This window comes from Streptomyces monomycini (genome assembly GCF_022271435.1).
Classification (GTDB): Bacteria; Actinomycetota; Actinomycetes; order Streptomycetales; family Streptomycetaceae; genus Streptomyces; species Streptomyces monomycini.
Genome location: NZ_JAFIQY010000010.1, coordinates 1 through 57,671, shown reverse-complemented (window position 1 = coordinate 57,671; position 57,671 = coordinate 1). Strand labels below are relative to the sequence as shown.

Below are 57,671 nucleotides of genomic sequence, written 5' to 3'. Positions count from 1 at the left end.
CGGCATGACCGGCCGGCTCAACGCCACCGACCGCCGCGGCACCGACGGCACCGAAACCCGCCGCCGCCTCCTCCCGCAGGCCCTCGTCGTGGCCTTCCTGGCCGGCGGCACCTCCGCGTTCATCGCCCACGACAAGGCCGTCCGCATCGACGTCGACGGCGAGCCCCGCACCCTGCACACCTTCGCCGCCGACGTCGGCGACCTGCTCGCCGACGAGGACGTCCCGTTCGGCGCGCACGACCTCGTCCAGCCCGCCGCCGACGCCGCGCTGACCAGCGGCGACGAGATCACCGTCCGCTACGGACGGCCGGTCCGCCTCACCCTCGACGGCGAACACCGCCAGGTCTGGACGACCGCCGAGACCGTCGGCGGAGCGCTGCGCCAGCTCGGCGTCCGCGCCGAGGGCGCCTACCTGTCCACCCACCCCGCCCAGCGCATCGGCCGCAACGGCCTCGACCTCGACGTCCGCACCGAACGCAGCGTCACCTTCGTCGCCGACGGCCGCGAGCACACCGTCCGCACCAACGCCGCCACCGTCAGCGAAGCCCTCGACCAGGCAGGCATCGTGCTGCGCGGCGAGGACACCACCTCCGTGGCGCCCGAGTCCTTCCCGCGCGACGGACAGACCGTCTCCGTCCTGCGGATCACCGGCGCCGAGAAGGTCCGCGAGGAGATCATCCCGTTCGGGACGGTCAAGCGGGCCGACCCGGCGCTCTTCAAGGGCACCGAGACGGTGGTCCGCCAGGGACAGTCCGGCGTACGCCGCCTGACCTACGAGGTCCGCACGGTCAACGGCGTCCAGCAGAAGCCCAAGAAGGTCGGCTCGGAGGTCGTCCGCGAGCCCCGCGACCGGATCGTGCACGTCGGCACCAAGCCGATGCCGATGAGCGTGGACGGGGCCGACCACCTGAACTGGGGCGCGCTCGCCCAGTGCGAGGCCGGCGGCCGCCCCGACGCGGTCGACGCGTCCGGCACCTACGGGGGCCTCTACCAGTTCGACAGCGGCACCTGGCGCGGCCTCGGCGGCAACGGACGCCCCCAGGACGCACCGGCCAGGGAACAGACCTACCGCGCCAAGAAGCTCTACATCAGCCGGGGCGCGAGCCCATGGCCGGTGTGCGGGCGCAAGCTGCACGACTGAGCGGGGGACGGTCCGGGCGCGGGCCGGGCCGCCGCCCCGCCCCGCCCCGGACCGGCGGCGGAGCCGGGGCGCGGCGGGCGCCGTCACCGAGCCGCGCCCCGCGCGCCGTAAGCTGCACGGGTGAGCAACAGCAGCCCCACCGACGAGCCCGGCCCCCTCCTCGGCGCCGCCGACATCCGCGAACTGGCCACCGCGCTGGGCGTCCGCCCCACCAAGCAGCGCGGCCAGAACTTCGTCATCGACGCCAACACCGTCCGGCGCATCGTGCGCACCGCCGAGGTACGGCCGGACGACGTCGTCGTCGAGGTCGGCCCCGGGCTCGGCTCGCTGACGCTGGCCCTGCTGGAGGCCGCCGACCGGGTCACCGCCGTCGAGATCGACGAGGTCCTGGCCGCCGCGCTGCCCGCCACCGTCGAGACCCGGCTGCCCGAGCGCGCCGACCGTTTCGCGCTCGTGCACAGCGACGCCATGCTCGTCCAGGACCTGCCGGGACCCGCGCCCACCGCGCTGGTCGCCAACCTCCCGTACAACGTCGCCGTCCCCGTCCTGCTGCACATGCTCGCGACGTTCCCCACCATCGACCGCACCCTGGTCATGGTCCAGTCCGAGGTCGCCGACCGGCTCGCGGCCCGGCCCGGCAACAAGGTGTACGGCGTGCCGTCGGTCAAGGCCAACTGGTATGCCGAGGTCAAGCGGGCCGGCGCGATCGGCCGCAACGTGTTCTGGCCGGCGCCCAACGTCGACTCCGGCCTGGTCTCGCTCGTCCGCCGCGAGAAGCCGGTCGAGACCACCGCGAGCCGCGAAGAGGTCTTCGCCGTGGTCGACGCGGCGTTCGCCCAGCGCCGCAAGACGCTGCGCGCGGCCCTGGCCGGATGGGCCGGATCGGCCGCCGCCGCCGAGACCGCGCTGGTCGCCGCGGGCGTCTCGCCGCAGGCCCGCGGCGAGGCACTGACCGTCGAGGAGTTCGCCCGTATCGCCGAGCACCGGCCCGTGCGCGAGGGGAGCGCCGCGTGACCGCCTCCGTCACCGTCCGCGTACCCGCCAAGGTCAACGTGCAGCTCGCCGTCGGCGGCGCCCGCCCGGACGGCTTCCACGACCTGGCCAACGTCTTCCTGTCCGTCGGCCTCCACGACGAGGTCACGGCGACGCCTGCCGAGTCGCTGCGGGTCACCGCGACCGGCCCGGACACCGACCGTGTCCCCCTCGACCGCACCAACCTGGCCGCCCGCGCCGCGGAGCTCCTGGCCGCCCGGCACGGCATCGCGCCCGACGTGCACCTGCACATCGCCAAGGACATCCCCGTCGCGGGCGGCATGGCCGGCGGCAGCGCGGACGCGGCGGGCGCCCTGGTGGCGTGCGACGCGCTGTGGGGCACCGGCGCGACCCGCGAGGAGCTGCTCGCCCTCTGCGCCGAACTCGGCAGCGACGTGCCGTTCTCCCTGGTGGGCGGGGCGGCGCTGGGCCGCGGCCGCGGCGAGCTGCTGACGCCGCTGGAGGTGGGCGGCACGTTCCACTGGGTCTTCGCGGTGGCCGACGGCGGCCTGTCCACGCCCGCCGTCTACGCCGAGTTCGACCGCCTCACGGAGAACGCGGACGTCCCGGCCCCGGAGGCCTCCCCGGCCCTGCTCGACGCCCTGCGCACCGGCGACGCCACCGCCCTGGCCCCCGCCCTCGCCAACGACCTCCAGCCCGCGGCCCTCTCCCTGCGGCCGTCCCTGGCCGCCACCCTCACGGCGGGCACCACCGCCGGAGCCCTCGCGGCCCTGGTCTCCGGCTCGGGCCCCACCACGGCCTTCCTCGTCAAGGACGCCGACACCGCCGCCTCGGTGGCCGACGCCCTGCTGACCTCCGGCACCTGCCGGGCCGCCCGGGTGGCGGCGGGACCGGTGCGGGGCGCGACGGTCGTCTGAAGCGGCGCGGGGCGCGCACCGGCCCCGCGGAGCGCGCGGCCCCGGCCCGCACCCCCGCGCGGCAAGCACGCGGGGAAAAGCCTCCGGGGGCCGGACTAGGCTGTCGGGAGGACCCCGACCGATGGAGTGAAGTGTGGCCGTCAACCTCGTCAATCTGGAAGCCGTGGGCAAGGTGTACGGAACCCGTGCACTGCTCGACGGCATTTCCCTGGGTGTCAATGAGGGGGACCGGATCGGCGTCGTGGGGCGTAACGGCGACGGCAAGACGACCTTGATCCGGATCCTCGCGAAGCTGGAGGACGCCGACGACGGCCGGGTGACGCACAACAGCGGACTGCGCCTCGGCGTGCTGACCCAGCACGACTCGCTGGACCCGGCCGCGACCGTGCGCCACGAGGTCATCGGCGACCTCGCGGACCACGAGTGGCGGGGCAACGCCAAGATCCGGGACGTGCTGACCGGGCTGTTCGGCGGGCTGGACCTGCCGGGGCTGGGACAGGGCCTGGACACCGTGATCGGCCCGCTGTCGGGCGGTGAGCGCCGCCGGATCGCGCTGGCCAAGCTGCTGATCGCCGAGCAGGACCTGATCGTGCTGGACGAGCCGACGAACCACCTGGACGTCGAGGGCATCTCCTGGCTCGCCCGCCACCTGCGCGAACGCCGCTCGGCGCTGGTCTGCGTCACGCACGACCGCTGGTTCCTGGACCAGGTGTGCACCCGCATGTGGGACGTGCAGCGCGGCGACGTCCACGAGTACGAGGGCGGCTACAGCGACTACGTCTTCGCGCGCGCGGAGCGCGAGCGCATCGCGGCCAGCGAAGAGGCCAAGCGGCAGAACCTGATGCGCAAGGAGCTGGCCTGGCTGCGCCGGGGCGCTCCGGCGCGCACCAGCAAGCCGCGGTTCCGTATCGAGGCGGCCAACGAGCTGATCGCGGACGTGCCGCCGCCGCGGGACACCGCCGAGCTGATGAAGTTCGCCAACTCGCGGCTGGGCAAGACCGTCTTCGAGCTGGCCGACGTGACCGTGCAGGCCGGGCCGAAGGTGCTGCTCAAGCATCTGACGTGGCAGCTGGGCCCGGGCGACCGGATCGGCCTGGTCGGCGTGAACGGCGCGGGCAAGACCTCGCTGCTGCGGGCGCTGGCCGAGGCGGCGCGTACGGAGGGCGAGGCGCAGCCGGCGGCCGGGAAGATCGTGGTCGGCAGGACGGTGAAGCTGGCCTACCTGTCGCAGGAGGTCGCCGAGCTGGACCCGGCGCTGCGGGTGCTGGAGGCCGTGCAGCGGGTACGGGAGCGGGTGGACCTCGGCAAGGGCCGGGAGATGACCGCGGGCCAGCTGTGCGAGAAGTTCGGCTTCACCAAGGAGAAGCAGTGGACGCCGGTCGGCGACCTGTCGGGCGGTGAGCGGCGGCGGCTGCAGATCCTGCGGCTGCTGATGGACGAGCCGAACGTGCTGTTCCTGGACGAGCCGACCAACGACCTGGACATCGAGACGCTGACGCAGCTGGAGGACCTGCTCGACGGCTGGGCGGGGTCGCTGGTGGTCATCAGCCACGACCGGTACTTCGTCGAGCGGACCACCGACCGGGTGTTCGCGCTGCTGGGCGATGCGACGCTGCGGATGCTGCCGCGCGGTCTGGACGAGTACCTGGAGCGGCGCCGGCAGGTGATCGACGCGGCGGCGCCCGCGCCGGCCCCGGCGCAGGACGCGCCGAAGCAGAAGCCGGCGGCCGTGACGCGGGCGGCGCAGAAGGAGCTGCAGAAGATCGAGCGGCAGCTCGACCGCATCGGCGAGAAGGAGACGAAGCTGCACGCGCAGATCGCCGAGCACGCCACGGACTTCGAGAAGGTGGCCGGGCTGGACGCGCAGCTGCGGGAGCTGGTGGGCGAGCGGGAAGAGCTGGAGATGCGGTGGCTGGAGCTGGCGGAGGACGCGTAGCGGACACGCCGCCACCACCGGAGCCGGTCACGATCGATCGGCTCCGGTGCATCTCCTGTCACATTCGGCCAAGAAGTTGGGGGTAACTCCCCCCGATTGGCCGGGATTTCAGCATGGCGACAGGCTTCTTCCCCTGAGGGGGCGCGCAATGTCGAACAAGCGTGTAGCTTCCGGGGGCAAGGGGCCTGGCGAGGGCCGGGGGGCTGGGCTCGCCGGGGAATTTGGGGGGTTGCTGCAATGGGCGTGCGGCTGATGGTGGTCGACGATCACCGACTGCTCGCCGAGGCACTCGCCTCGGCCTTGAAACTGCGCGGGCACCGCGTGCTCGCGGCGGCCGCCCCGAGCGCCGGGGCGGCGGACCTGGTGGTGAGCCGCGCGCCCGAAGTGTGCCTGCTGGGCACGGCGTCCCCGGCCGAGCCGGGCGCCTTCGACCCGGTCGTACGGATCAAGAAGGAGCGGCCGCAGGTCGCGGTCGTGGTGCTCGGTCCGGTGCCCAACCCGCGCGGCATCGCGGCCGCCTTCGCCGCGGGCGCCTCCGGCTACGTACGCCACGACGAGCGGATCGAGGGCGTGGAACGCGCCATGATGAAGGCGCGGGCCGGCGAGGCGGCGATCGCGCCGCAGTTGCTCCAGCAAGCCTTCGAGGAGCTGCTGCATCCGGCCGCCCAGCCCGACGACGAGGGCGCCCGGCTGCTCCAGATGCTCACGCCGCGCGAGGTCGAGGTGCTGGTGCGGGTCGCCGAGGGCGAGGACACCCGGCTGATCGCGGCCGGGATGGGCATCGCGCCGAGCACCGCCCGTACGCATGTGCAGCGGGTGCTGATGAAGCTGGGCGTGGGCTCGCGGCTGGAGGCGGCGGCGCTGGCGGCCCGTACGGGACTGCTGGACCGGGCGGCGACGCGGGGCGCGGGCGCGCGGGAGCGGGAGGCGGCGGGGGCCGAGACCGTCCCGCCGCCGTGACGCGCGCCGTCAGCCGGTGTCCTCCTGGAGGGCCGCGAGTTCCTCGGCGGTCGGCGGGACGATCGGGCGCAGCTTGATCCAGGCCAGGAAGAACAGGCCGAGCAGCAGCATGCCCAGACCGGTCCAGAGGTTGATGTTGATGTCCTCGGCCTTCTTCAGGTCCGCGTCGGAGACGGCGAACCCGGCGATCATGACGATGACGCCGTAGAGCGTGAACAGGCCGCCGATGACGAGCCGGATGTCGAAGAGCCGGGCGGCCGTGGCCGACCTGCGCTCCAGTTCGACCTCGTGCTGGTAGTCACTCATGGTGCGTGCGTTCCTTCGGCTGGGTGGCGGGCGTCAGAAGGAGTACGGGAGGTAGCAGAGCGCGGCGAGGACGATCGCGCCCCAGCCGAGCAGGGCCGGCCTGCGGTACCAGGCGTCGTCGCCCTTGGCGGGCGGCTCGTCCAGGCCGGGGACGGGGGTCCCCCCGGCCGAAGGCCGGGGGAGGGTGCCGTAGACCAGACCGGCCAGCTCCGCCTCGGGCTTGGGCTGCGTGAACAGGGTGACACCGACCATCACCACGGCGCCGACGACGAAGGCGACGATCGCGGAGACGAAGTTGGCGCCCTGGTCGGTGGGGATGGTGATGATGCCCTGCTTGTAGATCCAGAAGTAGTTGATCATCGCGGCGGTGGTGCCCGCGACCAGGCCCCACACACCGGACTTCATGGAGGCCCGCTTCCAGAACATGCCGATGATGAACACCACGAACATCGGCACGTTGAAGAACGAGAACAGCGTCTGGAGGTAGCCCATGATGTTGTTGAAGCTGGCGGCCAGGAAGGCCGTACCGATGCTGCACAGCACGCCGACGGCGGTCACCAGACGGCCGAACCGCAGGTAGTAGCGGTCCTCGCGGCCGGGCCGTACGTACTTCGCCCAGATGTCGGAGGTGAAGACGGTGTTGAACGACGAGACGTTGGCAGCCATGCCCGCCATGAACGCGGCCAGCAGACCGGTGACCGCGATGCCCAGGACGCCGTTGGGCAGCAGGTCCCGCATCAGCAGCGGAATCGCGTCGTTGTACGTCAGGTCGGAGCCCTCCTGGCCGATCTTCGGCATGACGACCGCGGCGACCAGGCCGGGGATCATCACCAGGAAGGCGATGAACATCTTCGGGTAGGCGGCGATCAGCGGGGTGCGCTGCGCGGCCGAGAGGTTCTTGGCGGACAGGGCGCGCTGCACCTCGGCGAAGTTGGTGGTCCAGTAGCCGAAGGAGAGCACGAAGCCCAGGCCGAGGATGATCGTCAGCCAGTTGGCGCCGAGCGCGTTGGGCTCGCCGATGCCGGTGCCGTCCCAGGCCGTCAGGAAGCTGTGCCCGTGACTCTTCTCCAGCGACGAGGTCAGCCCGTCCCAGCCGCCGACCCGCTTGAGCCCGATGACGCAGATCGGGATGAGCGCGGCCAGGATGACGAAGAACTGGAGGACCTCGTTGTAGATCGCCGAGGACAGGCCGCCGATGGTGATGTACACGAGCACGAACAGCCCGGCGACGACGATGGCGACCCACTGCGGCCAGCCCAGCAGCGCCTCCACGACGATCGACAGGGCGTAGAGGTTGACGCCCGCGATGAGGATGGCGGCGAAGGCGAACAGCACCGAGCTGAGCAGGTGCGCCGACTTGTCGAAGCGCTGGAGCAGGAACTCCGGTACGGAGCGCACCCGCGAGCCGTAGTAGAACGGCATCATCACCAGGCCGAGGAACACCATGGCGGGGATGGCGCCGATCCAGTACCAGTGCACGACGGCGACGCCGTACTGCGCGCCGGTGGCGGCCATGCCGAGGATCTCGGTGGCGCCGAGGTTGGCGGCGACGAAGGCCAGACCGGTGACCCAGGCGGGCAGCGACCGCCCGGACAGGAAGAAGTCCAGGCTGGTCTTCACGCTGCGCCGGGCGGCGAAGCCGATGCCGAGGACGACGGCGAAATAGACGGCCAGAATCGCGTAGTCGAGTCCGTTGGTGGGCAGCCGTAGCCCTGCGGCCAAGGTGATCATGGGGCACTCACTTCTCTGTGCGTGATGAACGCACAGGAACCTACGCGCGCTCCTTCAGAAACTGAAGACTTTTGTTCGTTCTCGTGGCCCCATCGTGATCGGGGTGGGTGCTTTGTGCCGTAATCTCCGGGTGCCGATCCGGCCGGGGCCGGGCGTTGACTGGGTTGTTTAGTTGTGCTTCATTGTGTGTGTTTGTGTTTGATGGGTGTGTGACGGGTGCCCGAGGAGTGCTCCAGTGAAGAAGACGATGACCCGGCTCGCCGACGGCCGGGAGCTCATCTACTACGACCTGCGCGACGACGTGGTGCGCGACGACACCGACCGCCGCCCGCTCGACCCGGTCTCCACCGCCTCCGAGATCCGCCACGACCGCCTCCTCGGCGACGCGGTGGCGATCGCCTCGCACCGCCAGGGCCGTACGTACCACCCGCCGGCCGACGCCTGCCCGCTGTGCCCCTCCCGTGACGGCCACGGCACCGAGATCCCCGCCGCCGACTACGACGTCGCCGTCTTCGAGAACCGTTTCCCCTCCCTGGCCGGCGACACCGGCCGCTGCGAGGTCGTCTGCTTCACCCCCGACCACGACGCCTCCTTCGCCGCCCTCACCGAGGAACAGGCCGCGCTCGTCCTGGAGGCCTGGACCGACCGCACCGCCGAACTCTCCCAACTCCCCGGCGTCCGGCAGGTCTTCTGCTTCGAGAACCGCGGCGCGGAGATCGGCGTCACCCTCGGCCACCCGCACGGCCAGATCTACGCCTACCCCTTCACCACCCCGCGCACCGAACGGATGCTCACCCAGCTCGCCGCCCACCGCGAACGCACCGGCGGCCGCAACCTCTTCGACGACGTCCTGGCCGACGAACGCGCCGACGGCCGCCGCGTCGTCCTGGACGCGGAACACTGGACCGCCTTTGTCCCGTACGCCGCGCACTGGCCGTACGAGGTCCACCTCTACCCCAAGCGCCGCGTCCCCGACCTGCTCGCCCTCGGCGAGGACGCGCGCACAGAGTTCCCACAGGTCTATCTGGAAGTCTTGCGGCGCTTCGACCGGATCTTCGGCCCCGGTGAGCCGCCGACCCCGTACATCTCCGCCTGGCACCAGGCGCCGCTGTACGCCGCAGACCGCGGCGAGTTCGCGCTCCATCTGGAGCTTTTCACCGTCCGCCGTACTTCCGGCAAGCTCAAGTTCCTCGCGGGTTCCGAATCCGGCATGAACGTGTTCATCAACGACGTGCCGCCGGAGGCCGCGGCCGAGCGACTGCGAGAGGTAGCGAGCGAGTGAGCAACAAGTACCTGGTCACCGGCGGCGCGGGATACGTGGGCAGCGTCGTGGCGGCCCACCTGGTCGAGGCCGGGCACACCGTCACGGTCCTCGACGACCTGTCCACCGGGCACCGCGAGGGCGTCCCGGCCGGCACCCGCTTCGTCGAGGGCCGCGTCCAGGACGCCGCCCGCCACCTGGACGCCTCCTACGACGCGGTCCTGCACTTCGCCGCCTTCTCCCAGGTCGGCGAGTCGGTCACGGACCCCGAGAAGTACTGGCGCAACAACGTCGGCGGCACCATGGACCTGCTCGCCGCGATGCGCGCCGCAGGCGTGCGCACCCTGGTCTTCTCCTCCACCGCCGCCACCTACGGCGAGCCGGAGACCACCCCGATCACCGAGTCCGCGCCCACCGCGCCCACCAGCCCGTACGGCGCCTCCAAGCTCGCCGTCGACCACATGATCGCGGGCGAGTGCGCGGCGCACGGCCTGGCCGCCGTCTCGCTGCGCTACTTCAACGTCGCGGGCGCCTACGGTGACTGCGGCGAGCGCCACGACCCCGAGTCGCACCTGATCCCGCTCGTCCTCCAGGTCGCCCAGGGCAAGCGCGAGGCCATCTCCGTCTACGGCGACGACTACCCGACGCCCGACGGCACCTGCGTACGCGACTACATCCACGTCGCGGACCTGGCGGAGGCCCACCTCCTCGCCCTGACGGCAGCGGCCCCCGGCGAACACCTGATCTGCAATCTCGGCAACGGCAACGGCTTCTCCGTACGCGAGGTCGTCGAGACCGTCCGCAAGGTCACCGGCCACCCCGTCCCCGAGGTCGTGGCGGGCCGCCGCGGCGGCGACCCCGCCGTCCTGGTCGCCTCCGCGCGGACCGCGGCGGACCGGCTCGGCTGGCGCCCCAGCCGCACCGGCCTGGCCGACATCGTCGCGGACGCCTGGGCGTTCGCACAGCGCGGGGAGGCCGGTACGCCGTGACGCACACCAGCGACCCGGCCGCGGACCAGGGGCAGCGTGCCCGGCACACCGCCGAGCGCTTCCGTGAGGTGTACGGCGCCGCCCCCGCCGGAGTGTGGGCGGCGCCCGGCCGCGTCAACCTGATCGGCGAACACACCGACTACAACGACGGCTTCGTGATGCCGCTGGCGCTGCCGCACACCACCCTCGCCGCCGCCGCACCCCGCACCGACGGCGTCCTGCGGGTGCACTCCGGCGACGGCGACGGCGACAGCGGTAGCGGCGACGGCCAGACCGTCGAACTGCGGCTGGACGCCCTGCGTCCGGCCCCCGACGGCGGCTGGGCGGCCTACCCCGCGGGCGTCGTCTGGGCGATGCGCGAGGCCGGACTGCCCGTCGGCGGCGCCGACCTCCACTACGACAGCACCGTCCCGGTCGGCGCCGGACTGTCCTCGTCGGCCGCCCTGGAGGTCGTCACCGCCCTGGCCCTCGACGACCTGTACGGGCTCGGGCTCACCCGGCAGCGCCTGGCACAGCTCGCGCAGCGCGCCGAGAACGCCTTCGTGGGTGTGCCCTGCGGCATCATGGACCAGACCGCCGCCGCCTGCTGCGTGGACGGCCACGCGCTGTTCCTCGACACCCGCGACCTCTCCCAGCGGCACGTACCGTTCGATTTGGCGGGGGAGGGGCTGCGGCTCCTGGTCGTGGACACCCGGGTCAAGCACGAGCTGGGGGACGGCGCGTACGCCCAGCGCCGCGCCCTGTGCGAGCGCGGTGCGCGGGCGCTCGGCGTACGCGCGCTGCGCGATGTGCCGTACGCGCACCTGCCCGACGTCCTGGAAGAAGTCGCCACCGAGCAGCACGGGCCGGGCGACGGCGTGCCCGGTGTACAGGCCGTCGTACGGCACGTCGTCACCGAGAACCGGCGCGTCGAGGACGTCATCGCCCGCCTGGACGCCGGCGAGACCCGGGCCATCGGCCCGCTGCTGACCGCCGGGCACGCCTCGCTGCGCGACGACTTCCGGGTCTCCTGCGCCGAACTGGACCTCGCCGTCGACACGGCGGTCGCGGCGGGCGCGCTGGGCGCCCGGATGACCGGCGGCGGATTCGGCGGCTCGGCCGTCGTCCTGGTCGAGGAGACGGACGCGGACACCGTCGCCGCGCGGGTCACCGAGGCGTTCACGGCCGCCGGGCACACGGCACCACGGATCTTTCCGGCCGTTCCGGGCGCGGGAGCCCGGCGGCTGCTCTGAAGCACGGCGCCCGGTGCTCACCCGGCCCCGGGCGCCTCCAGCCGGCCGCCCCGGCCGATCGGATTCGGACGAACCTTGTCGACTTGTGCCCCTCGATGGCCGCTGGGCCCCACTGTGAACACTTGGGCCGGGCAGTTTTGCCAATAGCCTTCCGTTGCCGCACCCCGTCCGTACTCTGAGTCCCAGCACCGGTGGGGGCCGGTGCTGATCAGGGGGCGAGACAGTCGGGTACGACGCCCGGGGTGGGGTAGCCAGGCGGCACGGCGGCGGCCGTGCGGCTGCGTCGGCCTTTGTCCCGGGCGCCGTGCCCACTTGGTCCGTTCCCCGAGACAGGGGGTCTCAGTGCAACGCATCCGGGTTCTGGTGGTCGACGACCACCGCATCTTCGCCGAGTCCCTGGCGGCCGCGCTCGCGGCCGAACAGGACGTGGACGTGGCCGCGGCCGGCAGCGGACCGGCGGCTCTGCGCAGCCTGGAGCGGGCGGCCACGGACGGCCGGCGCTTCGACGTGATGCTCATCGACGCCGACCTCGGCACCGTCGCGGCGCCGCTGGCGTCCGTACCGGACCGGCCCACGCCGGGCCGCGACAGCGCCGGTGACGGCGGCCCGCTGGACGGCATCTCGCTGGTCGCCGGCGTCCGTACGGCCTACCCGTACGTCCGTACCGTCGTGCTCGCCGAGAAGGACGACCCGCGCCGGGCCGCCTTCGCCCTCCAGGCGGGGGCCGGCGGCTGGGTCGCCAAGGACTGCTCGCTCTCCCGCCTGCTCGCCGTCATCCGCGGCGTGCTGCGCGACGAGACGCATCTGCCGCCCGCGCTGCTGACCGGCGTCCTGCGGGAGCTGACGGCCGCGCGCAAGCACCGTACGGAGAGCGAGCGGCTGGTGGAGTCGCTGACGCCGCGCGAGCGCGAGGTGCTGCGCTGCATGGTGGCGGGCCTGGGCCGCAAGGCGGTCGCCGAGCGGCTGTTCCTGTCCCCGCACACGGTCCGTACGCACATGCAGAACGTGCTCGGCAAACTGGGCGTCCACTCGACGCTCGCCGCCGTGGCGCTGGCGCGGCGGGCCGGCGTGGGCCCGGTGGAACTCGAACCGGCCACCGCCGCGGCGTCCGCGCTGACCTGAGAGCCGGGGTCATGACACAGGCTCCGGGCGCGGCGCGGGCCCGCCCGCGCCGCGCCCGGCACCGGCCGGTCCCCGGTCAGCCGCCCGCGGACACCGCCCCGTGCAGGTCCTTGAGCACGGCCACCCCGCGGGCCGGCAGCCCTATCCGGTACGTGTGCTCCGCCCGCTCCCCGCGCGTCCCGGCGAGCGCGTCGGCCATCGGGCACGGCAGGGCGATGTCGGCTGCCCGCGTGCCGTGGTTGAGCAGGAAGAGGAAGCGGCCGCCGGCGCCTTCCCGGACGGTGGCCTGCACGCCTTCGGGCAGTCCGGCCAGCACCGGCCGCACGCCCGCCGCCTCCCGTACGCCGTCCGTCAGGGCGCGCATCAGCGACGGTTCGAGGCGGGTGCCGACGTACGTGACCGTGCCCGCGCCGTAACCGTGCCGGGTGACGGCCGGGGAGCCCGCCAGGTCGCCGTCCGCGAACTCCGCGACGGGCTCGGCGCCTTCGAGGCGGATCGCCTCCGACCACAGGTCGGCCGTACCGTCGGGCAGCTCCCAGGCCCCCGCCGCTCCCGTACGCGCCCGGCCGCCACCCCGGCCCCGTACCCCCGCCAGGCCCCGCACGCGCACCGTCGCGCCCTCGTCCAGCGGCCAGAACTCCTCGACCCGCAGGCCCAGCAGCGACCGCAGCGGCCCCGGACAGCCGCCGGGATGCACCCGGTCGCAGTCGTCCACGACCCCGGAGAAGAACGACACCAGCAGCCGGCCCCCGCCCCGCACGTACGACGCCAGGCGCCGCGCGACGGCCTCCGTCATCAGGTACAGGTTCGGCACGACGACCAGCCGGTAGCCGGACAGATCACGGTCCGGCGGCACGACGTCGCACGCCACCCCCGCCTCGAACAGCGGCCGGTAGTGCCCCAGCGCCAGCTCCGGCAGGCGCAGCGCCGTGGACGGGTGCGAGTCCAGCTCCAGGGCCCGCCAGCTGTCCCAGTCCGTCACCAGCGCCGCCGTCGGCCGCACCGCCCGCGTCCCCGCGAGCTCCGGTACGGACGCCAGCTCCCGCCCCAGGTCGCACACCTCGTGGAAGATCCGGGTGTCCGTACCGGCGTGCGGCACCATCGCCGAGTGGAACTTCTCCGCGCCGCCGCGCGACTGCCGCCACTGGAAGTACAGGACGGCGTCCGCGCCCTGCGCGACGGCCTGCCAGCTCCACAGGCGCATCGCGCCCGGCGGCTTGGGGCCGTTGCGCGCCCGCCAGTTGACCGCGCCGGGCGCCTGCTCCAGCAGCAGCCAGGGCTGCCCGCCACGCGCCGAACGCATCAGGTCGAAGGTGTACGCGGCCTTCAGATGCGTCTGCGGGTCGAACGGGTCCTGATAGAAGTCCAGCGCCATCGCGTCCATGTCGCGCGACCACGCGAAGGCGTCCACCGGCTTGTGGAACGGCATCAGGTTCGTGGTCACCGGCATCCCCGGACTCAGGCGCGCCAGCACCTCCCGCTCCGCCAGGTAGCAGTCGCGCAGCGCCTCGTCGCTGAAGCGCAGATAGTCCAGCTGATGGGCCGGGTTGGGAAAGGTGGGCGCGGTACGCGGCGGCAGCACTTCCTCGAAATCCGTGTACGCCTGCGACCAGAAGGCCGTGGACCACGCGTCGTTGAGGTGCGCCACGCTCCCGTACCGCTCGCGCAGCCACCGCCGGAAGTCCGCGGCGGACACGTCGCAGAAGCACTGGCGGGTGTGGCAGCCGTACTCGTTGCCGACGTGCCACAGGGCCAGCGCCGGGTGCCCCGCGTACCGGGCGGCGAGCCGCTCGACGAGCCGGACCGCGTGCTCGCGGTAGACCGGGCTGGACGGGCAGTAGTGCTGCCGTCCGCCGGGCCAGCGGCGCTGCCCGTCCGGGCCCTGCGGCAGCACCTCAGGGTGCGCGCGGGTGAGCCAGGGCGGCGGGGAGGCCGTCATGGTGGCCAGACAGACGCGGATGCCCGCGCCGCCGAGGCCGTCCATGACCCGGTCGAACCAGTCGAAGGTGTACGCGCCGGGCCGGGGCTCGGCCTTCGCCCACGAGAAGATCCCGGCGGTGACCATGGTGACGTGGGCCCGTTTCATCAGGCCGATGTCCTCCTCCCACACCTCCTCGGGCCACTGCTCGGGGTTGTAGTCCGCACCGAAATGGATGCCCATCGGGTTCCCTTGGTCGCGACGAGTGGCGGCACGAGCTGCGGGCGGCGCGGCCGAGGAGCACGGGGCGGGCCGCCCGTACCGTCATGATTCCCGCGGCAGGGCGCCGCAGCGCGCACATCCGGCCTTACGGGGGCGTCGACGCCTCGGTGTCCCGGCGCCTCCCCGTCAGGACGACTCCTTCCGCACGCTCCAGCCGCCGTCCACGACCAGGTCGGCGCCGGTCACGTACGACGCGTCGTCGGAGAGCAGGAACGCGATGGCGGTCGCCACCTCCTCGGGCCGCCCGAGGCGCCCGGCCGCGGTCGCCTCGGCGCTGGCCCGCCGGTCCGCCTCGCCGACGGCCTCCCAGGCCGCCGTCAGCACCGGCCCCGGCAGCACACTGTTCACCCGCACCCGCGGCCCGTACTCGACCGCCAGCTGGCGCGCCAGCCCGGTCAGCCCCGCCTTCGTCGCGGCGTACGCGGGACGGCCCGGCAGGCCGAAGTGCGCCTGCACCGACGAGGTGAGCACGACCGCGCCGCACCGCTCCCGCAGGTCCGCCAGTACGGCCCGCACGCCCAGGAACGCCCCGGTCAGGTTCACCGCCAGCTGCCGGTCCCAGTCCGCCGGCGCGGTCACGTCGGCGGGCGCGTGCGGCCCCTGCCGCGCGGCGTTGCTGACCAGCGCGTCCACCGGCCCGTACCGCTGCCGGGCGGCGTGCGCGGCTCGCTGCCAGTGGTCCTCCCGTGCCACGTCGCAGTGCTCGTACGAGGCCCGGCCGCCGAGGGCCCGGATCCGGCGGGCGGTGCGCTCGCCGCGCTCGTCGTCGATGTCCAGGAGCAGCACCTGCGCGCCCTCTGCCGCCAGCCGGTCGGCGGTGGCCGCGCCGATCCCGGCGGCGGCACCGGTGACCAGGACCGTACGCCCGGTGAACCTCGATCCGTCCGGCGCTCCCGCGGGCCGCCGGTGCCCCTGCCGCCGGGGGCGGCCCTGCTGCCCGTACAGGTCCTGCTGCGTATACCGGCCCTGCTGCCCGTGCCGGTCCTCGTGCCCTGGCCCGCCGTCGTGCCCCTGCTGGCCCCGCGGGCCGTGCTGGCTCATGGTCGCGATCCAAGCCCAACGGGCGGGGGCGCGGCAAGTGGACGTGGCGGGGCCCGGCGGCGGCCCGGTCCGGCCGTCAGCCCGGAACGTTGTCGAACGGCGCCGTCAACTGCCGCAGCAGACCGGCCAGTTCACCGCGCTGCTGCGGGGACAGCTCGGCCAGGATCGCGCGCTCCTGCGTGAGCAGTCCGGCCAGCGACTCGTCGGCCGCCTCGCGCCCCTCCGGCGTCAGCCGCACCAGCACCCCGCGCCGGTCGCTGGGGTCGGGCAGCCGTTCGACCAGACCCTTCTTCGCGAGCCGGTCGATGCGGTTGGTCATCGTGCCGGAGGTGACCAGGGTCTGGGTGAGGAGTGCGCCGGGGGAGAGCTGGTACGGAGCCCCCGCGCGGCGCAGCGCGGTGAGCACGTCGAACTCCCAGGGCTCCAGGCCGACCTCGGAGAAGGCGAGGCGGCGCGCGCGGTCGAGGTGTCTGGCCAGCCTGCTGATGCGGCTGAGGACCTCAAGCGGTTCCACGTCGAGGTCCGGGCGCTCCCGGCGCCATGCTGCGACCAGTCGGTCGACCTCGTCCTCCATGTCGATCAGTGTAGTTGGTCTGTCGACATGAAGTCTCTTGACGTCAAGTCTCTTGACGCAAAGATATATTTCCGTGGACTATTGGGCATCGTCGGCGATGGGCTCACGCCGCGCTCGCGTGGCCTGTACCAACCCTGCGTCAGCCGAAGGGGTTCGAACATGCACGTCGCACCAACCTGGGATCCACAGCAGTACCTGCGCCACGCCGGACACCGCTCGCGCCCGTTCCACGATCTGCTCGCCCGCATACCCGAGCTGCCCCACCGCAACCGCCCCGCCCGCATCGCCGACCTCGGCTGCGGCCCCGGCAACGTCACCGTCCAGCTCACCGACCGCTGGCCCGACGCGCACATCACCGGCCTGGACAGCTCGGCGGACATGCTCAAGGAAGCCGACCTCTACGCCGGACCCACCCCCGGCGGCGGCCACCTCGACTTCGCCCACGCCGACGCCACCGACTGGCGCCCCGCCGAACCGTTCGACCTGATCGTCTCCAACGCGGCGCTGCAGTGGGTCCCGAACCACCCCGAATCCCTCCCGGCCTGGATCGACGGCCTCACCCCCGGCGGCACCCTCGCCTTCCAGGTCCCCGGAAACTTCACCGCGCCCAGCCACGCACTGCTCGGCGAACTCTGCGACGAACCCCAGTGGCGCGACCGCCTCGCCGCCCACGGCCGCCGCTTCGTCCACATCCTCGACCCCACCGCCTACCTGGAACGCCTCACCGCGCTCGGCTGCGCGGTGGACGCCTGGGAGACGACGTACGTCCAGCTCCTCCAGGGCGAGGACCCGGTCCTCGACTGGGTCAAGGGCACCGCCCTGCGCCCCGTACTGACCGCCCTGGAGGACGACCCGGCCGCCCGCGACGAATTCCTGTCGCAATACCGCGACCTGCTCCGCAAGTCCTACCCACCCGGCCCGCACGGCACGGTCTTCCCGTTCCGCCGGATCTTCGTGGTGGCCCGCACGGAACGATGACCCCCTGAGGTGAACCCATGATCACCGGCCTCGACCACGTCCAGCTCGCCGCACCACCCGGCAGCGAAACCATCCTGCGCGCGTTCTACGGCGGCACCCTCGGCTTACGGGAAATCCCCAAGCCGGCCACCCTGGCCGGCCGAGGCGGATGCTGGTTCGAGGCCGGCCCCACCACCCAGCTCCACCTGGGCACCGACCCCGGCTTCAAGCCCGCCCGAAAGGCCCACCCGGCCTTCCGCGTAACCGACATCCACACCTACGCCACCCGCCTCACCACCCACGGCACTGCTGTGGTCTGGGACGACAGCCTCCCGGGCCACCACCGCTTCTACGCGTACGACCCCGTGGGCAACCGGCTGGAATTCCTGGAATGAGCCAGGGATCTACGGAATGGGGGCCTGGTGACCCAGCGTCTCCGGAAAATGCCTCATGAATTCGTCCTCGCCGGGGACGAACAGAGTCCCCCACGACCCGTCGGAAAACCCGAACTGCATCTCATTCTTCGGCTCGTGCCGCCGAGTCCACACCAGAGCATCACGCGAAAACGAGGCCCCCAGCTCAACGGCCTCACCCAGCCCGCCCCGGACCCGCCGGCACTGCACATAGACAAAACGCGTACACACATCGGTGACGGCCATGACAGCGGCCGCCCCGGTCTTCGACCGCGGCTGAACGCCGACGAACGCGAGCCCTCAAAGCCGACCACCAGTTCCTCGCCCGGCGGGATCGCGGACCGAACCTTCTGCTCAAGTCCGGGTGTCGAGACGCATAACTCCTTGGCGAGGCGAGAAGGCATCGGGCTATGGGGCCGGAGCTTCGTGTGCACGATCGGACCAGAAACCGGTTGGGATTCCTGGAAGCGACAACTGACGGGGCTTCCCGGATTCCTGTACGTCTTCCGCAAGAAGGTGAGGGGCTACGGGATGGGAACCGTATGGCTGAGAGTCGCGGGAAAAACCTTGAGGAAATCCTCTTCCGGCGCGACCATGACCGTGCCCCAGGACCCGTCGGTGAACCCGAACTGCACGTCCAAGTGCGTGTTCCTGCGGCGCGTCCAAGTCAGGGATCCAGGCGAGAAAGACGCCCCCAGCTCGACCGTGTCGCCGAGGCGGCCGGTCAGACGCCGGCTGGGTACGTACACGAAGCGCAGCTGCTTGTCGGTGAGGACCACGGTAGTGACCAGCCCCGCACGGGAGCGAGGCTGTGCCGCCGCCAGCCACTGCCCGGCCAGGCTGTCCCAGCCGCCGAAGAACGAGGCGTTCTTCCGCTGCCGCTTCGGACGTTTGGCGGGATCCTCGGTGCCCTCCCGGGTCGACGGCGACCCCACATCGTTGATGACCCCCTTGAAGAAGGCCGAGATGACGGCACCCCACAGACCGCCCTCCCCGGCCAGCACCCGCGGCCGACGCTCGGCCGGCGCGTCGGAACTCACCGAGTCCTGGCCGGTGGTCGCCCGCATGACGCTGAACCCGCCCACGAACCGCTCGTCCTGAGGCAGAGCCGCAACGATCTTTTGTTCCAAGTCTGGCCACATGGCTCAGTTCTCCTTACGGGGCCGCACACGGCGCACCACCGGATTCTGTAGGGCGCTGGGATGGTCTCAACCGAAGGCGGAATCGAGGCCGACGGTCCGACGCGCGCAAGGTGACGTCACCTCGGCAGCGATACGGCGCTCCTCGGCTCGTACGGTCACCATCAGTGTGTGCCCCACAGCCTGTTGCCCCGCGGCCTCACTGGCCCTGGAACTCGTCGCAGGCGTCGTCGAGGCCGTCGGTCCCCAGGGCCTTCGGGCCCACCTTGTTCAGGCGCTTCTGGGCGTCCCGCATGCGGTCGTCGGCGTCCGAGAGCTCGGTGAGCATCTTCTCTACGCGCGCGACGTCGATCCGGAAGTCATTTGCCATGTCGCGGTCTCCCCCCCGTGGAGTGCGGCTGTATCGGCCGGGTCTTTCCCTGAATGCCGTAGGGAGAGGTTACGGCGTCCGCGTGGTGGATATCGAGGCGGGGAGGGGAGTTGCTGTCCGCGAAAGCGAGGCGACTATAGCGCGTGGAGGTATTTGATTTGGCGATGGGGAGGTAAAGGGGGTGGAAATAGCGGCGCGCAGCTTGGGGAATTCGGTCGAATTTATGTGGAGTAATGGGGAGTGTCGCACAAAAGGGGTTACGGGGTGTTTGGGGGCGATCGGACTGCCGCTCCATGAAGTGGCTCAGGGGCCGCGAGCGCATGCGGGTGTGCGCGCAGGGCTCTCTACCGGCTCGTGGTGGGGGAGCGGGTCCGGGTCGGGCCGGGGTCAGGCCCGCCGATGGCCTATCAGGCGGGGCTTCGGCTCCAGGCCGTCCAGGCCGTGCCAGGCGAGGTTCACCAGGTGGGCGGCGACCTCGGGTTTTTTGGGTTTGCGGACGTCGAGCCACCACTGGCCGGTCAGGGCGACCATGCCCACCAGGGCCTGGGCGTACAGCGGGGCCAGTTTCGGGTCGAAGCCGCGGGCCTTGAATTCCAGGCCGAGGATGTCTTCGACCTGGGTGGCGATGTCGCTGATCAGGGAGGCGAAGGTGCCGGTGGACTGGGCCACGGGGGAGTCGCGGACCAGGATGCGGAAGCCGTCGGTGTAGGTCTCGATGTAGTCGAGGAGGGCGAAGGCGGCCTGTTCGAGGAGTTCGCGGGGGTGGCCGGCGGTCAGGGCGCCGGTGACCATGTCCAGCAGCTGGCGCATCTCGCGGTCCACCACGACCGCGTACAGCCCTTCCTTGCCGCCGAAGTGCTCGTAGACGACCGGCTTGGAGACGCCGGCCTTCGCCGCGATCTCCTCGACCGAGGTGCCCTCGAAGCCGCGCTCCGCGAACAGGGCGCGACCGATGTCGAGCAGCTGCTCACGGCGCTGGGCGCCCGTCATCCGCACTCTGCGGGTGCGCCGGGTCCCCGCGCCGGAGGGGGCCTTGCCCTGGTTGTCGTTCACGCTGCTGCCGTCGATCGCCACCCGTCAATCATGCCTTCCCCGGCTGTCACCGCCCGGTACCCCCGGGTGCGACGGCGTCCGCGCGCTTCGCGTCGAGGCGGGAGGCGTTCGGCCAGCGCACGTCGTACGCCCAGCCGGCCTTCTCGAACCAGCGGATGAGGCGGGCGCTGGAGTCCAGCTGCCCCTTCATGACGCCGTGCCGGGCGCACGTCGGGTCCGCGTGGTGCAGGTTGTGCCAGGACTCGCCGCAGGAGAGCACCGCCAGCCACCAGACGTTGCCGGAGCGGTCGCGGGACTTGAACGGGCGCTTGCCGACCGCGTGGCAGATCGAGTTGATCGACCAGGTGACGTGGTGGAGCAGGCCGACGCGGACCAGGGAGCCCCAGAAGAACGCGGTGGCCGCGCCCTGCCAGGACAGCGTGACCAGGCCGCCGACCAGGGGCGGGACGAGGAGGGAGACGACGGTCCACAGGACGAACTGGCGGGAGATCCGGCGGATCGCGGGGTCCTTGATCAGGTCCGGCGCGTACTTGTGCTGCGGCGTCTGCTCCTCGTCGAACATCCAGCCGATGTGGGCCCACCACAGGCCCTTCATCAGCGCCGGCACCGTCTCGCCGAACCGCCAGGGGGAGTGCGGATCGCCCTCGGCGTCGGAGAACTTGTGGTGCTTGCGGTGGTCGGCCACCCAGCGCACCAGCGGTCCCTCGACCGCCAGCGACCCCATGACCGCCAGCGCGATGCGCAGCGGGCGTTTGGCCTTGAAGGCGCCGTGGGTGAAATAGCGGTGGAAGCCGATGGTGATGCCGTGGCAGCCGATGAAGTACATCGCCGCCATCAGCGCCAGATCGAGCCAGCTCACGCCCCAGCCCCAGGCCAGCGGCACCGCGGCCACCAGCGCCACGAAGGGCAGGGTGATGAACAGCAGCAGGGTGATCTGTTCGACCGAGCGTTTGCTGTCGCTGCCGAGCGTCGCGGACGGCAGCGGGGTTTCGGCGGGTTTCGGCGACTCTTCGATGACTTCGGGGCTAGCGGTCATGTGGTGTCCCTCGTCGGGGGCTCGGGGGCTCGGGGGCTCGGGGGCTCGGGGGCTCGGGGGCTCGGGGCACGGTCACGGCTACGGGACCGTAACCTACGGTTTCGTAAGTATGGCAGCGCCCTCGGTACGGGCAAGGGTCCGACAGGTCGGTGACGGGTGACCGAATTGCGGCAAAAGAAGGTGAGGGAACCGTGCAAGTTCCGTCACATATGAACAACGTCCAGGTGTGAGCGCCACCCCGAACAGGTAGGTGCCCACCCAACGGACAGGGTGATCCGCCGACGCCGCGGAGACCTATCCTGGGGAACGTCGGACAGCGCGGTCCGCGAACCGCCCCCAGCGCCGCCGGGCACACCCCGGCAGCCGCTGCGGAGCACCCCTGCCAGCGCCCGGACGTGCTCAGATCACGAAGATCACTGCAAGGAGCCGCACCTGTGAGCAGTGCCGACCCCACCCCCGCCGCGAACGACGAGCGCACCGGCGCCACCGACACCCCGGCCGCCGCCGGTGCCGCACGCGACAACGGCCCCCTGCGCGCCGACATCCGCCGCCTCGGCGACCTCCTCGGCGAGACCCTCGTCCGCCAGGAAGGCCAGGAGCTGCTGGACCTCGTCGAACAGGTGCGCGCTCTGACCCGCACCGACGGCGAAGCCGCCGCCCGGCTCCTCGGCGAGACCGACCTCGCCACCGCCGCCAAGCTGGTCCGCGCCTTCTCCACCTACTTCCACCTCGCCAACGTCACCGAGCAGGTGCACCGCGGCCGCGAACTGCGCGCCCGGCGCGCCGCCGAAGGCGGCATCCTCGCCCGCACCGCCGACATGCTCAAGGACGCCGACCCCGAGCACCTGCGCGCCACCGCCGCCAACCTCGGCGTCCGGCCCGTCTTCACCGCACACCCCACCGAAGCCGCCCGCCGCTCGGTCCTGACCAAGCTCCGCAAGGTCGCCGAACTGCTGGACCGCACGGACACCGGCGAACGCCGCCGCGCCGACCTGCGCCTCGCCGAGAACATCGACCTCATCTGGCAGACCGACGAACTGCGCGTCGCCCGCCCGGAGCCCACCGACGAGGCCCGCAACGCCATCTACTACCTCGACGAGCTGGGCCGCGGCGCCGTCGGCGACGTCCTCGAAGACCTCGCCGCCGAACTCGAACGGGCCGGCGCCCAGCTCCCGCCCGGCACCCGCCCCCTGACCTTCGGCACCTGGATCGGCGGCGACCGCGACGGCAACCCCAACGTCACCCCCCAGGTCACCTGGGACGTCCTGATCCTCCAGCACGAACACGGCATCACCGACGCCCTCGAACACGTCGACGAGCTGCGCGGCGCCCTGTCCAACTCCATCCGCAACTGCGGCGCCACCGACGAACTCCTCGCCTCCCTCCAGCAGGACCTCGACGCCCTCCCCGAGATCAGCCCCCGCTACAAGCGGCTGAACGCCGAGGAGCCCTACCGCCTCAAGGCCACCTGCATCCGCCAGAAGCTCGTCAACACCCGCGAACGCCTCGCCAACGACACCCCGCACGTCCCCGGCCGCGACTACCTCGGCACCACCGGCCTCATCGAGGACCTCACCCTCATCCAGACCTCGCTGCGCGAGCACCGCGGCGGCCTCGTCGCCGACGGCCGCCTGGAACGCACGATCCGTACGATCGCGGCCTTCGGCCTCCAGCTCGCCACCATGGACGTCCGCGAACACGCCGACGCCCACCACCACGCCCTCGGCCAGCTCTTCGACCGCCTCGGCGAGGAATCCTGGCGCTACACCGACATGCCGCGCGACTACCGCCGCAAGCTCCTCGCCAAGGAACTGCGCTCGCGCCGCCCCCTCGCCCCCAGCCCCGCCCCCCTCGACGAGGCCGGCGCCAAGACCCTCGGCGTCTTCCGCACCGTCCTCAAGGCCAAGGAGACCTTCGGCCCCGAGGTCGTCGAGTCCTACATCATCTCCATGTGCCAGGGCTCCGACGACGTCTTCGCCGCCACCGTCCTGGCCCGCGAGGCCGGCCTGATCGACCTGCACGCCGGCTGGGCCAAGATCGGCATCGTGCCGCTCCTGGAGACCACCGACGAGCTGAAGATCGCCGACCAGCTCCTCGACGAGATGCTCGCCGACCCCTCCTACCGGCGCCTGGTCGCCCTGCGCGGCGACGTCCAGGAGGTCATGCTCGGCTACTCCGACTCCTCCAAGTTCGGCGGCATCACCACCTCCCAGTGGGAGATCCACCGCGCCCAGCGCCTGCTGCGCGACGTCGCCCACCGGCACGGCGTACGCCTGCGCCTCTTCCACGGCCGCGGCGGCACCGTCGGCCGCGGCGGCGGCCCCTCCCACGACGCGATCCTCGCCCAGCCCTACGGCACCCTCGAAGGCGAGATCAAGGTCACCGAACAGGGCGAGGTCATCTCCGACAAGTACCTCGTCCCCTCCCTCGCCCGGGAGAACCTGGAACTGACCGTCGCCGCCACCCTCCAGGCCTCCGCGCTGCACACCGCGCCGCGCCAGTCCGACGAGGCGCTGGCCCGCTGGGACGCCGCCATGGAGACTGTCTCCGACGCCGCCCACGGCGCGTACCGGCGGCTCGTCGAGGACCCCGACCTGCCCGCGTACTTCTTCGCGTCCACCCCGGTCGACCAGCTCGCCGAACTCCACCTCGGCTCCCGGCCCTCCCGCCGGCCCGACTCCGGCGCCGGACTCGACGGCCTGCGCGCCATCCCCTGGGTCTTCGGCTGGACCCAGTCCCGCCAGATCGTCCCCGGCTGGTTCGGCGTCGGCACGGGCCTCAAGGCCGCCCGCGAAGCCGGACTCGACGTCGTCCTCGACGAGATGCACGAGCACTGGCACTTCTTCCGCAACTTCCTGTCCAACGTCGAGATGACGCTGGCCAAGACCGACCTGCGGATCGCCCGGCACTACGTCGACACCCTCGTCCCCGACGAACTGAAGCACGTCTTCGACACGATCAAGGCCGAACACGAGCTGACCGTCCAGGAAGTCCTGCGCGTCACCGGCGAGAGCGAACTGCTCGAATCCAACCCGGTCCTCAAGCAGACGTTCCACATCCGGGACGCCTACCTCGACCCGATCTCCTACCTCCAGGTCACCCTGCTGCACCGCCAGCGGGCCGCGGCGGAACGCGGCGAGGAAGCCGACCCCGTACTGGCGCGGGCGCTGCTGCTCACCGTCAACGGCGTCGCGGCGGGACTCCGCAACACCGGGTGAGCCTGACGGCGCACCTCCGGGCGAGCCTGACGGCCGGCCCGTAGAACAAACACCGTTGGCCAGGGCATGTGCCCTGGCCAACGGTCGTATCGGAGTACGGAAACCCCGCGCGGACGCCCCGCCCGGACGCCCCGCCCTACAGCGCCGCGAACGTCGCCCCCAGCAACACCGTCCCCATCAGCCCCATCACCCAGGCCGTACGCCGCAGCTTCATCCCGCCCGCCACCACCAGGGCCGCCAGCAGCAACGACCCCGCGAACGGCACCCACGCGTGCAGAATGCCGCCCGCCCCGATACGGACGGCCCGGTCCGTACCCGGCTGCACCGTCACCTCGACCTGCTCACCCTTGTCCGGAGCGGCCGCGGCGGCTATCGACACCTGCGTCCGGCGCCGACTGCCCTCCAACGGCAGATACGGACCCGTGCACCGGTCCTCGTGGCAGGCCGTCACCGTCATCGTCCCGCGCTCCCGCGCCTCCACGAGCATCGCGTACCGCGCCGTGTTCCACGACGTCCAGACACCCGCCACCAGCAACAGCAGCGCCAGCGCCCCCATCAGCCCCATACGGGCGACGAGCAGCAGCCCGTACGCGCTCTCCCCCATCCGGCGGGTACGGCTGCGTTTGACGGGGCGGCTGCGCTTCTTGCTGCTCGGGCGGCTCTTGGGCATGGCGGCGATCCTTGGCCATATGACTGCGCGCGGTCAACCTGGGACGCCGGCCCGTGCCACCTGGGACGCCGGCCGGTGCGACCTGGGACACCGGCCCGTGCACCCCGGAACACCGGACCGCTCAGGAGTTGTACGTACTCTGCGCCCGCTCCAGACCGTCCAGCACCAGCCCCTCCACCGCGTCCGCCGCCCGGTCCACGAAGTAGTCCAGCTCCTTGCGCTCCGCACCGGAGAAGTCCTTCAGCACGAAGTCCGCCACCTGCATCCGCCCCGGAGGACGGCCGATACCGAACCGCACCCGGTGATAATCCGGCCCCAGCGACTTCGTCATCGACTTCAGCCCGTTGTGCCCGTTGTCACCGCCGCCCAGCTTCAGCCGCAGCGCCCCGTAATCGATGTCCAGCTCGTCGTGCACCGCGACGATGTTCGCCACCGGAACCTTGTAGAAGTCCCGCAACGCCGTCACCGGACCACCCGACAGATTCATGAACGTCATCGGCTTGGCCACCACCACCCGCCGGCTCCCCGGCCCCGGCGGACCGATCCGGCCCTCCACGACCTGCGCCCGCGCCTTGTGCGCCTTGAACCGTGCGCGCATCCGCTCCGCGAGCAGATCCGCCACCATGAACCCCACGTTGTGGCGATTGGCCGCGTACTCCGGGCCCGGGTTGCCCAGCCCCGCGATCAGCCAGGGGCCCTCGGCGTCCGTCGTCATCCTCATGTCTCCTTGCAGCGACCCACCCTGAAACGGCTCAACCGCCGCCCCGCACCGAGAGTGCGGGGCAGCGGTTGAGACAGTAACGCCCGTTACGGGAGCGATCAGCCCTCGGCGGACTCGTCGCCCTCGCCCGCCGCCGGCGCCTCGGCCTGCGCCGCGACGACCTGGAGCACCACGGTCTCCTCGTCGATGGCCAGCGTCGAACCGGTCGGCAGGGTGATGTCCTTGGCGTGCACCGAGTCACCGGCGTCCAGGCCCGCCACGGAGACGGTCACCGACTCCGGGATGTGGGTGGCCTCGGCCTCCAGCGACAGGGTGTTCAGCAGGTGCTCCAGCAGGTTGGCACCCGGCGCCAGGTCGCCCTCGACGTGGATCGGCACCTCGACGGTGACCTTCTCGCCCTTGCGCACGGCCAGGAAGTCCACGTGGACCAGGAAGCCACGGATGGCCTCACGCTGCACGGCCTTGGGGATGACCAGCATGCTCTCGCCGTCCATCTCCAGACGGATCAGCGCGTTCGGGGTCTTCAGGGCCATCATCAGCGCGTGGTTGTGGATGGCGATGTGCTTCGGCGCGTCACCGTGGCCGTAGATCACGGCGGGAACCATGTCCTCACGGCGCGAACGGCGGGCGGCACCCTTACCGAAGTCGGTACGGATCTTGGCGTCGAGCTTGACCTCAGCCATGGCGGCACTCCTCGTAGTCGGCACGGTCGACGGACGACCGGACGGATCTGTGGGGCGTCACCCGGCCCACGACAGACCTGCTACGAAGAGCGCGTCGATAACGGACCGCCGCACCACAGAAAAGTGCGGCCTCCCTCGCCGAGCAACTCCATGAGTCTACCCGGCGGGGAGGCCGCCCCCAAAGTCGATCTCCGTAAGCCCCTACGGGCTACGGAATCCGGCTCACTGCTCCTCGAAGAGGCTGGTCACCGAGCCGTCCTCGAACACCTCACGGATCGCCCGCGCGATCGTCGGCGCCATCGACAGCACCGTGATCTTGTCCAGCTCCAGCTCGGACGGGGTGGGCAGGGTGTTGGTGAAGACGAACTCGCTGACCTTGGAGTTCTTCAGCCGGTCCGCCGCCGGACCGGACAGGATGCCGTGCGTGGCCGTCACGATGACGTCCGCCGCGCCGTTCGCGAACAGCGCGTCCGCCGCGGCGCAGATCGTGCCACCGGTGTCGATCATGTCGTCGACCAGGACGCAGACCCGGTCCTTCACGTCACCGACGACCTCGTGGACGGTGACCTGGTTCGCCACGTCCTTGTCCCGGCGCTTGTGCACGATCGCCAGCGGCGCGTCCAGCCGGTCGCACCAGCGGTCCGCGACCCGCACCCGGCCCGCGTCCGGCGAGACCACCGTCAGCTTCTCGCGGTCCACCTTGGCGCCCACGTAGTCCGCGAGGACCGGCAGCGCGAACAGGTGGTCCACCGGGCCGTCGAAGAAGCCCTGGATCTGGTCGGTGTGCAGATCGACCGTGACGATCCGGTCGGCACCCGCGCACTTCAGCAGATCCGCGATCAGGCGGGCCGAGATCGGCTCGCGGCCACGGTGCTTCTTGTCCTGACGGGCGTACCCGTACGACGGGATGACCACGGTGATGCTCCGGGCCGAGGCCCGCTTCAGCGCATCGATCATGATCAACTGTTCCATGATCCACTTATTGATGGGAGCCGTGTGGCTCTGCATCAAGAAGCAGTCCGCACCACGCGCCGACTCCTGGTAACGGACGTAGATCTCTCCGTTGGCGAAGTCGAACGCCTTGGTCGGGACCAGCCCGACACCCAGCTGGTGGGCGACCTCCTCAGCCAGCTCGGGGTGGGCGCGGCCGGAGAAGAGCATCAGCTTCTTCTCGCCGGTCGTCTTGATCCCGGTCACAGCAAATCTCCTCAGATCCTGTTTGCGTGCACTTATCACGGTACGCCCCGCACGGCGCACCCGAGCACGATCACTGCTCGCCGTCGGACTCCTGGCCGGCAGCAGACGCAGCCTGCGCGGCGGCGCTTCCGGGACGCTTACGAGCGACCCAACCCTCGATATTCCGCTGCTGGCCGCGCGCGACCGCCAGCGAACCCGGGGGCACATCCTTGGTGATGACCGAGCCGGCGGCGGTGTACGCACCGTCCCCGACCGTGACAGGAGCCACAAACATGTTGTCCGAGCCGGTCCGGCAGTGCGAACCGATCGTCGTGTGGTGCTTCGCCTCGCCGTCGTAGTTCACGAACACGCTCGCCGCACCGATGTTGGTGAACTCACCGATCGTCGCGTCACCCACGTACGACAGGTGCGGCACCTTCGTGCCCTCACCGATCTTCGAGTTCTTCATCTCCACGTACGCGCCGGCCTTCGACTTCGGCCCCAGGTCCGTACCCGGACGCAGATACGCGTACGGACCCACACTCGCCCCCGGACCGACCTTCGCACCGTCCGCGACCGTGAACGACACCTTCGCGCCCTCACCCACCGACGTGTCCTTCAGCCGCGCGTCCGGACCCACCTCCGCGTGCGCCGCGACATGCGTACCGCCCAGCAGCTGCGTACCCGGGTGCACCGTCGCGTCCGCCTCGAACGTCACCGACACGTCCACCCACGTCGTCGCCGGGTCCACGACCGTCACACCGGCCAGCATCGCCCGCGTCAGCAGCCGCTCGTTCAGCAGACGCCGCGCCTCCGCGAGCTGCACGCGGTTGTTGATGCCCAGGATCTCCCGGTGATCGTCCGCCACCGCGGCACCGACCCGGTGCCCGGCCTCGCGCAGAATCCCCAGCACGTCCGTGAGGTACTCCTCACCCTGGCTGTTGTCCGTACGCACCTTGCCCAGCGCGTCCGTCAGCAGCTGCGCGTCGAACGCGAACACCCCGGAGTTGATCTCCCGGATCGCGCGCTGCGCGTCCGTGGCGTCCTTGTGCTCGACGATCTCGGTCACCGCGCCGGTGTTCTCGTCCCGCACGATCCGGCCGTACCCGGTCGAGTCCGGCACCTCCGCCGACAGCACCGTGACGGCGTTGCCGTCCGCGGCGTGGGTGTCACCGAGCTTCTTCAGGGTCTCGCCGGTCAGCAGCGGGGTGTCGCCGCACACGACGATCACCGTGCCGTCGAGGGTGACACCGCCGTTGCCCAGCTCCTCCAGGCCCATGCGGACGGCGTGACCGGTGCCGTTCTGCTCGTGCTGGACAGCGGTGCGCACATCCGGGTCGATCTCGGCGAGATGCCCGCCGACCTGCTCACGGGCGTGACCCACGACCACCACGAGGTGCTCGGGGTCCAGCTCACGGGAGGCGGCGACGACGTGCCCCACGAGGGAGCGACCGCAGATCGCGTGCAGAACCTTGGGGGTCGACGACTTCATGCGGGTGCCCTCACCCGCTGCGAGAACGACGACGGCGGCCGGGCGGTTGGCGCTCACGGGATGCCCTTCGGCTTCTTCGGGTGGTGGACACCCGAAGGATACCGGTGCGGTTTGCGGCCGAAACGCGGGCGGGTCCCGACCGGAGGTCGGGACCCGAACTTCGCTTTGCTCCCCCGTCAGGACTCGAACCCGAACAGATGGCACCAAAAGCCACAGTGCTGCCAATTACACCACGGGGGACTATTGCGGTCTAAACCGGACATTGCGTCAGGCTGTTGACCTCGCTCCCAACACTATGCCGTACCACCAGCCTTCGATGCGACGGTACAGCTCTGTGCCTTGCAGAACACGAACGACCAGACAGCCGTGGTAGTCCTCGCCGACATTCTTGCGGACGGTCTTCGGGTTGTGCTTCTTCAGTGTCGTCTTGCCGAAAGCTGCGACATCCACGCCCACCAGATCCGCCCAGTAGCGTTCGGACGCCGCCACATCGGCTGATTCATGGATCAGCACGCGAAAGCGCAGCCGATCGGGTCCGACGGCCAGCAGTTTCAGCCAGGCCAGATAGGTCTCGATCATGCCCGGGTCGCTGTTGATGAACGTGACCGACTCGTCCGTGCGATGCGCTTTGCTCTTCGAGCCCTCCGCCCAGTAGAGGCCGACACCGATGAGGAACAGTTCCCGCTCGGTGAGGGTGCCGATGTCGCGGGCCGCGTCCTCCTTCGTCTGCTTACGGGCTTCGGCCACCGCTTTGCGGTGCGGTTCCCAGCGGGCCTCCCGCATCCGGTGCATGCGCTCCGGTGAGGCTGCCGGCTTGGGGAGGTCGCGGACCCAGAGCGAGACCGAACTCTTGGAGACGCCGAGCTCGGCCACGATCTCGTCGTACGTCATCCCCTCTTCCCGAAGCTCCCGCGCCCTCGCCCGCAGCCCGTCCTTCGCGTTCGGGCGGCGGGTCCAGTCGGGAGGTGGTTCGCCTTCGAGGAGGCGGTTGAGGATGTCGTTGTTGTGGATGTGTAAGCGGTCGCGGATCTGGCGGCGGCTCAGGCCGTCGCGGCGGAGGGTGACCGCCTGTTCGCGCAGGGACTCGAAGTCCGATCGTGTGTGGTGGTGCATGAGGCCAGGCTGGGGCCGGTGCGGGCGCGCGAGGTCGAAAATTCGGGCGATTCAATAGTTCGAGGGTAAATAATTCGGTACCCGTCCGTAACGGTGCACTCGCGTGCAGAGCGCTCGACGGAAAATCGCTCGCACCCGCCCGTAGGCTGGTCGGTATGACCGCAACGGGGGCAATCGAAGCAACGGGTGCGCGGGATACGCCCGCCGGGCCGTGGTGGTGGCCGCGGCGGCGGAGCGTGGTGCTCGATGTGTCGCTGGCCGTCGTGTCGACCGTCGAGACCGTGCTGGAAGGGCTGGACTTCGCGGGCGACACGGGGCTGCCGGCGTGGGCCGGGCTGCTGCTCGGACTGGTCGTGGGGCCGGTGCTGCTGCTGCGGCGCCGCTGGCCGGTGGCCGTGGTGCTGGTGTCGGTGGCGGTGACGCCGGCGCAGATGGGCGCGCTGCTGGGCATGATCGGTCTGTATTCGCTGGCGGTCTCGGACGTGCCGCGGCGGGTGATCGGGCTGCTGACGGGGATGGCGGTGGCCGGGACGTTGGTCTCCGGTTTCTTCACCATCCGGCAGGACGTGGGAGGTGAGCCGGACTTCAACCCGCCGTCGTGGTTCGTGCTGGTGATGGCGGCGGCGGTGGCGCTGGTGGTGACGGCTCCGCCGGTGTTGTGGGGGTTGTACGTCGGTGCGCGGCGCCGGCTGGTGGAGAGTCTGCGGGAGCGGGCGGACGGGCTGGAGCGGGAGTTGTCGCTGCTGGCCGACCGGGCCGAGGAGCGGGCGGAGTGGGCGCGCAACGAGGAGCGGACGCGGATCGCGCGGGAGATGCACGACGTGGTGGCGCACCGGGTGAGTCTGATGGTGGTGCATGCGGCGGCGTTGCAGGCGGTGGCGTTGAAGGATCCGGAGAAGGCGTCGCGGAACGCGGCGCTGGTGGGGGACATGGGGCGGCAGGCGTTGACGGAGTTGCGGGAGATGCTGGGGGTGCTGCGGACGGCGGAGGGGGCGTCGGGGCGGTCGTCGGCGCCGGTGTCGGACGAGCCGGAGCGGTTGGTGGCGGTGGCGTCGAAGGCGAAGACGAAGGCGGCGGGTGCCGGTGGTTCGTGGCCGGAGGGGCCGGAGAGGCCGGGCCGGGCGGCGGAGGCCGCGTCGGGGTCCGGTGGTGGTGCGGTGCGTGGTGGTGCGGCGGTGGTGACGGCGGAGCCGGAGGGGGAGGGGCCGTCGCTGGTGGAGCTGGGGGATCTGGTGGGGCAGTCGCGGGCTGCCGGGATGGCGGTGGAGCTGTCGGTGGACGGTGTGGCCGCGGAGGGCGGTTATCCGTCGGGGGTGGAGCAGACGGTGTACCGGGTGGTGCAGGAGGCGCTGACGAATGTGCACAAGCACGCGCCGGGTGCGCGGGCCCGGGTGCGGTTGGCGCATCGTGAGGGTGAGGTGGCGGTGCAGGTGGAGAACGGTCCGTCGGAGCGGGGCGCGGCGGACGTGGGGTTGCCGAGTGGGGGTAATGGCCTGGTCGGTATGCGGGAGCGGGTGACCGGGCTGGGTGGGGTGTTCGTGTCGGGGCCTACGGAGGCGGGTGGCTTCCGGGTGTCGGCGGTGCTGCCGGGGCGGTAAGGCGTAAGGGGTGTAAGGGGGATACGGGAAGGTGCGGGGAGGTAAGGGGCGAGCGGAGGGATGGGTGCCCGCTTCGAGGGCGGGAAGCGTGGCCCCGTTCAGCTCTCCCGTGCCGTGGCCTGGCTGAGCCGGGTGGGGCGGATGCCGAGGACGAGGGTGCCCAGGGCCTGGTCGATGTGGGGGCCGAGGTACCAGTCGCCGGTGTGGTCGAGGCTGTAGACGCGGCCTTCGGTGTCGATGGCGAGGACGGCCTGTCCGCCGGCTTCCTGTCCGAGGGGCGCGACGTCGGTCTCCAGGGCGCGGCCGAGGTCGCCGAGGGTGCGGGCGAGGTGGAGGCCGTGCAGGGGGTCGAGGGTGAAGGGGGTGGGGGCGATGTGGCGTCCGGGGCCGGTGGGGGTGATGTCCAGGCCGCCGAATTCGGCCCAGGCCTCGACGGCGGCGGGGAAGACGGTGTGGCGGTGCCCGGCGGGGGAGGTGTGGGCGCGCAGGGCGTCGGCCCAGTGTTCGGCCTGCTGTATGTCCCAGCGTCCGGTGCGCCAGCCGGCGTCCTGGAGGGCGGCGTCGACGGCGACGGGGAAGCGGGTGGCCGAGGTCCGGTCGTAGGAGTCGTAGACCGGGGCGACGGGCGCGGCGGAGGCCGGCGCGGTGGAGTCCGCGGACGGTGCGGTGGGGGGCATGGTGCGGGTCAGCTCCCTGCGTGCGTACCGATAGGCATGACGCCGAAGAAGGCGAGGAGGGCGTCGCAGGAGCGACAGGGGGGAGCGTAGCTGCCGTGCAGGGGGTCGCCGTCCTCGCGGATGTGCCGGGCGGTGATTTTGGAGTGCTTCAGGGAGCGGCGGGCCTCGCCGTTGGTGAGGGGTTTGCGGGAGGCGCGTTTGCCGCGGTTGGCCTCGACGGCGGTGAGGTGGCGGCTGAGCAGGACGGCTTCGGGGCAGCGGCCGGTGAAGCGTTCGCGCTGGGCGGTGGCGAGGGTGTCGAGGAAGTCCTGGACGAGGTGGTGGAGCACGGGGGGTTGTTCGGCTTTGCCGGCGGTGCAGGTGAGGGTGCGTCCGCGTACGGAGAGGGCGGCGCCGACGGTGGGGAGGATGCCGTCGCGGCGGTGGCGGAGGGCAGGCGGACGGTCGTCGTCGGCGGTGCCGCTCCAGCCGACGCGGGGGTCTCCCGCGGTGGCGGTGTTGTGGTGTGCCGTGGTGCGCATGGTCAGTGCTTTTCCCTCCCCGAATCCCCGGGACGCCGGAGGTCCCCCGCAAGGGTAGGGGGAGGGTCAGCCTGCCAAATGTGGTGGGTGTTGGGGAAGTCGGGTGTGCTGTCGGTGATGTCACGGTTGTGTCCGGGTGCGGGGCCGGGTTCCGGGGTGTTCCGGTGGTGCTGGGGCGGGTGGTTGCGAGGTGGGGGCGTGCGGTGAAGTGGCGGTGTGCCGCCGGTGGTTGGGGCGGGGCCGGGGGGAGGCCGGTTGACGTGCGCGGGAGGGCGGGTTGCGGTACGGCATAGGCTGTGCCCAGTAGCCGGATTCAGCCAGGGAGCACCGCCATGACGTCAGGTCGGCACGGGCTGGGGGCACCTCCCGGCCCTCAGGTCGCGGGCCACGCCGCGCCACCGAACACGGCCTATGCCGGGCAGGTCGTGCATTTTCCGGATCCGGTGCGTGCGGCGCGGTATCCGCGGGGTGTGCCGGTGGACGGGTCCGGGTTCCCGGATTTCTCGTCGTACGCGCGGGCGGCGGCGGAGATCGCGGAGCCGCCGGAGGGTTTCGGCGTGGACGAGTTGCGGCTGACGGACTACGTGTCGGCGAACGTGGCGTTGCACGCGCAGGGGCACGAGTTGTGGGAGGACGTGCCGGCGGTGGCGACGCCGCACGGCTGGACGTGGCATCACGTGGCGGGTTCGCGGCGGATGGAGCTGGTGCCGGTCGAGGTGAAGGCGCTGTTGCGGCATCACGGCGGGCTGGCGACGGCGGCGGTGGACCACGGTAAGCGGGGGACGCGGCCGTTGCAGGACACGCGGCCGGTGCATTTCGGGTTGCCGCACCGGGAGCTGTCGGTGCCGGAGGAGCAGGTGCGGCAGGCGGAGGAGGCGCTGGGGTACCGGCTGCCGGGTGCCTATCGTTCGTTCCTGAAGGCGGCGGGCGGGTGTGCGCCGGTGGGGGTGGGGCTGTACGCGGATCTGGGGCTGCTGGTGGACCAGCCGTTCTTCACGGTGTGGGACGAGGCCGCGCTGAACGATCTGGTGTACGTCAACAAGTGTCTGCGCGATCACTTCACCAAGGACTACCTGGGCGTGGGGTTCGTGCAGGGCGGGGTGATAGCGGTGCAGGTGCGGGGTGCGGCGCCGGGTTCGGTGTGGTTCTGCGCGTACGACGACGCGCGGGACCGGGACGGGTGGCCGGTGCAGGAGCGGGTGGAGCAGCTGCTGTTGCCGTGCGGGGCGGATTTCGACGATTTTCTGCGGGAGCTGGCGGGGAGTCCGCCGGAGCTGGAGACGGTGGCGGGTCTGATGGTGGACGGCGGCTTCGCGCGTGTCGTTCCGGTGGAGGGGTGAGGCGCGGTGGTGACGTTCGCGCAGGCGCAGGAGCGCGCGGAGCGCTGGGTCAACGAGGACGTGTCGGGTCCGTTCCAGCGTGAGGTGCGGGTGCGGGAGTTCGATCTGGGGTTCGTGGCCTGGGCGGAGGACCGCGCGGGTGGTCCGACGACGGAGGGTGGCCGGGCCCGGCTGGTGATCGCGCGGGACAGCGGGGAGACGACGCTGTGGCCGGGGTTGCCGGTGGGTGAGGTGATCCGGCGGTACGAGGAGGAGTACGGCGCGGTGGCGGACGCCGTGGTGGCGGAGGCGCCGCCGCAGCGGATCGATCTGGAGGCGACGTCGTTCCTGCTGACGCCGCCGGAGTGGTTGCAGGAGGCGGCGGACCGGCGGACGTCGGGGGCGGGGCTGGTGGTGCCCGCGGGGGAGCCGGCCGCGTCGGCGGGTGCTCCTTCCGTTCCGGCGGGTGCCCCTTCCGTGCCGGTGGACGTCCCTTCCGTGCCGGATCAGGGTGCTTCCGTGTCCGTACCGGATCAGGCTGGTTCCGTACCGGTGCCGGGTCAGGGCGCTTCCGTACGCGACGAGCCGGCCGTCGTGACGCCGTGGGCGGGGACGGACGTCCGGGCGGACGAGGACACCGACGACCGTTCGGTGGGGCTGCCCGCGACGGTCTTCGCGCCGCCGCTGGCCGGGTTCGACGACGAGGACACGCCGCCGGCGGGCGCGGGGGCCGAGGCCAGGACGGAACTGATCGCGGGCGGCAGCCGGTTGCCGCGGACGATGATGGCGCCGGCGGTCGAGGAGGCGGGGGCCGGCGAGCCGGTGACGCCGCCGATGCCGTCGTCGCCTCCGCCGGGGCCGGGCGGGTCCGGGCCGCACGCGGCGGGGCTGGCGGAGCTGCCGCCGCCGTCCGGGCCGCCGATCGCCGACGTGCCGCCGCCTCCCGCGTACGCGGCGGGGTCCGGTGCTGCCGAAAGGCCGGGCGCGCCGGACGGTGGTACGGACGCGTCGGCGCCGTCCGCCGCCGCTCCGGCGGGCGGGTACGTCCCGACGCAGCTCGTGTCGCAGCTCGACGCCGACCAGGTGGATCTGAGTGCGGTGGACGGCCCGGAGCAGGCCGCGCCGGAAGGGGAGCAGGGGCCGCCTGCTCCGCCGTCGGCCGGTCCCGGTGCCGGTGGGGTGCACGCGGCCGCGACGATGCTGGCCGGTGGCGCCGCGCTGCCGTCCGACGCGGCCGGGTCGGGGGGCCCGGGGGGCCCGGGCGGTGCTGGCGGCTCCGCCGGCCCCGGTGTGCCGCCGCCTCCGGCGCCTCCTGGCGTGCCGCCGGGTCCGCCCGGCGGGCCGAAGGCTCCCGGTACGCCCGGTACATCCGGTACGCCCGGTGATCAGGCCCCGCCCGGCGCTGCGGGCGGTCCGCCCCCGCCACCGTCCGCCCCGCCCTCGACCGGTCCCAGTGGTACGACCGGCCCCGACGGCGGTGTGCACGCCGCCGCGACGATGCTGGCCGACGGCGCGGGAGTCCTCGGCGGCTCGGGGATGCCGCCGCCCGGCGTCCCGGGCCCGCCCGCACCCGCTCCGGCCGCCCCCGGCCCGCCCGCATCCGGCCCGGTGGCCCCCGGCCCGGCCGCGCAGCCGCCCGGGGTGCCGCCGTCCGCCATGCAGCCGCCCGCCTCCGGCGCGTACGGCTGTCCGCAGGCGCCGCCGTCCGGGCAGCCGACCGTCGGCCCCGGCTACATGGCCGTCCTGAGCTACCGCGCCCCGGACGGTTCGGAGCAGAAGATCGTGCGGCGTTCCGCGCCGGGCACCCCGCATCCGGAGTGGCAGCTGCTGCACGAGCTGCGCGGGATGAACGTCCCGCCGCAGCAGGTGCTGGAGCTGCACACGGAGCTGGAGTCGTGCGACGTGCCGGGCGGGTACTGCGCGCGGATGGTCCGTGAGACCTGGCCGCAGGTGCGGATCAGTCACACCGCGGCGTACGGGACGGAGCACGCCTCGCGGCAGCAGGGGGTGCGCCACCTCGTGGAGCACCAGGGTGAGTTGCACCAGGTGGCGGACGGTCCGGCGCGGCCTGCTCCGGTGCGGGCGCCGTTGCCGCACCCGTCCCAGGTGCAGGCGGTGCCGCCGGTACCGCCGCAGGTGTTCGGGCAGGAGCTGGAGCAGGCGTTCGGTCCGCAGGGGATCTTCCGGTTCGATCAGCGGGCGGTCTCCCGGCACGGGGTGCCGGAGGTGGTGGCGCAGACGCTGGTGTGGGCCGGGCTGCCGGTGGACTTCGGGCCGTTCTTCTGGGCGCAGGCGCAGCCGGGCCGTCCGGTGCCGACGCTGGCGGAGCTGGCCGCGGAGCGCGGGGTGCGGCCGGCTGCCGACGCGGGGTCGTACCTGGTGATGGGGAACGACTTCGGCCGTCAGCTGTGTGTGCAGTACGGGACGGCGCACATCGTGGCGGTGCCGCTGGACGGCGGTGCGCAGGGGCCGGGCGGGCAGCCGGCGGTGCCGCAGTTCGTGAACAGCGGGCTGCCGGAGTTCGTGCGCTGTCTGGCGATGCTGGGCCGGATGTGGCGGCTGCGGTACGGGCTGACGCCGGAGCAGGCGGGGCGCTGGACGGTGGACTTCCAGGCGCAGCTGGTGGCGTTGGACGCGCCGGCGCTGGGGTCGCCGGAGACGTGGTGGTCGGTGCTGCTCGAACAGATGTGGGACGGGTTGCTGTAGGGCGCGGCCGCGGGGGACGGGCGATGCGCCGGTTGCCGGTGGGCCGCCCGTGCCGCCTCCGGCGGCGCTCGACCTGCGGGACGGGCGGGTCACCATGATCCTTCGTATATGGATCAGCCGTCGTGGTCGCCGCAGCCCCCGTCGCCGGAGGGTACGTCGACGCTGTACCGGGCCGGACGCGGGTCCGGGCGTGGGTCCGGGTCCGGGGGCGGGGGCCGCTGGGGCCGCCGTCCGGACGGCCGGCGGCGCCGGCTGTCCTGGCCGAAGCGGATCGCGGTGGTGCTGCTGGTTCTGGTGGTGCTGGCGGTGGCGGGCGGGGTGGCGCTGTACGTCTGGGCGGGCGACCAGGTGCGCCGTACCGACGCCGTCGCGGACTACTCCGGCAGGCCGTCGCCGGGCAAGGGCACGAACTGGCTGCTGGTCGGTTCGGACAGCCGGGAGAGCCTGACGCCCGAGCAGCGTGAGCGGCTGCACGTCGGCAACGACCAGGGACTGAACACCGACACGATCATGGTGCTGCACCACGGGGACAGCGGCCCCTATCTGGTGAGCCTGCCGCGGGACAGCTATGTGGCGGTGCCGGGGCACGGCCGGAACAAGGTGAACGTGGCGTTCGCCGAGGGCGGACCGAAGCTGTTGACGCGCACCGTGGAGCAGGCGACGGGGCTGCGGATCGAACGCTACGCCGAGGTGGATTTCCTCGGCTTCGTGAAGGTGGTGGACGCGCTCGGCGGGGTACGGATGTGCCTGGACAAACCGCTCAAGGATGAGAAGTCGGGTGCCGACTTCCGGGCGGGTTGCCAGGAGATGGACGGAGTGCGGGCACTTGCGTACGTACGGGCGCGGTATACGGATCCGGAAGGTGACCTGGGCCGGGTCAGGCGGCAGCGGCAGCTGATCGGCGCGCTCGGCGACAAGATGCTCGGGGCCAAGGTGCTGCTCAACCCGTTCGCGCTGGTCCCGGCGCTGGACGCGGCGCTGTCGGCGCTGACGGTGGACCGGGCGGCGGGCGTGCCGGACCTGGCACGCCTGGGCTGGTCGATGAAGAAGATCGCGGACGGGGCGGGTGCGGCGACCACCGTTCCGGTGGCGAACCCCGGGGTGAACCTGGGCGGTCTCGGTGATGTGGTGGAGTGGGACGAGCAGGGAGCGCGGCGGCTCTTCCAGGCACTCCGCGAAGATGTCCCGATTCCGACTTCTGGCAACAATTGACGCATCCTTGGACGATGGAAAGGGGCGGAGTGTCGCGTAACGGTCGCTTCGAATCGATCCAGAAAGATGTGCGCGCGAGTGTGCCGCACATCGGAGAGGGGCTTGAGGGATGAGTGCATCGGTTTCGCCTCACGGGTTCGAGATCGTACGAGGACGTGGCTACCGTCCCGAGGATGTCGACCGCCGGGTGGAAGGGCTCTCGGTCGACCGTGACTCCTGCTGGGAGCGCGCGGCACGGCTGACGGTCCTCGCCAACGAGATGACGGCCGAGCTGGCGGAGCTGCAGGAGTACGTCCGGCAGCTGCCGCCGCAGACGTACGAGTCGCTGGGCGACCAGGCGCGGCTGATCCTGACGACGGCGGAGTCCGAGGCGGCGCGGCTGCGCAAGGACGCCGAGGAGGCGGCCGAGCGGGCGCGCGAGGAGGCCGAGGCGTACGCGCGGCAGATCCAGGAGGCCGCCGACCGGGCCGCGCAGGAGCTGCGGGACGAGACCGAGGACCAGGCGCGCCGTACGGTCGAGGCGGCGTGGGCCGAGGCGGACGCCATCGAGGCCGCGGCCGTCAAGGACGCCGGGCAGTGGCGGACCGCCGCCCAGGACGCGCTGCACGAGATGGAGCAGCGCACCACCGGGATGCTGCGCGAGCAGGAGCAGGAGCAGACCGAGGAGTGGGAGGCGGCCGGCCGCGACCTGGCGGCGCAGGAGGCCGACCTCGAACTGCGGGTGGCGGAGCTGGAGGAGCTGGGCCGGGCCAAGGTCGCCGAGGCGGAGCGCTTCCTCGCGGAGGCCGAGGAGGCGGCGCGGCACCGCGACGAGGACGCCGAGGCGCGCGCATCCGACCTGCTGGCGCAGGCCAGGGTCGAGGTCGAGCGGATCGAGCGGGCCACCGACCGGATACTGCGTGAGCACACGGAGCGGCGCGAGAAGGTGCGCGAGCACATGACGCACGTCCGCAACACGCTGGCCGCCCTGACGGGCAAGGCTCCCGAGGAGGACGAGCCGGCGGGCGGCGCGGCGGCCGAGGGCGCCGGGGACGTCGCGGGCGCGGGGGCCACGACGAACGCGCAGGGGGGCACGGTGCTGCTGGAGAAGGCCGGCGGCACGGGCGAGGCCGACGAGGCCGGGGGCATCGGGGGCGCCGGGGAGGCTGATGGCTCCGTCGGGGACGACGGGTCCGTACATGCGCAGGAGGCCACGGTGTCCGGTACGGGTGCGACCGCGGCCGGGGAGCCCGCCGACACGCGGGCGCCGGTGGACCCCGACAACGAGGACACCCTGGAGACGAAGCTGCCGCGGCTGCCCGAAGGGCACCAGTGACACGGGCCGCGAACCCGGCGGGGAGGGCGGCGGGCGCCGAGCGGCGCGCGTCCCTTCCCCGCCGGGCCCCGTAGCGCCGTCAGCCGCCGCTCGCGGACCCGGCCGCCGGCTGCTCCTCTCCACCCGTACCGCTCGTACCGGCTGTACCGCTCGTACCGGCTGTACCGCCCGTACCGGCTGTACTGCCCGTACCGGCTGTACTGCCTGTACTAGCTGTACTGCCCGTACCGGCTCCAGCCCCGGACCCGGCCCCGATGCCGGCGCCGTTCTCTGTCCCGTCCCCGGACGTGTCTCCCGGCCCGTTCCCCGGCTCCCCGTGGACCGGGAAGCGGCGCGGCGCGAGCAACAGCAGGATCAGGAAGGCGAGACCGGCGGCGGCCGCGGCACCGAGGTAGACGTGCTCGACGGTGACGTCCACGGCGCGCCGCAGGTAGTCGGCGGCCTGGTCGGTGAGCGCGCCGGCGCTGGCCAGGGCGTGCGAGACGGAGTCCAGGTCGTCGGGCAGGCCCGGCCGGATGTCCGTGGGCGCGGTGGCCAGCCGGCCGTTGAGGGTGGCGTTGGCGACGGCGCCGAAGAGGGCGGCGCCGACGCACTGGCCGACCTGGCGGCAGAAGAGGATCGAGGCGGTCGCGGTACCGCGCTCCTCGAAGCCGACCGAGGACTGCACGCCGATGATCAGCGGCAGCTGGAAGATCCCGAGCGCGGCGCCGAGCGCGAACATCAGCAGCGCGGGCTGCCAGGCTGCACCGGGGTAGGGGAGCAGCAGGAAGCTGAGCAGGACGAGCGTGGCGGCGCCGATGCCGATCATGGCGCAGTTGCGGATGCCGACGCGGTTGTAGACGTGGCTGCTCAGCGCGGCGGACACCGGCCAGCTCAGGGTCATGGTGGAGAGCACGAAGCCGGCCGCGATCGGGCCCAGGCCCAGTACGGCCTGGGCGTAGGTGGGCAGGAAGACGGTCGGCGCGACCATGAGCAGGCCGCCCGAGCCGAGCGCCAGGTTGACGGCCGAGATCGTCCGGCGGCGCCAGACCCAGCCCGGGATGATCGGTTCGGCGGCGCGGCGTTCGATGAGGACGGTGGCGGCGCCGCAGAGCGCGCTGCCCGCGAAGAACAGCAGCGAGGGCACGGAGAGCCAGGGCCAGGCGACGCCGCCCTGGACGAGGGCGGTCAGCAGCAGGCCGCCGCAGGCGAAGATGGCGAGCGCGCCGGGCCAGTCGACCCGGGGGCGCCGGGTGCGGTCCCGCGCGGGCAGTGATTCGCGGAAGTGCCGGACGACGAGCCAGAGCGCGAGGGCGCCCACCGGCAGGTTGACCAGGAAGATCCAGCGCCAGTCGGCGTAGGCGGCGAGCAGGCCGCCGAGGGCGGGACCGGCGACCGAGGAGGTCGCCCAGACGGTGGACAGCCTGGCCTGGATCTTGGGCCGTTCCTTCATCGGGTAGAGGTCGGCGGCGATGGTCTGGACGGTGCCCTGGAGGGCGCCGCCGCCCAGCCCTTGCAGGACGCGGAAGGCGATGAGGGAGGCCATGTTCCAGGCGGCCGCGCACAGCAGCGACCCGGCCAGGAAGATGATCACGCCGGTGATCAGGATGGGTTTGCGGCCGAAGGTGTCGGAGAGCTTGCCGTAGACGGGCAGGGTGACGGTGACGGCGAGCAGATAGCCCGAGAAGAGCCAGGAGAACACGGCGAATCCGCCGAGGTCGCCGACGATCTGCGGGACGGCGGTCGCGATGATCGTCGAATCGAGCGCGGCGAGCGCCATGCAGAGCATCAGGGCGGCCACGACACGGCCGCGCCCGGCGGGGGCCCGGGGTATCGGGGGTACGGGGGCGGCGGCCGCCTCGGCCGCCGCGCCCGACCCGGCCCCGGCGCCCGCCCCGGACGGCGGAACCCCACCGCCCCGCCCGGCCTCGGCGCTCCGCCTGGGCCCCGTAACCCGCCCGGCCTCCGTACTCCGCCCGGCTTCCGCGCCCCGCCCGGCCTCCATACTCCGACCGGCCCCGGCCCCGGCCCCGGCCCCGGCCCCCGTCCCGGCTCCCGCGCCCGTCCCGGCCCCCGCGTCCCCGCCGGCCCCTGCACCCCGGCCGGTGGTGCTGTTCACCGTCCCCGCCGCCCCTTCCGTTTCCGTCCGGCCGCTCGCGCGGTGGCCGTTCCTGCTGTCCTGACTCACGTGCCCCCCTCGGCTTTTGCGTGTACGCGACACCCTTCCACGCGGGCGCCGCTACCGGAACGGAATCCCGCGTCCGGGTCGGGCGGGTTGCCGGGGCGAGTGGAACGCGGGTGTCAGCAGGGAGTCGTACTCTTGGGGAAACCCGGCCCGTCGCACGTGCCGGGCTGCTCGCGTTGTTCGCCTCACCGGGACGGAAAAGCCATACTCATGAGCCTGACTGGTCTGCTCGACGCCGTCGCCCAGGACCCGGCGCTCGCCGAAGCCGTGCGGGCCGCGGCAGACGGCAACCGTCCCCAGGTGGACCTGGTCGGCCCGCCCGCCGCCCGTCCGTTCTCCATCGCCGCCCTCGCGCGCCGCAGCTCCCGTACGGTCCTGGCGGTGACCGCCACCGGCCGGGAGGCCGAGGACCTGGCCGCCGCGCTGCGCTCGCTGATGCCGGCCGGCGAGGAGAACGCGGTGGTGGAGTACCCGTCCTGGGAGACGCTGCCGCACGAACGGCTCTCGCCGCGCTCGGACACCGTCGGCCGCCGCCTCGCGGTGCTGCGCCGCCTCGCCCACCCCAGCCAGGACGACCCCACCGCCGGCCCGGTGCAGGTGGTCGTCGCGCCCGTACGCTCCGTGCTCCAGCCGCAGGTCAAGGGCCTGGGTGACCTGGAGCCCGTGGCGCTGCGCACCGGGCAGACGGCGGACCTGGAAGAGATCGTGGACGGGCTGGCGGCCGCCGCCTACGCCCGCGTCGAACTGGTCGAGAAGCGCGGCGAGTTCGCGGTGCGCGGCGGCATCCTGGACGTGTTCCCGCCGACCGAGGAACACCCGCTGCGGATCGAGTTCTGGGGCGACGACGTCGAGGAGATCCGCTACTTCAAGGTCGCCGACCAGCGGTCCCTGGAGGTGGCGGAGCACGGGCTGTGGGCGCCGCCGTGCCGTGAGCTGCTGCTGACGGCCCAGGTGCGGGCGCGGGCCGCGGACCTCGCGGAGCAGCATCCGGAGCTGGGCGAGCTGCTGGGCAAGATCGCCGAGGGGATCGCCGTCGAGGGCATGGAGTCGCTGGCCCCGGTGCTGGTCGACGACATGGAGCTGCTGCTGGACGTGCTGCCGGCGGGCAGCATGACGGTGGTGTGCGACCCGGAGCGGGTACGGACGCGTGCCGCCGACCTGGTGGCCACGTCGCAGGAGTTCCTCCAGGCGTCGTGGGCGGCGAGCGCGGGCGGAGGGAAGGCCCCTATCGATGTCGGCGCCGCCTCCCTCTGGGGCGTCGCCGATGTCCGGGACCGGGCCCGTGAGCTGGGCATGATGTGGTGGACGGTGAGCCCGTTCGCCGCCGACGAGGAGCTGGACGAGGACACCCTCAAGCTGGGGATGCACGCCCCGGAGACGTACCGCGGCGACACCCAGCGGGCGCTGGCCGACACCAAGCGCTGGATCGCGGACGGCTGGCGTTCGGTGTTCATCACCGAGGGGCACGGCCCGGCCGCCCGTACGGTCGAGGTGCTGGGCGACGAGAACATCGCGGCCCGCCTCGACCCGGAGCTGGGCGAGCTGTCCCCGTCGGTCGTGCACGTCTCGTGCGGCTGCCTCGACAACGGCTTCATCGACCCGGGCCTGAAGCTGGCGGTGCTGACCGAGACGGACCTGACCGGCCAGAAGTCGGCGAGCAAGGAACTGGGCCGGATGCCGGCCCGCCGCCGTAAGACCATCGACCCGCTGACCCTCCAGGCGGGCGACTTCATCGTCCACGAGCAGCACGGCGTGGGCCGGTACATCGAGATGGTGCAGCGCACGGTCCAGGGCGCCACCCGCGAGTACCTGCTGGTGGAGTACGCGCCGGCCAAGCGCGGCCAGCCCGGCGACCGCCTGTACATCCCCACCGACCAGCTGGAGCAGGTCACCAAGTACGTGGGCGGTGAGGCGCCGACGCTGCACCGCCTGGGCGGCGCCGACTGGACGAAGACCAAGGCGCGCGCCAAGAAGGCCGTCAAGGAGATCGCCGCCGACCTGATCAAGCTGTACTCGGCGCGGATGGCGGCGCCCGGCCACACCTTCGGCCCGGACACCCCCTGGCAGCGCGAACTGGAGGACGCGTTCCCGTACGCGGAGACGCCCGACCAGCTCACGACGATCGCCGAGGTCAAGGAGGACATGCAGAAGTCCGTCCCGATGGACCGGCTGATCTGCGGCGACGTCGGTTACGGCAAGACCGAGATCGCGGTGCGCGCGGCGTTCAAGGCCATCCAGGACGGCAAGCAGGTCGCGGTGCTGGTGCCGACGACGCTGCTGGTGCAGCAGCACTTCGGCACGTTCACCGAGCGGTACGGCCAGTTCCCGGTCGTCGTCAAGGCGCTCAGCCGCTTCCAGACGGACACCGAGGCCAAGGCCACCCTCGAAGGTCTCAAGGACGGCTCGGTCGACCTGGTCATCGGCACCCACCGGCTGTTCTCCTCCGAGACCAAGTTCAAGGACCTGGGCCTGGTCATCGTGGACGAGGAGCAGCGCTTCGGCGTCGAGCACAAGGAGCAGCTGAAGAAGCTGCGCGCCAACGTGGACGTGCTGACGATGTCCGCCACGCCCATTCCCCGTACGCTCGAAATGGCGGTGACCGGCATCCGGGAGATGTCGACGATCACCACCCCGCCGGAGGAGCGGCACCCGGTCCTGACGTTCGTCGGGCCCTACGAGCAGAAGCAGATCGGCGCCGCCATCCGGCGTGAACTGCTGCGTGAGGGCCAGGTCTTCTACATCCACAACCGCGTCGAGTCCATCGACCGGGCGGCGGCCCGGCTGCGCGAGATCGTGCCGGAGGCCCGTATCCAGACCGCGCACGGCCAGATGGGCGAGGCGCAGCTCGAACAGGTCGTGGTCGACTTCTGGGAGAAGAAGTTCGACGTGCTCGTCTCCACGACCATCGTCGAGTCCGGCATCGACATCTCCAACGCCAACACCCTGATCGTCGAGCGCGGCGACAACTTCGGCCTGTCCCAGCTGCACCAGCTGCGCGGCCGCGTCGGCCGTGGCCGCGAGCGCGGTTACGCCTACTTCCTCTACCCGCCGGAGAAGCCCCTGACGGAGACCGCCCACGAGCGTCTCGCGACCATCGCCCAGCACACGGAGATGGGCGCGGGCATGTACGTCGCGATGAAGGACCTGGAGATCCGCGGCGCGGGCAACCTCCTCGGCGGCGAGCAGTCCGGCCACATCGCCGGCGTCGGCTTCGACCTGTACGTACGGATGGTGGGCGAGGCGGTCGCCGACTACCGGGCGTCCCTGGAGGGCGGCGTGGAGGAGGAGCCGCCGCTGGAGGTCAAGATCGAACTGCCGGTGGACGCGCACGTCCCGCACGACTACGCCCCGGGCGAGCGGCTGCGCCTCCAGGCGTACCGGGCGATCGCCGCGGCGTCCTCGGAGGAGGACATCACGGCCGTCCGCGAGGAGCTGACCGACCGCTACGGCAAGCTGCCCGAGCCGGTCGAGAACCTCCTCCTGGTCGCCGGCCTGCGGATGCTCGCCCGCTCCTGCGGCGTCACGGACATCACGCTCCAGGGCTCCAACGTCCGCTTCGGCCCGGTCGAACTCCGCGAGTCCCAGGAACTGCGCCTCAAGCGCCTCTACCCGCGCACGGTCCTCAAGCCCGCCACCCGCCAGGCCCTGGTCCCCCGCCCGTCCACCGGCAAGATCGGCGGAAAGCCGCTGGTCGGACGGGAGCTGCTGGCGTGGGTCGGGGAGTTCTTGACGTCGATCCTGGGGTCCTGACGGTCCCGCCCCGGTCACTTCGGCCGGCCGGGGCGGGCGGCCGGGTCCGCTGTCACCGTGTTTGACTACGATGCCGTGGCAGACCGGACGAGACACGGGGGAAGACGTTGGGCGGCAAGTTCCAGGTCGAGACGCACGAGCTCGACCAGCTTCTACGGCAGTTGAGCACCGGGCGCGAGGACATGGAGAAGGCGCTCAACGCCCTGGAGCACGTGGGGCCGAAGAGCACCGGCAGCGTGGCCCTCGACCACGCCTGCGACGAATTCCACGACAGCTGGGACGACGCGATCAAGAAGATCGCGAAGGGCACCCAGCAGATCGAGGAGAAGCTCAAGGCCACCAAGAACAACTACGCGGAGACGGAAAAGGCCATCCGGGACGCCATGACCAAGGGCGCGGCCCCGCCGATGCCGGGCCAGCCGGCACCGCCCAACGTGGGCGGGTACCCGGCCGGCCCGCGGCCGTCGGCACCGTCCCCGTCCCCGTCGGCCGCCCCCGGGGCGGGTGCCCGATGAGCGACGACAAGGAATTCCCCGGCCTCGGCTTCAACCCGGCCCCGGGCAAGGTCGAGAGCGTCGAGGACCTCAGCAACAAGATCAACCGCGCGTCCGGCGGCCTGGAGAGCGCCCACAAGACGCTGATGGGCATCGCCAAGGGCGGCAAGACGTGGGAGGGCCTGGCGGCGAACGCCTTCTCCCAGCACGTCGGTGACCTGCCGAAATCCCTCTCCGACAGCGTCGATGCGCTCAAGCAGGCGTCCACCCAGCTCGGCGGCTGGCGCGGCAAGCTGTCCGGCTACCAGAACACGGCCCGCCAGTACGAGGCGCAGGCCAAGGCGGCCAAGGAACGCATCAAGACGCAGGAGGCAGCCCACGACCGGGCGACCAACGACTACAACCAGGCCGCCTCGGCCCCCGCCTTCCGGCTCGCCGGCCAGTACTACACCGACCAGTCGGCGCTCAACGAGGCCCAGAGCAAGCTCGATGCCGCCCAGGCCCGCCTGAAGACCGCCGGCCAGCAGCTCGACGACGTCGGCAAGCGCCTCGACGCGGCCAAGGACGAGCTCGACGACATCATCAAGAAGGCCAAGGAACTCCTCGAACACCACCAGTCCGACGCGCGGGACGTCGCCGACCGGCTGCGCAAGGCCAACAAGAACGCCCCGGACATCAGCCTTTTCGAGCGCCTCGGCGACGCCTTCAAGCGCATGGGCCACGCCATCAAGGAATGGTGCGTCAAACACGCCGACCTGCTGAAGACGATCGGCGACTGGCTCGGCAACATCGCGGGAGTCCTGGGCGTCCTCTCCCTCCTCACCATGTGGTGCCCGCCGCTGTCCGGCGCCCTCGCGCTGGCGGGCGGCGCGCTGTCCTTGGGCTCACTGGCGGCACATGCGGGGGCGAAGCTGGGTGGAGCCAAGGTGAGTTGGACGGATCTGGGGATGGATGCCGTGGGGGTGATTCCGTTCGGGAAGTTCGCGAAGGTGGGGGCGATGGGGAAGGTCAAGGTCCGGGTGGGGACCACGTCGGTGCCCGACGCGGTGACGGGAATCTCCCGGCAGGTGCAGAGCGTGGACAAGGTGGCCCGGGTGAACCACCTTGAGGGGCTGGTGCAGCGGGGCGTGGCCTCCAGCGACGAGCTTGCGCAGGGGCGGCGCATCGGTCGCTACCAACCGCCGGCGGGGCGGGTCTTCGAGGCGGACGGGTTCAGCAACCGCATGCGGCTGGCCTGGGAGAACCAGGTCAGCGGCACCATGGCGGCAGGCGCCACGGAACAGGGCTGGGCCAAGACCCTGGCGAAGATCCCCGGTGTCAAGGACGCCGATTCCTTCAAGGCGGCGCTCCGGGCGGACGGCACGCTCGACCCCATGTCCTGGTGGTCCAAGGGCCCGCTCGTCGGACAGGGGGCCGTGAGCGCCGGGGTGGGCATATATCAGACTGCTAACGAGGGGTGAGCGTGAACCACCGACACGAAACCGGCGGCGGACCCGCCTATCTGTCCCGGACCTGGCTCCTCGTATGGTTCGTGCTGCAGTGGCCGGTGCTTCCCTGCGCTCTGGCGCTCCTGGTGGCCTGGTACGTCTGCTTGTTCCTCGCGAACGCGGTCGTCGAGACCGAGCCCCGTCTCAGTTACATCGTCCCGCTCTACCTCGGTCCCCGGCGGCTCGCCCGCGAATGGAACCGGAACCCGGGCCGTTGGGAAGACCACTTCCGGGCGCTCCTGCCCGAGCTGCGCAAGGAAGTGCCGAAAATCAAGACACCGCTGGGCCGGCGGGTCGAGTATCCGTTTTCGGGCAGCTTGAAGTACCAGATCACGCACATTCCTGCGGAGCATGGAGAGCACGCCGACATCGCGTTCACGGTCCCCCCGCATCACTACCGCGGATGCGGGCCGGAAGCCGCCCGGCGCATCGCCCGGGCCGACGGCTGGCGGATCGTCGCGCCGGGAAGTTCCATCGGAAACTGCCTGACCCCTGACGACCGCCACGGCCTCGTCCTGGCCATCCCCGCCCCGCGCATCGCCCCGGCCCCGCCCCCCACCACCCCCTCCGGAAAGCCATGAAGAACTTCACCCAACTCCAGATCGAGATACCGGACGGGTTCCACACCCTCGGCCTCGAAGGCGACGACGCCTACCGTGAGGACTGCATCCGGGAGATGGCGGACCTCGTCTGGTCCGAGGGGACCGATCTCCAGCGCGACACCATGGCGGCCGTGTACGACGAGATGGCCGGGACCTTCGCCGACGACGGGGCGTTCTACGCCGGTGTCTGCTTCGTGGGCATGGAGGACGACCGCGTCAGTACGGCGTCGGTGGTCGCCCGGCTCGACGACACGGACGCGACCGACGCCGACCTCGTCGCCACCGGTCTCGCGGAGGCGCTGTCCCACACCACGACGGACGTCAGCGTGACGCGGGTGCCCGCCGGGCCGTGCGTGGTGTCCTTCCACGGCTCGGAATGGGTGCCGGCCGAGGGCGCGGAGCCGCTCGGCATCGCCCGCGTGGACGCGCAGATTCCCGTACCGAGCCGCGCCCAGCTGCTGACGCTCTCCCTCAGCACTCCGTCGCTGACCGAACTGCCGGTGTACGTCAACCTGCTGCGCCTCATCGCGGAGACGGTGGCGGTCGTGGACGCCGAGTCCCCGTCCGATGCGTCCGACCCCGGCGCCGAGGTGGTCACCGGTCAGCGCAACGTCGCCGACGAGATGCGCTCCACCTTCGGCTGAGGCGCGGCGGGCCCGGCGGTTTGTGCTGCCTTCTGCCCGATTCAGGCACCTTGCCGGTGACCGGTAGGAGATATCGCTCTATGGTCAGGCTGCCCCGTGTGTCTCACGGGGCCACCCGACCTCAGAGAACTGGATGTTCCCACCGTGATAAGACCCCGCCGCGCCGCCCTGTCCGCCGCCTCCCTGATCACCGCGGCCCTGGTCGCCCTCTCCGGATGCACACCGGACGGCGGTGCGGACAAGGGGGGCGCGGCGAGCCCGTCCGCGACAGCCTCCGCGACGCCTTCGCCGTCCGCGTCGCCGACCGAGAGCCCGAGCCCCAGCGCCACGCCGACTGCCACGCCGACTGCCACGCCCACGCCGACGCCCACGCCTGAGGCCGCCGAGCCGCCCGCGCCGACGCGTAAGGCGCCCCGGACCGGCGGAGGTTCGGGCTCCGGTTCCGGCGGTTCGTCCTCCGGCGGGACCGACTCCGGCGGTTCCGGCTCCAGCTCCAGCTCCGGTGGTTCCGGCAGTGACGCCTCCGACGATGTGATCCTCGCGCCGTCCGGCAACCACTACCGCCGCGGCCAGTTCTGCAAGAAGGCCCACCTCGGTCTGACCACGAAGGACTCGCACGGTGCGACGCTGTCCTGCGAGATGCAGAGCGGGCGTCCGCACTGGCAGTGAGCCGTGCCCGCGCGCGGCGTCCGTACCGGCGGTGCGCGGAAACGGTCCGCCGCCTGCCCTCACCCCACGTACGCGGCGATCCGCCGAGCGCAGGTGAGGGGATCGTCGACGCCGGTGTCGACCTCCACGTCGTAGACGACGCGCCGATGGACCAGTGCGGCCTGCGACTCGGCCATGCCGGTGATCCGGTCGCCGCGCGCGGCCTCGCGGGCGGCGGCCGTCTCCGGGGCGCAGCGCACGCCGACCCACAGCACCGTCAGGCCCTTCAGCGCGCGGCGCCAGCGTTCCTGGCCTTCGGCGCCGCCGAGGAAGACCTCGTCCAGGAGGACGCCGGTGCCCGTGCGGGCGATGGCGGCGACGCCTTCCTGCCAGTCGTTCTGGAGGGCGCGGAAGACCGGGCCGACGGTGATGCTGCCGTCGGGGGCGAGGCCGAGGCCCGGTGCGGCCCCGGACGCCTCCGGTATGACGAGCGAGGGTGGCAGGGCCTCGATGAAGGAGTCGACGCCGAACGTCAGCCAGGGCCGGGGCAGGATCTCCTGGAGCTGCCGGATCAGGGTGGAAGTGCCGGAGCTGGAGCCGCCGTTCAGGACGACGACGTCGGTACGGGTGCGGGACGGGCCGGTGGTCATCGGGCCACCGTACGGAGTCAGAGCCGGCCTGTCCGCTGCATTACCGCGATGTCGCCGGCGGCGCCGAGGACGCCGTACACGGCCTTGGGGTGGCGCTTGCGGGTGTCCTCCAGGGCCTGTGCGGGCTTGCGGCCGTCGTGCAGTTCCACGGCGACGTAGTCGGGGTCGATGCCTCGGGTGTCCCCTATCCAGAAGACCCGGGTGCGGTCGGTCAGGCGGGAGATGGGCCGTATGTCGGCCTCGACCGTGGCGCCGTCGGGGATACGTTCCAGCAGGTGCTCGGCGGCCGTCGCGGACGGCGGTTTGCGGTAGGTGCCGGCCTCGGTGAGGCGGGCGAGCGGGAGGGTGGTGGTCAGGGCCAGAGCGGCGGCCAGTACGGCGGCGGGCAGCTGGTGGGCGTAGGCGCGGAGCCAGGGGCGCGCGGAGACCAGCGTGCGTGGCAGGGCATCGGCCAGGGCGAGGAAGACCACCGGCATCAGGACGGCGTTGTAGTGCCAGTCGATGCCCCAGTAGTGCGGTTCGTGGGAGAGGAACCGCCAGCCGAGGGTGGGGAGTGCGGCCAGCAGCAGGGGCGAGCGCAGCGCGAGCAGGCCGGTGGTGGGCAACAGGAGCCAGAGCAGGGTGCGGACGGCGGTGTCCGCCGGGATGCGGGGGGCCGGGCCGCCGTCGCCGCTGAGCTTGTTCCAGTAGTCGTACGAGCCGGAGCCGTTGAAGCCGGGGATGATCATGCCGAGGGTGACGGCGGTGGCCGCGAGGCCGAAGGCGACGAGTGCGACGGCGAGCGGCACGGCGCGCCGCGCGCGGACGAGGATCAGCGCGCCGATGACGGCGGCGGTCACCCCCAGGTCCTCCTTGACCAGGACGAGCGGCGCGGCCCAGCACACCGCCGCGGTCCAGCGGCCGCGCAGCACCGCTTCCAGCGCGAAGGCGATCAGCGGTACGGCGAAGGCGATCTCGTGGAAGTCGAAGTCGACGGCCTTCTGCAGGCCCCAGGACAGCCCGTACGCGACGCCGACGGCCAGGCCGCGGCCCTGCCCCAGGAGGCGGACGGCGATCCGGGTCACCGGCATGGCCGAGAGCGCGAAGAGGAAGGCCTGCGCGAACAGCAGCGTCTGGGCGCTGGGGAAGATCCGGTAGAGCGGGGCGAGCAGGGCCAGGACGGGGCTGAAGTGGTCGCCGAGGATGTTGGTGCCGGGGCCCTTGAGGTCGGCGACCGGAGCCCGCAGGTGCGCGTAGGCCCGTACGGCCTGTTCGAATATGCCGAGGTCCCAGGAGGACGTCGCCATCGAGCGGAAGCGCAGGACGGAGACCGTGGCGAAGAGGACGAAGAAGGCCGCGGCGGTCCAGTAGGGGAGCAGGCGCGGGCCGCGCAGGGCGGCGGTCCGGGCGCGGAGGCGGCCGGGGGCCGGCGCGTATCCGCTTCCGGTGGCGGGCACGGGCGTCGTCCTGCCGCTGGTCGCGGTTGCTGCGGCCGTGTCCATGGGCGTCCTTACTCTCAACTTCCGAAAAGATATCCGAGGCCGTTGAACCGGCCGGTATTGTCGCCTGCTTTGAGATGGGATGTCCCTCTTGCACCGGATACGGACCGTATCGTCGCCCCGCGTCAGGACCCTGCCCAGCACCCGCCGCGGCGGCGCCGTCGCCGCGGCCGGGCTGGCCGCGCTGCTCGCCCTCACCGGCTGCACACCCGGCGGCGGCAAAGGGGGCGGTACGGGAGAAGACGGCGGTACGGCGTCGTCCGTTCCCGCCGCGGGCGGCACCGCGCTGCACGCCGTCGGCACGCTCACCGTCAAGGGTCGCGCCCCCAAGACCGGTTACACTCGCGCGCGCTTCGGCACGGCCTGGGCCGACACGGACGGCAACCACTGCGGCACGCGCGACGACATCCTCAAGCGGGACCTGACGGAGGTGCGGTTCACCGACGGCCATTGCAAGGTCGCCTCCGGGACGCTGAAGAAGGACCCGTACACCGGCCAGGCGGTCCAGTACGAGCGCGGGCGCAGCAAGGTGGACATAGACCACCTCGTGGCGCTGTCGGACGCGTGGCAGAAGGGCGCGCAGCAGTGGCCGGGCCGCAAGCGCGTCGCGCTCGCCAACGATCCGCTCAACCTGATCGCCGCCGACTCCTCCGCCAACCGGCAGAAGGGCGACGGGGACGCGGCGACGTGGCTGCCCGCCAACAAGGCCTACCGCTGTGACTACGTGGCGCACCAGGTGGCGGTGAAGAAGAAGTACGGGCTGTGGGTGACGCAGGGGGAGAAGGACGCGATGACCCAGGTGCTCGGCGGGTGCCCGAAGCTGAAGCTGCCGGCGGGCGGCGGGCCGACGGAGGCGCCGGAACGGTTCACCGCCGAGTAGGGGCGGTACGGGGGTGTGCGACAGGCCGCCGGCCCGGTTCCGCGTGCTGCGGTTCCGGGCCGGCGGCCGGTCTGTGGGCGGTCCGTACGGTCAGAGCGTGAGCTGCCAGTGGGTCGCCTTGTGGTCGAAGCCGGGGCGGACCTCGACGTCCAGGGTCTTCGCGCCGGCCGGCACGTCGAAGGCGAAGTCGGCGGTGGCGGTCTTGCCGGCCGTCATGGTGCCGCTGAAGCCGGCGCCGGACTTGTCGTCGTAGATCCGCTCGGCGGGCTTGCCGTCCTTGCCGGCCCGCGCCTCGACCGTCACCAGGTCAGCGGCGACGTCCTTGGTGCCCTTGTTCTCCAGCCGCACGGTGACCTTGTAGGACTTGTTGCCCTTCGTGTGCCCGATCGCGAACTCGCCGGGGGTGAAGGAGGCGGGCTTGGAGACGGTGACGTTCAGGCCGGTGCCGTAGACGGCGGTGGCGCCGCCCTGGTACTCCTTCGTGGCCGCGCCGCCGTCCTTCGGCTTGGCCTCCGAGCCCTCCAGGGCCTTGTTGACCTCCTTCACCGCCTGGTCGACCGCGGTCACGGTGACGATCAGGCCGACCACCGACGCGATCAGCGCGAGGACACCGAAGACCGTGCCGGTCACGGCCACGCCCTTGTTGGTGGCCTGCCTGCGCTTGACTCTGCCGAGTCCCACCAGGCCGAAGATCAGGGCCAGTACGCCGAGGATGCCGGCCAGCCAGAAGAGCAGCGGGATCAGGCCGCTGAGGGTGCCGATGATGCCGAGGGTGAGCGCGGCGATGCCCAGTCCGTTGCGGGCGGCCTGCTGCGGCGGCATGCCCGTCGGGGGCTGCGGCGCGTGCGGGTGGTGCATCTGGTGCGACATGGAGATACGGCCCCTTCCGGGCGCTGGAGCGGGAGATCGGCGGTTCAGGGCGCAGGGGTGCGCTACGAACCGGGACGAGCCGGTTCCGTTGTGTGAACCGGTGGTGCGGTGGGTCAATAACAGCACCACCTGTGAACCGAGTCAACACGAAACACGAAGTGGGGTTAATTCACGCCGTGAAGGGGGTGGTGGCATGTTCGTGGGTATGCTCGGCGACACAGGCAGGTCAGGGCGCGAGCGGACGGGAGCCGGCCAGGTGGCGGAGACAGCAGCGACGACGGACAGCGGACCGGCCGACGACCCGGAGCCCGCGCCCGTGACCGAGGTGACCGCCGCCGGCATCGCCCGGCTGGCCGGCGTCGGCCGCGCCGCGGTCAGCAACTGGCGCCGCCGGCACACCGGCTTCCCCCGGCCCGTCGGCGGTACGGAGACCAGCCCCACCTTCGCCCTCGCCGACGTCGAGCACTGGCTGCGCGCCCAGGGCAAACTCGCCGAGGTGCCGCTGCGCGAACGGGTCTGGCAGCAGCTCGTCTCCCACCCGGACGGCGCCGCCACCGCCCTGCGGCACGCCGGCGCCGTCCTGCTGTTCGTCCGCGACCGGCCCGCCGCCTGGCGCCGCCTGAACGAGGCCGCCGACGACACCGAACTGGCCGGCCTGCTGCCCGCCCCCCTCGCCTCGGTGCTCGCCGCCCACCTGGGCCGCCACCACCCCGTGCACGGCCTGACCCGCGACGCCCTCCTGCCCTCCGCCGCCCTCGTACGGGCCACCGCGGAACTCGCCGCCGGCGAGGACGGCGCCGTACCGGCCTTCGAGTTCCTGCTGGGCCGTCACCTGGACGCCAACCCCCGGCAGTACACCCTCACCCCGCCCGGCCCGGCCGCCCTGATGGCCGCGCTGGCCGGACCGGCCCGTACCGTCCTGGACCCGGCGAGCGGCACCGGCAGCCTCCTGGACGCGGCCGCCGACGCCGCCGAGGACACCGCGGAGCTGTACGGGCAGGAGGCCGACCCGGACCTGGCCGCGCTCACCGCGCTGCGCCTGGCGCTGCACGCCCCCGCCGCCCAGGTGCGCGTGCACGCCGCCGACACCCTGCGCGCCGACGCCTTCCCCCAGCTCGCCGCCGACGCCGTCCTCGCCCACCCGCCGTTCAACGAACGCAACTGGGGCCACGACGAACTGGCCTACGACCCGCGCTGGGAGTACGGCTTCCCGGCCCGTACGGAATCCGAACTGGCCTGGGTGCAGCACGCGCTGGCCCGGCTGCGCGAGGGCGGCACCGCCGTCCTGCTGATGCCGCCCGCCGCCGCGTCCCGCCGCTCCGGCCGCCGCATCCGCGCCGACCTGCTGCGCCGCGGCGCCCTGCGCGCCGTGATCGCCCTGCCCGCCGGGGCGGCACCGCCGTACGGCATCCCGCTGCACCTGTGGGTCCTGCGCAGGCCGGGCGCCGCCGCCCAGCCCTCGCCGCACCTCCTCGTCGTCGACACCGCGGCCCTCGCCGCGGGCGGCGCCCCCGGCCGGGACAGGCCCGACTGGCAGGCCGTACGGACCACCGCGCTGGAGGCGTGGGAAGCGTTCGACCGGGACGGCGGGGTCGAGGAACGGCCCGGCGTACGGCGCGCCCTGGCCGCCATCGACCTGCTCGGCGACGACGTGGACCTGGCCCCGGCCCGCCACCTGCCGCCCCCCTCGGCCGCCGGCGGCCTCGCCGAACTGGCCACCGTCCGGGAGCGGCTGGCCACCACCCTGTCCCGTACGGCCGAGCTGACCCCGGCCGCGGCGGGCGGCCCCGACGCCGCGCCCGCCCGCTGGCCGCTGACCACCGTCGGCGAACTCGCCCGCGCCGGTGCCCTCGTGCTGCGCGCCGGCGGCCCCGGCACCGCGACCGCGGACACCGCGCCCGCCGTCCTCACCGAGCACGACGTCATCGGCGGCACGGCACCCGGCGGCGCGCTGCCCGAGAGCAGCGGACCCGCCGAGGAGCCCGTGCTCGTGGCGGCCGGGGACGTCGTGGTGCCCGTCCTGGGCGGCGACGCCGTCGCCCGCGTCGTCGACGAGGCCACCGCGGGCGCCGCCCTCGGCCGCAACCTCTTCCTCCTGCGGCCCGACCCGGCCGCCCTCGACCCGTGGTTCCTCGCGGGCTTCCTGCGCGGCACCGCCAACACCCGGCAGGCCAGCAGCTACGCGTCCACCGCCACCCGCCTGGACGTCCGCCGCCTCCAGCTCCCGCGGCTGCCGCTGGCCGACCAGCTCCGCTACGGTCGGCGCTTCCGCGAACTGGCCGCCTTCGAGGAGACCCTGCGCCTCGCCGCCCGGCTGGGCGAACAGCTCGTGCAGGGGCTCCACGACGGTCTGACGGACGGTTCGGTGACGCCTGGCTGATTTCCTACAACCCCGGCGGCCTCAGCGGTGTCGTATATACGCTCGATCTCACCAGGCCGAGCATGTCCCGGCAACCGCACCCACCGCCCCACGCCGGGCCTCGATCCGTCAGGAGCAGTCATGCACGGCCCCGCCCCGGCAGCACCGCCGCACCGCCCCGCGCCGCACCGTCCCGCGCCGCACCGGACGGTCGTCCTGCTGCGGGTGGTCTTCGTGGCACTGGCCGTGCTCAGCCTCGGCTTCCTGGCCTGGGTGACGCTGCTGCGCGCCGCGCTCGTGCAGCGCCGGCCACTGGGCTGGTGGGTGTTCGGCGCGGACCTGGCCCTCGTCTTCGCCGCGATCGTGGTCGCCGGCGGCCGGGACGAGAACTCCTGGCAGTCGAACGCCAGCGCGGCGCTGATCCTCCTTCAGATGGCCGGGGCCGTCGTGTACTACCTGGTCGTCGACGGGCGCGCGCAGCGTGTCACGGCCGAGTGGCCGCAGTACGGGACGGCGGGCGCGGGGAGCGGCTACGGCGCGGCCGGAACGGGGTACGGCCGTCCGGGGCCGGAGGGCACCGGGTACGGCTATCCGGGGCCGGACGGCGGCGGGTACGGCTACCCAGGGCCGGAAGGCACCGGGTACGGCTCCCCCGGGCCGGGCGCCGCGGGTTACGGCTACCCCGGACCGGCCCAGGCCCAGGCCCCGGCCCCCGCGCAGCCCCCCGCACCGCCCGCCCCGAACCCGTACGCCGGACCCCGGCTGCCGCCTCAGCAGCCCCCCGCCGCCCCCTACGCGTCCCAGCCCCAGCGCATCGACCGCGTGCGCGCCGAACTGGACGAGCTGAGCGACTACCTCCGCAAGGAGGAGGGCCGTTGAACGGACGCGTCGTCGCCGAGCGCTACGAACTGTCCGCGCTGCTCGGCCAAGGCGGCATGGGCCAGGTCTGGATCGCCTACGACCGCCGCCTCGACCGCCGCGTCGGCGTCAAACTGCTGCGCCCCGACCGGGTGTCCGGCACCCCCGACGCGGAGGAGATGCGCCGCCGCTTCGTCCGCGAGTGCCGCGTCACCGCGCAGGTCGACCACCCCGGCCTGGTCACCGTCCACGACGCGGGCAGCGACGGCGACGACCTCTTCCTCGTCATGCAGTACGTCGAGGGCGCCGACCTCGCCGACCACCTGGCCGAGCACGAGCCGTACCCCTGGCCGTGGGCGGTCAGCGTCGCGGCGCAGCTGTGTGCCGTGCTGGCGTCCGTGCACGCCGTGCCGATCATCCACCGCGACCTGAAACCGCGGAACGTGATGGTCAAGCCGGACGGCACCCTCACCGTCCTCGACCTCGGCATCGCCGCCGCCCTGGACACCGACACCACCCGCCTGACCAGCACCGGATCGCCCATCGGCAGCCCCGCCTACATGGCGCCCGAGCAGGCGATGGGCGGCTCGGTCGGCCCGTACACGGATCTGTACGCGCTCGGTGTGCTGCTGCACGAGCTGCTCAGCGGCGAGGTGCCGTTCGCCGGTTCCACGGCGCTGGGCGTGCTGCACCGCCACCTGTACGAGCCGCCCGTACCGGTGCGCCGCCTCCGGCCGGACGTGCCCGAACAGCTGGAGGCACTGGTCCTGCGGCTGCTCGGCAAGGACCCGCAGGAGCGCCCCACCGACGCGCAGGAGGTCTACCAGGCGCTGGTGCCGCTGTTGCCCACCGCGGCCCAGGGCCGGGCCGGTACGGGCACGGGCGCGCCGATGGACCCGACCCGTCCGTTCCTGCACCCGCACGCGCCGTGGCCCGCCCGCGCGGCCGCGCCCCCGGCCCCGCGGCCGGTCGTGGCCCCGCCCGCCGAACCGCGG

Annotated in this window: 48 protein-coding genes and 1 tRNA gene (1 of these 49 running past the window's edge); 27 read left to right on the top strand and 22 right to left on the bottom strand. The window is 72.3% G+C overall.

Annotated elements, in window-relative coordinates:
- The 5 genes from JXZ78_RS14695 to JXZ78_RS14675 form a co-directional block, all read left to right on the top strand.
- Positions 1–1,141: the 3' portion of a resuscitation-promoting factor gene (locus tag JXZ78_RS14695; protein ID WP_030017168.1), read on the top strand. The gene continues 560 nt to the left of window position 1, outside the view; 1,141 of the gene's 1,701 nt are visible here — the last part of the coding sequence; its start codon lies beyond the left edge, outside the window; the stop codon is at positions 1,139–1,141.
- A gap of 120 nt (positions 1,142–1,261) precedes the next feature.
- Positions 1,262–2,155 carry a 16S rRNA (adenine(1518)-N(6)/adenine(1519)-N(6))-dimethyltransferase RsmA gene (rsmA, locus tag JXZ78_RS14690; protein ID WP_030017169.1) on the top strand — a complete coding sequence of 298 codons (894 nt, stop codon included), beginning with the start codon at positions 1,262–1,264 and terminating at the stop codon, positions 2,153–2,155.
- Positions 2,152–3,051: a 4-(cytidine 5'-diphospho)-2-C-methyl-D-erythritol kinase gene (locus tag JXZ78_RS14685; RefSeq protein ID WP_030017170.1), complete on the top strand. Its 900-nt coding sequence runs from the start codon at positions 2,152–2,154 to the stop codon at positions 3,049–3,051. The genes rsmA and JXZ78_RS14685 overlap by 4 nt, the downstream gene beginning before the upstream one ends.
- Positions 3,052–3,184: 133 nt before the next feature.
- The gene (locus JXZ78_RS14680; protein ID WP_030017171.1) at positions 3,185–4,987 is read left to right on the top strand and encodes an ABC-F family ATP-binding cassette domain-containing protein; all 1,803 of its coding nucleotides are present in this window, start codon (positions 3,185–3,187) and stop codon (positions 4,985–4,987) included.
- 237 nt (positions 4,988–5,224) lie between these two features.
- Positions 5,225–5,947, top strand: a complete 723-nt coding sequence (locus JXZ78_RS14675) for a response regulator transcription factor (protein ID WP_033036955.1) — start codon at positions 5,225–5,227, stop codon at positions 5,945–5,947.
- 9 nt (positions 5,948–5,956) lie between these two features.
- On the opposite strand, the gene JXZ78_RS14670 is transcribed toward JXZ78_RS14675, so the two are convergent.
- Together JXZ78_RS14670 and JXZ78_RS14665 are read right to left on the bottom strand one after the other, a co-directional pair.
- Positions 5,957–6,253 (bottom strand): hypothetical protein, encoded by a 297-nt coding sequence (locus tag JXZ78_RS14670; protein ID WP_030017174.1) that lies wholly within the window; start codon positions 6,251–6,253, stop codon positions 5,957–5,959.
- Positions 6,254–6,286: 33 nt separating this feature from the next.
- Positions 6,287–7,984: a sodium:solute symporter family protein gene (locus tag JXZ78_RS14665; protein ID WP_030017175.1), complete on the bottom strand. Its 1,698-nt coding sequence runs from the start codon at positions 7,982–7,984 to the stop codon at positions 6,287–6,289.
- 235 nt (positions 7,985–8,219) lie between these two features.
- On the opposite strand from JXZ78_RS14665, the gene galT reads away from it, so the two are divergent.
- From galT to JXZ78_RS14645, 4 genes are all read left to right on the top strand, one after another.
- A complete protein-coding gene (gene galT, locus JXZ78_RS14660) occupies positions 8,220–9,266 on the top strand; it encodes a galactose-1-phosphate uridylyltransferase (protein WP_030017176.1) in 1,047 nt (348 codons plus the stop codon).
- Positions 9,263–10,234 carry a UDP-glucose 4-epimerase GalE gene (galE, locus tag JXZ78_RS14655; RefSeq protein WP_030017177.1) on the top strand — a complete coding sequence of 324 codons (972 nt, stop codon included), beginning with the start codon at positions 9,263–9,265 and terminating at the stop codon, positions 10,232–10,234. Before galT ends, galE begins: the two co-directional genes overlap by 4 nt.
- Positions 10,231–11,466, top strand: coding sequence for a galactokinase (gene galK / locus JXZ78_RS14650; protein WP_030017178.1), 1,236 nt, complete (start codon positions 10,231–10,233; stop codon positions 11,464–11,466). The genes galE and galK overlap by 4 nt, the downstream gene beginning before the upstream one ends.
- Before the next feature lie 342 nt (positions 11,467–11,808).
- Positions 11,809–12,588, top strand: coding sequence for a response regulator transcription factor (locus tag JXZ78_RS14645; protein ID WP_030017179.1), 780 nt, complete (start codon positions 11,809–11,811; stop codon positions 12,586–12,588).
- Between the two features lie 76 nt (positions 12,589–12,664).
- On the opposite strand, the gene JXZ78_RS14640 is transcribed toward JXZ78_RS14645, so the two are convergent.
- The 3 genes from JXZ78_RS14640 to JXZ78_RS14630 form a co-directional block, all read right to left on the bottom strand.
- A complete protein-coding gene (locus JXZ78_RS14640) occupies positions 12,665–14,749 on the bottom strand; it encodes a beta-galactosidase (RefSeq protein ID WP_030017180.1) in 2,085 nt (694 codons plus the stop codon).
- A 165-nt stretch (positions 14,750–14,914) separates the two neighbouring features.
- The gene (locus JXZ78_RS14635) at positions 14,915–15,829 is read right to left on the bottom strand and encodes an SDR family NAD(P)-dependent oxidoreductase (RefSeq protein WP_078623897.1); all 915 of its coding nucleotides are present in this window, start codon (positions 15,827–15,829) and stop codon (positions 14,915–14,917) included.
- 76 nt (positions 15,830–15,905) lie between these two features.
- Positions 15,906–16,403: a MarR family winged helix-turn-helix transcriptional regulator gene (locus tag JXZ78_RS14630; RefSeq protein ID WP_030017182.1), complete on the bottom strand. Its 498-nt coding sequence runs from the start codon at positions 16,401–16,403 to the stop codon at positions 15,906–15,908.
- A gap of 159 nt (positions 16,404–16,562) precedes the next feature.
- Here JXZ78_RS14630 and JXZ78_RS14625 point away from each other — a divergent pair, with 159 nt between their 5' ends.
- Entirely contained in the window at positions 16,563–17,381 is an 819-nt protein-coding gene (locus JXZ78_RS14625; RefSeq protein ID WP_030017183.1) for a trans-aconitate 2-methyltransferase, read from the top strand.
- Between the two features lie 17 nt (positions 17,382–17,398).
- Complete coding sequence (locus JXZ78_RS14620) at positions 17,399–17,755, top strand: VOC family protein (protein ID WP_030017185.1); 357 nt, start codon at positions 17,399–17,401, stop codon at positions 17,753–17,755.
- Positions 17,756–18,297: 542 nt separating this feature from the next.
- Here the strand turns inward: JXZ78_RS14620 and JXZ78_RS14615 are convergent.
- From JXZ78_RS14615 to JXZ78_RS14600, 4 genes are all read right to left on the bottom strand, one after another.
- Complete coding sequence (locus tag JXZ78_RS14615; protein ID WP_030017187.1) at positions 18,298–18,915, bottom strand: hypothetical protein; 618 nt, start codon at positions 18,913–18,915, stop codon at positions 18,298–18,300.
- 196 nt (positions 18,916–19,111) lie between these two features.
- Positions 19,112–19,282 (bottom strand): hypothetical protein, encoded by a 171-nt coding sequence (locus JXZ78_RS14610; RefSeq protein WP_157851441.1) that lies wholly within the window; start codon positions 19,280–19,282, stop codon positions 19,112–19,114.
- A 387-nt stretch (positions 19,283–19,669) separates the two neighbouring features.
- Positions 19,670–20,356 carry a TetR/AcrR family transcriptional regulator gene (locus tag JXZ78_RS14605; RefSeq protein WP_030017188.1) on the bottom strand — a complete coding sequence of 229 codons (687 nt, stop codon included), beginning with the start codon at positions 20,354–20,356 and terminating at the stop codon, positions 19,670–19,672.
- A 25-nt stretch (positions 20,357–20,381) separates the two neighbouring features.
- Entirely contained in the window at positions 20,382–21,371 is a 990-nt protein-coding gene (locus JXZ78_RS14600; RefSeq protein WP_030017189.1) for an acyl-CoA desaturase, read from the bottom strand.
- 434 nt (positions 21,372–21,805) lie between these two features.
- Between JXZ78_RS14600 and ppc the strand changes: the two genes are divergently transcribed.
- Positions 21,806–24,589 carry a phosphoenolpyruvate carboxylase gene (gene ppc / locus JXZ78_RS14595; protein ID WP_030020128.1) on the top strand — a complete coding sequence of 928 codons (2,784 nt, stop codon included), beginning with the start codon at positions 21,806–21,808 and terminating at the stop codon, positions 24,587–24,589.
- A gap of 136 nt (positions 24,590–24,725) precedes the next feature.
- On the opposite strand, the gene JXZ78_RS14590 is transcribed toward ppc, so the two are convergent.
- From JXZ78_RS14590 to JXZ78_RS14560, 7 genes are all read right to left on the bottom strand, one after another.
- Positions 24,726–25,259, bottom strand: a complete 534-nt coding sequence (locus tag JXZ78_RS14590) for a hypothetical protein (protein ID WP_030020129.1) — start codon at positions 25,257–25,259, stop codon at positions 24,726–24,728.
- Between the two features lie 121 nt (positions 25,260–25,380).
- A complete protein-coding gene (gene pth / locus JXZ78_RS14585) occupies positions 25,381–25,974 on the bottom strand; it encodes an aminoacyl-tRNA hydrolase (protein ID WP_030020130.1) in 594 nt (197 codons plus the stop codon).
- Positions 25,975–26,078: 104 nt separating this feature from the next.
- Positions 26,079–26,663: a 50S ribosomal protein L25/general stress protein Ctc gene (locus tag JXZ78_RS14580; protein WP_030020131.1), complete on the bottom strand. Its 585-nt coding sequence runs from the start codon at positions 26,661–26,663 to the stop codon at positions 26,079–26,081.
- 222 nt (positions 26,664–26,885) lie between these two features.
- Positions 26,886–27,860: a ribose-phosphate diphosphokinase gene (locus JXZ78_RS14575; RefSeq protein WP_003984389.1), complete on the bottom strand. Its 975-nt coding sequence runs from the start codon at positions 27,858–27,860 to the stop codon at positions 26,886–26,888.
- Between the two features lie 70 nt (positions 27,861–27,930).
- Complete coding sequence (gene glmU, locus JXZ78_RS14570; protein ID WP_030020132.1) at positions 27,931–29,388, bottom strand: bifunctional UDP-N-acetylglucosamine diphosphorylase/glucosamine-1-phosphate N-acetyltransferase GlmU; 1,458 nt, start codon at positions 29,386–29,388, stop codon at positions 27,931–27,933.
- Positions 29,389–29,499: 111 nt separating this feature from the next.
- Positions 29,500–29,571, bottom strand: a tRNA-Gln gene (locus JXZ78_RS14565).
- 27 nt (positions 29,572–29,598) lie between these two features.
- A complete protein-coding gene (locus tag JXZ78_RS14560; RefSeq protein ID WP_030020133.1) occupies positions 29,599–30,444 on the bottom strand; it encodes a helix-turn-helix domain-containing protein in 846 nt (281 codons plus the stop codon).
- A 155-nt stretch (positions 30,445–30,599) separates the two neighbouring features.
- Between JXZ78_RS14560 and JXZ78_RS14555 the strand changes: the two genes are divergently transcribed.
- Positions 30,600–32,042 carry a sensor histidine kinase gene (locus JXZ78_RS14555; RefSeq protein WP_167745427.1) on the top strand — a complete coding sequence of 481 codons (1,443 nt, stop codon included), beginning with the start codon at positions 30,600–30,602 and terminating at the stop codon, positions 32,040–32,042.
- A 98-nt stretch (positions 32,043–32,140) separates the two neighbouring features.
- On the opposite strand, the gene JXZ78_RS14550 is transcribed toward JXZ78_RS14555, so the two are convergent.
- Together JXZ78_RS14550 and JXZ78_RS14545 are read right to left on the bottom strand one after the other, a co-directional pair.
- Positions 32,141–32,719, bottom strand: coding sequence for an SUKH-3 domain-containing protein (locus JXZ78_RS14550; RefSeq protein ID WP_030020135.1), 579 nt, complete (start codon positions 32,717–32,719; stop codon positions 32,141–32,143).
- 8 nt (positions 32,720–32,727) lie between these two features.
- Positions 32,728–33,240 (bottom strand): YwqJ-related putative deaminase, encoded by a 513-nt coding sequence (locus JXZ78_RS14545; protein ID WP_030020136.1) that lies wholly within the window; start codon positions 33,238–33,240, stop codon positions 32,728–32,730.
- 332 nt (positions 33,241–33,572) lie between these two features.
- Between JXZ78_RS14545 and JXZ78_RS40260 the strand changes: the two genes are divergently transcribed.
- The 4 genes from JXZ78_RS40260 (at position 33,573) to JXZ78_RS14515 (ending at position 39,792) form a co-directional block, all read left to right on the top strand.
- Positions 33,573–34,580, top strand: coding sequence for an SMI1/KNR4 family protein (locus JXZ78_RS40260; RefSeq protein ID WP_030020137.1), 1,008 nt, complete (start codon positions 33,573–33,575; stop codon positions 34,578–34,580).
- A 6-nt stretch (positions 34,581–34,586) separates the two neighbouring features.
- Positions 34,587–37,265 carry an SUKH-4 family immunity protein gene (locus tag JXZ78_RS14525; protein WP_030020138.1) on the top strand — a complete coding sequence of 893 codons (2,679 nt, stop codon included), beginning with the start codon at positions 34,587–34,589 and terminating at the stop codon, positions 37,263–37,265.
- A 108-nt stretch (positions 37,266–37,373) separates the two neighbouring features.
- On the top strand, positions 37,374–38,477 hold the full coding sequence (locus tag JXZ78_RS14520) for an LCP family protein (RefSeq protein ID WP_372498423.1): 1,104 nt from the start codon (positions 37,374–37,376) through the stop codon (positions 38,475–38,477).
- Positions 38,478–38,664: 187 nt separating this feature from the next.
- A complete protein-coding gene (locus tag JXZ78_RS14515; protein WP_308281026.1) occupies positions 38,665–39,792 on the top strand; it encodes a coiled-coil domain-containing protein in 1,128 nt (375 codons plus the stop codon).
- A gap of 79 nt (positions 39,793–39,871) precedes the next feature.
- On the opposite strand, the gene JXZ78_RS14510 is transcribed toward JXZ78_RS14515, so the two are convergent.
- The gene (locus JXZ78_RS14510; protein ID WP_505016625.1) at positions 39,872–41,890 is read right to left on the bottom strand and encodes an MFS transporter; all 2,019 of its coding nucleotides are present in this window, start codon (positions 41,888–41,890) and stop codon (positions 39,872–39,874) included.
- A gap of 276 nt (positions 41,891–42,166) precedes the next feature.
- Between JXZ78_RS14510 and mfd the strand changes: the two genes are divergently transcribed.
- The 6 genes from mfd to JXZ78_RS14475 all read left to right on the top strand — a co-directional run bounded on the left by mfd (position 42,167) and on the right by JXZ78_RS14475 (position 49,602).
- Entirely contained in the window at positions 42,167–45,706 is a 3,540-nt protein-coding gene (gene mfd, locus JXZ78_RS14500; RefSeq protein ID WP_030021585.1) for a transcription-repair coupling factor, read from the top strand.
- 107 nt (positions 45,707–45,813) lie between these two features.
- On the top strand, positions 45,814–46,221 hold the full coding sequence (locus tag JXZ78_RS14495; RefSeq protein WP_078624417.1) for a WXG100 family type VII secretion target: 408 nt from the start codon (positions 45,814–45,816) through the stop codon (positions 46,219–46,221).
- Positions 46,218–47,660, top strand: a complete 1,443-nt coding sequence (locus JXZ78_RS14490) for a putative T7SS-secreted protein (RefSeq protein ID WP_030021587.1) — start codon at positions 46,218–46,220, stop codon at positions 47,658–47,660. The genes JXZ78_RS14495 and JXZ78_RS14490 overlap by 4 nt, the downstream gene beginning before the upstream one ends.
- A complete protein-coding gene (locus JXZ78_RS14485) occupies positions 47,657–48,268 on the top strand; it encodes a hypothetical protein (protein ID WP_157851642.1) in 612 nt (203 codons plus the stop codon). Before JXZ78_RS14490 ends, JXZ78_RS14485 begins: the two co-directional genes overlap by 4 nt.
- Positions 48,265–48,933, top strand: a complete 669-nt coding sequence (locus JXZ78_RS14480; protein WP_050502670.1) for a hypothetical protein — start codon at positions 48,265–48,267, stop codon at positions 48,931–48,933. Before JXZ78_RS14485 ends, JXZ78_RS14480 begins: the two co-directional genes overlap by 4 nt.
- A gap of 144 nt (positions 48,934–49,077) precedes the next feature.
- A complete protein-coding gene (locus JXZ78_RS14475; protein ID WP_050502671.1) occupies positions 49,078–49,602 on the top strand; it encodes a hypothetical protein in 525 nt (174 codons plus the stop codon).
- 59 nt (positions 49,603–49,661) lie between these two features.
- Here JXZ78_RS14475 and JXZ78_RS14470 read toward each other — a convergent pair whose 3' ends face one another.
- Both JXZ78_RS14470 and JXZ78_RS14465 read right to left on the bottom strand, forming a co-directional pair.
- Complete coding sequence (locus JXZ78_RS14470; RefSeq protein ID WP_030021590.1) at positions 49,662–50,231, bottom strand: chloramphenicol phosphotransferase CPT family protein; 570 nt, start codon at positions 50,229–50,231, stop codon at positions 49,662–49,664.
- Between the two features lie 17 nt (positions 50,232–50,248).
- Positions 50,249–51,712 (bottom strand): DUF2079 domain-containing protein, encoded by a 1,464-nt coding sequence (locus tag JXZ78_RS14465; RefSeq protein WP_030021591.1) that lies wholly within the window; start codon positions 51,710–51,712, stop codon positions 50,249–50,251.
- Positions 51,713–51,791: 79 nt separating this feature from the next.
- On the opposite strand from JXZ78_RS14465, the gene JXZ78_RS14460 reads away from it, so the two are divergent.
- A complete protein-coding gene (locus JXZ78_RS14460; RefSeq protein WP_050502672.1) occupies positions 51,792–52,589 on the top strand; it encodes an HNH endonuclease family protein in 798 nt (265 codons plus the stop codon).
- A 90-nt stretch (positions 52,590–52,679) separates the two neighbouring features.
- Here the strand turns inward: JXZ78_RS14460 and JXZ78_RS14455 are convergent, their stop codons facing one another.
- On the bottom strand, positions 52,680–53,459 hold the full coding sequence (locus JXZ78_RS14455; protein WP_030021593.1) for a DUF4190 domain-containing protein: 780 nt from the start codon (positions 53,457–53,459) through the stop codon (positions 52,680–52,682).
- Positions 53,460–53,652: 193 nt separating this feature from the next.
- Here JXZ78_RS14455 and JXZ78_RS14450 point away from each other — a divergent pair, with 193 nt between their 5' ends.
- From JXZ78_RS14450 to JXZ78_RS14440, 3 genes are all read left to right on the top strand, one after another.
- Complete coding sequence (locus JXZ78_RS14450; RefSeq protein ID WP_275127795.1) at positions 53,653–55,839, top strand: N-6 DNA methylase; 2,187 nt, start codon at positions 53,653–53,655, stop codon at positions 55,837–55,839.
- A gap of 120 nt (positions 55,840–55,959) precedes the next feature.
- Positions 55,960–56,697, top strand: coding sequence for a hypothetical protein (locus JXZ78_RS14445; protein ID WP_238783110.1), 738 nt, complete (start codon positions 55,960–55,962; stop codon positions 56,695–56,697).
- On the top strand, positions 56,694–57,671 hold a 978-nt coding region (locus JXZ78_RS14440), incomplete at its 3' end, for a serine/threonine-protein kinase (RefSeq protein ID WP_275127794.1). The genes JXZ78_RS14445 and JXZ78_RS14440, both read left to right, overlap by 4 nt.

Coding starts and splice junctions, on each gene's coding strand:
- JXZ78_RS14620 (WP_030017185.1), top strand. CDS start 17,399: ATGATCACCGGCCTCGACCACGTCCAGCTCGCCGCACCACCCGGCAGC.
- JXZ78_RS14580 (WP_030020131.1), bottom strand. CDS start 26,663: ATGGCTGAGGTCAAGCTCGACGCCAAGATCCGTACCGACTTCGGTAAG.
- JXZ78_RS14465 (WP_030021591.1), bottom strand. CDS start 51,712: ATGGACACGGCCGCAGCAACCGCGACCAGCGGCAGGACGACGCCCGTG.
- JXZ78_RS40260 (WP_030020137.1), top strand. CDS start 33,573: ATGACGTCAGGTCGGCACGGGCTGGGGGCACCTCCCGGCCCTCAGGTC.
- JXZ78_RS14455 (WP_030021593.1), bottom strand. CDS start 53,459: ATGTCGCACCAGATGCACCACCCGCACGCGCCGCAGCCCCCGACGGGC.
- JXZ78_RS14555 (WP_167745427.1), top strand. CDS start 30,600: ATGACCGCAACGGGGGCAATCGAAGCAACGGGTGCGCGGGATACGCCC.
- JXZ78_RS14640 (WP_030017180.1), bottom strand. CDS start 14,749: ATGGGCATCCATTTCGGTGCGGACTACAACCCCGAGCAGTGGCCCGAG.
- mfd (WP_030021585.1), top strand. CDS start 42,167: ATGAGCCTGACTGGTCTGCTCGACGCCGTCGCCCAGGACCCGGCGCTC.
- JXZ78_RS14635 (WP_078623897.1), bottom strand. CDS start 15,829: ATGAGCCAGCACGGCCCGCGGGGCCAGCAGGGGCACGACGGCGGGCCA.
- JXZ78_RS14600 (WP_030017189.1), bottom strand. CDS start 21,371: ATGACCGCTAGCCCCGAAGTCATCGAAGAGTCGCCGAAACCCGCCGAA.
- JXZ78_RS14480 (WP_050502670.1), top strand. CDS start 48,265: ATGAAGAACTTCACCCAACTCCAGATCGAGATACCGGACGGGTTCCAC.
- JXZ78_RS14590 (WP_030020129.1), bottom strand. CDS start 25,259: ATGCCCAAGAGCCGCCCGAGCAGCAAGAAGCGCAGCCGCCCCGTCAAA.
- JXZ78_RS14545 (WP_030020136.1), bottom strand. CDS start 33,240: ATGCGCACCACGGCACACCACAACACCGCCACCGCGGGAGACCCCCGC.
- JXZ78_RS14560 (WP_030020133.1), bottom strand. CDS start 30,444: ATGCACCACCACACACGATCGGACTTCGAGTCCCTGCGCGAACAGGCG.
- JXZ78_RS14450 (WP_275127795.1), top strand. CDS start 53,653: ATGTTCGTGGGTATGCTCGGCGACACAGGCAGGTCAGGGCGCGAGCGG.
- JXZ78_RS14445 (WP_238783110.1), top strand. CDS start 55,960: ATGCACGGCCCCGCCCCGGCAGCACCGCCGCACCGCCCCGCGCCGCAC.
- JXZ78_RS14670 (WP_030017174.1), bottom strand. CDS start 6,253: ATGAGTGACTACCAGCACGAGGTCGAACTGGAGCGCAGGTCGGCCACG.
- JXZ78_RS14610 (WP_157851441.1), bottom strand. CDS start 19,282: ATGGCAAATGACTTCCGGATCGACGTCGCGCGCGTAGAGAAGATGCTC.
- JXZ78_RS14625 (WP_030017183.1), top strand. CDS start 16,563: ATGCACGTCGCACCAACCTGGGATCCACAGCAGTACCTGCGCCACGCC.
- JXZ78_RS14630 (WP_030017182.1), bottom strand. CDS start 16,403: ATGGAGGACGAGGTCGACCGACTGGTCGCAGCATGGCGCCGGGAGCGC.
- JXZ78_RS14675 (WP_033036955.1), top strand. CDS start 5,225: ATGGGCGTGCGGCTGATGGTGGTCGACGATCACCGACTGCTCGCCGAG.
- JXZ78_RS14520 (WP_372498423.1), top strand. CDS start 37,374: ATGGATCAGCCGTCGTGGTCGCCGCAGCCCCCGTCGCCGGAGGGTACG.
- JXZ78_RS14490 (WP_030021587.1), top strand. CDS start 46,218: ATGAGCGACGACAAGGAATTCCCCGGCCTCGGCTTCAACCCGGCCCCG.
- JXZ78_RS14460 (WP_050502672.1), top strand. CDS start 51,792: ATGTCCCTCTTGCACCGGATACGGACCGTATCGTCGCCCCGCGTCAGG.
- JXZ78_RS14615 (WP_030017187.1), bottom strand. CDS start 18,915: ATGTGGCCAGACTTGGAACAAAAGATCGTTGCGGCTCTGCCTCAGGAC.
- pth (WP_030020130.1), bottom strand. CDS start 25,974: ATGACGACGGACGCCGAGGGCCCCTGGCTGATCGCGGGGCTGGGCAAC.
- JXZ78_RS14665 (WP_030017175.1), bottom strand. CDS start 7,984: ATGATCACCTTGGCCGCAGGGCTACGGCTGCCCACCAACGGACTCGAC.
- JXZ78_RS14470 (WP_030021590.1), bottom strand. CDS start 50,231: ATGACCACCGGCCCGTCCCGCACCCGTACCGACGTCGTCGTCCTGAAC.
- JXZ78_RS14550 (WP_030020135.1), bottom strand. CDS start 32,719: ATGCCCCCCACCGCACCGTCCGCGGACTCCACCGCGCCGGCCTCCGCC.